The sequence below is a fragment of the Buchnera aphidicola (Takecallis arundicolens) genome (assembly GCF_964058945.1).
In the GTDB taxonomy this organism is placed as follows: Bacteria; Pseudomonadota; Gammaproteobacteria; order Enterobacterales; family Enterobacteriaceae; genus Buchnera_L; species Buchnera_L aphidicola_AH.
In genome coordinates, this window is the sequence record NZ_OZ060369.1 from 1 (window position 1) to 57,671 (window position 57,671).

A 57,671-nucleotide genomic window follows, 5' to 3' on the forward strand; every position below is an offset into this window, starting at 1 on the left:
TGATATATGTTTATTACAGGCAAGTACTAATGTTGTATGATATATGTTTATTACAGGCAAGTACTAATGTTGTATGATATATGTTTATTACAGGCAAGTACTAATGTTGTATGATATATGTTTATTAAAAGGAAAATCATGAAATTTTATAATAAGTATTTCGATGTACTTATTGTCGGTGGAGGACATGCTGGGATAGAAGCAGCATTAGCTGCTACTCGTATTGGTTGTAAAACGCTTCTATTAACGCAAAAGATCAATACCCTAGGTGATTTATCATGTAATCCTGCTATAGGCGGAATAGGAAAAAGTCATTTAGTAAAAGAAATAGATGCTTTAGGTGGTATCATGGCTATTGCTGCCGATATTGCAGGTATACAATTTCGTATTTTAAATGAAACAAAAGGACCTGCTGTACAAGCAACAAGAGCACAAGTCGATAGAAAAATATATAAAAATTTTATTCAAAAGATATTATTTAAACAAAAAAATTTAAAAATTATAGAAACAGAAGTTAGTGATTTAATTATTAAAAACTATTGTATTATAGGTGTACAAACTATTAATCGAAATATATTTTATTCACAATCAGTAATATTAACTACAGGAACATTTTTAGGTGGTAAAATACATATAGGATTAAATAGTTATGATGGCGGTAGAATAAATGATGTTACATCTATAAAATTATCAGAAAGATTAAAAAAATTACCATTAAAAATAAAACGTTTAAAAACCGGAACACCTCCTCGGTTAGATATAAGAACAATTAATTTTAAAAACTTAATTAAACAAATAGGAGATAAACCTGAACCAATTTTTTCATTTATTGGAAATCGCACACAACATCCAAAACAAGTATTTTGTTATATTACAAGAACCAATAATAATACTCATAAAATTATAAAAGAAAACTTACACCAAAGTCCAATGTTTGCAGGAGATATATTAAGTACAGGACCTAGATATTGTCCATCTATTGAAGACAAAATTGTAAAATTTCAAGATAAAGATAGCCACCAAATTTTTATTGAACCAGAGGGTATTAGTTGTATTGAAGCATATCCAAATGGTATTTCGACAAGTTTACCACTTAATATACAAATAAAATTCCTTAAAACAATTCAAGGTTTTGAAAATGTTAAAATAATTCGACCAGGATATGCAGTAGAATATGATTTCATAGATCCTAAAGGATTAAAATCAACATTAGAAAGTAAATTTATTAATGGTTTATTTTTTGCAGGACAAATTAATGGTACAACTGGATATGAAGAAGCTGCAGCTCAGGGATTATTAGCAGGTATAAATTCTGCTTTATATGCATGTGGTAAACAATTATGGTATCCAAAAAGAAATGAATCATATTTAGGTGTTTTAGTTGACGATTTATGTACTAAAGGTACAAAAGAACCTTATCGTATGTTTACTTCACGTGCAGAATTTCGTTTACTTTTAAGAGAAAATAATGCAGATTTAAGATTAACAAAATATGCAAAGCAATTTGGTTTAATTAATAATTATAGATGGATACAATATCAAAAAAAAAAAAAACATATCAAAAGAGAGAAAGAAAGAATTAAAAGTATGATAATTAATATATATTCTCAAGAAGCAAAAGAATTAAAAGAAGTTTTTAATATTGATTTAAAAAATAATACTTTTGGATATGAATTATTAAAAAGACCTGAAATTACATTAAATAATATTAAAAAATCAAAAATATTTTTCCATAAAAATACTAATATTCTTGCTTTACATGAAATTATAATAGGAATTAAATATAAAGGTTATATAAAAAAACAGTATCAACAAATTGCACAATACAAAAAATATGAGGATACTGCATTACCAATTAATTTTGATTATTTAAATATTAAAGGATTATCAAATGAAGTTATAAATACGTTAAATTGTTATCAACCTAATTCAATTGGACAAGCTTCTAGAATTTCTGGTATCACTCCTGCTGCTATTTCTATTTTATTAATTTATTTAAAAAAAAATAATTTTTTAAATAAAAATATATAAAATACTATAATGAACTAGTTTAAATATAAATTTTATTTTTAAATACTTTATAGAAATAATATACTTAATAGATAATGTATTGATTAAGGTCATTTTTCTTATGATATTATCAAAAATATCCAATCCTGTAAAATATATTCACCATCATTTACAGCATTTACAAATTAATATTAAAAAATTAATTTTTCCAAACGATCATACAACGAAAACATTTTGGATAATAAATATTGATTCAATATTATTTTCTTTATTTTTAGGTATTATATTTTTATTATTTTTTTATTATATAATTATTAGATTATCCATTAAAAATCCATCTAAATTTCAAATTTTTGTTGAATTAATAATAGAATTTATAAATAAAAATGTAAAAGATATATATTCTGGAAATAATGTATTGGTTGCTCCATTAGCATTAACAATTTTTATTTGGATTTTGTTAATGAATACTATGGATTTAATTCCAATAGATTTTATACCATATTTGTTAAATGTAACATTTGATATTCCTTATTGTAGGATTGTACCATCTGCAGATATTAATGTTACTATTGCAATTGCATTAGTAGTATTTATATTAATTATTTTTTATAGCATTAAGACTAAAGGGATAAATGGTTTCTTAAAAGAATTAATAACACAACCTTTTAACTCTTATTTATTTTATTTAGTAAATTTTTTTTTAGAATCGATTACTTTATTATCAAAACCAATATCTTTAGCATTACGTTTATTTGGTAATATGTATGCAGGTGAAATGATCTTTATATTAATTTCTGGGTTTTTACCTTGGTGGTTACAATGGACGTTAAGTGTACCCTGGGCTATTTTTCATATTTTAATAATTTTCTTACAAGCATTTATTTTTATGATTTTAACCATTGTTTATTTATCTATGGCAACTAAAACACACGATTTATAAAATATTTTTTATTTTAAAAAAAAAGAGGATTTTTATATGCATAATTTACATATGTTGTATTTAGCAGCAGGTATTATGATTGGTTTAGCTTCTATTGGAGCAGCAATTGGAATTGGAATATTAGGTGGAAAATTTTTAGAAGGAGCAGCACGTCAACCTGATTTAATTCCAATTTTAAGAGCACAGTTTTTTGTTGTCATGGGTTTAGTTGATGCAATTCCTATGATTGCTGTAGGTTTAGGATTATATATGATTTTTGCATTTTCAAAATAATTATTCAGTTAATTTTATAAATTTATTTTTCTTACATATTATTTTTATATAGGGTTATATAATTTATGGATTTAAATTCAACAATATTAGGTCAAATTATTGCATTTATTTTATTTATTTGGTTTTGTATGGAATATATTTGGCCTAATTTAATCACAGTAATTACACAACGTCAATGCTTAATTAAAGAAAAATTATCTAATATTAAAAAAAAAAAACAACATGTAACAGATATGTATAATCAAGCAAAAAAAGTGATCCATGATTCTCAAAGAAAAGCACGTGATATTATTAATAATGCTAATAAGGATAAGGTATTAATTATAGAAGATGCTAAACAATGTGCAAAACAAGAAAAAGAAAAAATTCTTATACAAGCTGAAATAGCTATTCAAATGAAAGAAATTAAATTAAGAAAAAAATTAACAAAAGAAATTAGTATACTAGCAAGTATGATGGCAAAAAAAATTATTGTTAATAGTATTAATTGTAAAGATAAAAACTGTAATATAGAAAATATAATTAATAATCTATAATTTTGGAGTAATATTTGTGCAACATAATTTAACTGTAGCTCGTGCTTATGCTACAGCAATATTTAAGATTTCTGTTCAACATAAATCTTTTGAGAATTGGAAAATATTATTAATAAAATTATCAGAAATGTCTCAATCTCAACATATAAATAATTTTTTTCATGTTATATATTCTGTTGATATTATATTAAAAATTATTATAACAGCTTGTTGTAATATAAAAATTGATCAGTATGGTAAAAATTTAATTACATTACTTATTTTAAATAAAAGATTATACTTATTAGAACAAATTTGCAATCAGTTTATCATGTTATATAATGATTACTACAACATTATAAATATTGAAATTACTACCACACATGATTTAAATACAGAACAAAAAAAAAAAATTAGTATATTTTTAAAAAATAGATTTAATAAAAAAATTAATTTAATTTGTCGTATAGACTCGTCGATTTTACATGGGGTAATTTTAAGATATCACGATATGGTAATTGATAACTGTGTTTTGAGTCGATTTTCTGAATTATCAAATTTTTTAATATCATAATGAGAATAAATAAAAATATGCAATTACATTCAAGTGAAATTAGTGATTTAATTAAACAGCGTATTGAAAAATTTAATATATTAAAAAAAATTCATAACGAAGGTATAATTATTTCTGTTAGTGATGGAATTATTAAAATTCATGGTATTACTGAAGTTATGTTCGGTGAAATGATTCTTTTACCTAATAATTTATATGCGTTAGCTTTAAATTTAGAACAAGATATTACAAGTGCTGTAGTATTAGGATGTTATTTAAATATTACAGAAGGTATGCGTGTTTATTCAACAGGAAAAATGCTTGAAATTCCTGTTGGTGCTAACTTATTAGGTCGTGTTGTGAATGCTTTAGGATGTCCTATTGATGGTCAAGGTGATATTATTAGTACATTATATTACCCAATTGAACAAGAAGCTCCTGGGGTTATTGAACGCATTTCGGTATCTGAACCGGTTTATACAGGATATAAATCTATTGATTCTATGGTTCCTATTGGTAAAGGGCAGAGAGAATTAATTATTGGTGATCGACAAACTGGTAAAACTACATTAGCTATAGATACTATTATTAATCAAAAAAAATCAGGTATTTTTTGTATTTATGTTGCTATTGGTCAGAAACAATCAACTGTATTACATGTTGTGAAAACATTAGAAAAATATGATTCTTTATCACATACAGTTATTGTTAATGCTACAGCATCTGAAGCTCCAGTTATGCAATATTTAGCACCATATTCTGGATGTTCTATTGGTGAATATTTTAGAGATCATGGGAAAAATGCATTAATTGTATATGATGATTTATCTAAGCATGCTATTGCATACCGTCAGATATCGCTGTTGTTACGACGTCCTCCAGGACGAGAGGCATTTCCAGGGGATATTTTTTATTTACATTCACGTTTATTAGAAAGGTCAGCACGTATCAATATACAAAGTGTAAAACGACGTAGTAATAACAAAATTTCTAATAAAACAGGATCATTAACAGCTTTACCAATTATAGAAACACAATCTGGAGATGTTTCATCATTTATACCTACAAATGTTATTTCAATAACAGATGGACAAATTTTTCTAGAATCTAATTTGTTTAATATTGGTATTCGTCCTGCTATTAATCCTGGGATATCAGTTTCACGTGTTGGTAGTGCTGCACAGATCAAGATTATTAAAACATTATCATCTAAACTTAGAGTTGCATTAGCGCAATATCGTGAATTAGCGGCATTTTCTCAATTTTCTACTGATTTAGATGAAATAACAAAAAAACAATTAAATTATGGAAAAAAAATTACTGAGCTATTAAAACAGAATCAACATGCTCCACTATCTGTATCAGAACAAACAATTATATTTTTTGCAGCAGAAAATGGTTTTATTGATGATATTAATGTACATGAAATTGCTAGTTTTGAAAAAACTATTTTACAATATTTTAATACATATCATGCTGATTTAATGATCCAAATTAATTCTACAGATTTATATACAAAGGATATACAAGATAAAATTATAAATATCATGAAGATTTTTAAAAAAAATACTAGTTAGTTGTCTAATATATTTGATACTTTCATGTATTATAAATATAATAGGATGCTTTATGGCAAATACAAAAACAATACGTAATAAAATTTTAAGTATAAAAAATACGCAAAAAATTACTAAAACCATGGAAATGGTTTCAATTTCAAAAATGAAAAAAGTAACAAAAAAATTATTGATAAGTGCACCATATTTAGAACACTTAAAAAAAATAATTTCTCATTTTTTACAAGGTAAATTAAGTTATAAACATTATTTTTTACAAAAAAAAATGATAGCTAAAAAAATAGCTATTATTATTATATCATCTAGTCGTGGTTTATGCGGTAATCTAAATTATAATGTTTTTAAGAAAGTGAATTATTTTATTAAAAAAAATCAAGATAAGAATATAATTTGTGATTTGTATATTGTAGGAATGAAAGGTATATTGTTTTTTAAGAACAATCGTTATGTTAATATTAAAAAAACTATTAATTTTACTGATAATATTACATATAAGATGGTATCTCCGCTAATTACAGAATTAGTACAAGAATATCAAAAAGATAATTTTGATAAATTATTTATTGCAGGTAATAAATACAATACAAAAAATGAAAAAACATCATATTTATCACAATTATTACCTTTAAAATCAATTTTTTTCAGAGACTCTGGGTATACAAAATATACTACTTGGGATTATTTATATGAACCAAATTCAATATTAGTTTTAGATTATACGTTTCAGAAATATATTTTATTTCAAGTACTGCAATTAATACTAGAAAACATGGTATGTGAACAATCATTAAGAAGATTAATTATGAAAACTGCCACTGATAACAGTGAAAACATAATTCAAGAATTACAGTTGTTATATAATAAGATACGTCAATATAGTATTACACAAGAAATTATGGAAATTATTTCAGGTGCATCAAGTATGAATTAATTATTTATAGTAATTATATAGGGGGAGTAATATGCACACCGGAAAGATTATACAAATCATTGGAGCTATAGTAGATGTAGTGTTTCCAAAAGAACAGATTCCTAAAATATATCATGCATTAGAAGTATGTCATAACAATATAGTATTGACATTAGAGGTACAACAGCAACTTGGTTCAGGAATTGTACGTACTATTGCTATGGGTTCTTCTAATGGTTTAAAAAGAGGTTTATTAGTAAAAAATCTGGGTCATTATATTCGTGTTCCTGTTGGATCTGCTACACTAGGAAGAATGATTAATGTATTAGGACAACCAATTGATATGAAGGGTCCAATTAAAAATTTAGATGGTACTGATCCTGAATATTGGGACATTCATCGAGCAGCACCAACATATCAAGAACAGTCAAATATGGAGGAAATATTAGAAACTGGAATAAAGGTTATTGATTTAATTTGTCCATTTTGCAAGGGAGGTAAAATTGGTTTATTTGGTGGAGCTGGAGTTGGAAAAACAGTGAATATGATGGAATTAATTCGTAATATTGCAGTACAACATGCTGGATATTCTGTTTTTACTGGAGTCGGTGAACGTACAAGAGAAGGAAATGATTTTTATCATGAGATGCAAACATCTAATGTATTAGATAAAGTATCATTAGTGTATGGTCAAATGAATGAACCTCCAGGTAGTAGATTACGAGTAGCTTTTACAGGATTAACAATAGCAGAAAAATTTCGAGATAATGGTAAAAATGTATTATTATTTATTGATAATATTTATAGATATATTTTGGCTGGTACTGAAGTTTCAGCATTACTTGGTAGAATGCCTTCTGCAGTTGGTTATCAACCAACATTGTCTGAAGAAATGGGTATTTTACAAGAACGTATTACTTCAACTAATAAAGGTTCTATTACATCAATACAAGCCGTATATGTACCAGCTGATGATTTAACAGATCCTGCTCCAGCAATAACATTCTCACATTTAGATGCTACTATTACTTTAAGTCGTCAAATTGCATCTTTAGGAATTTACCCTGCTGTCGATCCTCTTAGTTCGACAAGTAGACAATTAGCTGTAGAATTAGTTGGTTTAGAACACTATAATATAGCTCGAAATGTACAATCAATTTTACAAAAATATGAAGAACTGAAAGATATTATTGCAATATTAGGTATGGATGAATTATCTGAACAAGATAGGATTTTAGTATCACGAGCGCGTAAAATTCAGAGATTTTTATCACAACCATTTTTTGTTGCTGAAATTTTTACTGGATTTCCTGGAAAATACGTTTCTCTAAAAGATAATCTTAGAGGGTTTCAGGGTATTATAGAAGGTGAATTTGATCACTTACCTGAACAATCATTTTATATGGTTGGTAATATTGAAGAAGCAATACAGAAATCAAAGACATTATAATTATTGATATGGAGTATTTCAATATGGATTGTTATTTAAATGTTGTTAGCATAAAAAAACATCTATTTTCTGGACATATTAAAAAAATTTATATTACTGGATATAAAGGTGTATTAAATATTTATCCTGGACATACGCCGTTATTAACTACGATTAAACCTGGTTTATTATCTATTTTTACTATTTCTAAAAAAAAATTATTATATATTTCATATGGTATTTTAGAAGTACAGCCAAGTGTAATTAATATTTTGCCTGATGAAGGATGTTTTTTAAGTGACTTAAATTATGATAAATTAATTTATAAAAAGAAATATATGGAAAAAAAAATATTACAATTGAATGAAACAGAAAAAAAAAATTTACAGATTAAATTATTAGATATCCAAATACAAATTAAGTTATTACAGGAAAAATATAATATTGATTAAGATAAAAATATTTTATATTCGCATATTTTAAATATCAATATTTTCAACCATGAGAGCATTTTTTTCAATAAAAATTTTACGTGGTTCTACTACATCACCCATAAGTGTATTAAATAATTTACTTGCAGAAACAGCATCATTAATTGTTACTTGTAACATATTTCTTGTTTTAGGATTCATTGTTGTCTCCCATAGTTGTGTAGGATTCATTTCTCCTAAACCTTTATATCGTTGTATATGTATTTCTTTTTGTATTGTTTTGATTAACCATTTAATAATAGATCTTAAATTAATAATGTTATTTTTTTGATTTCCTCTTTGAATAAAATCACCTGTCTGAATTAAATCAGCCCAGTTATTGTGTACTTTTTTCATTTTATCATACTCAATACTTGATAAAAATTTATTTGTAATATGATACGTATGATGTTTAGCATTTAATCTATTATATTCGTAAATACTTGGTTCAAAACTATTTTCTTTAATTTTACTGGAATATGTAATATATTTTGTTTGATTATTTAAATATATTACTATATTTGTTATCCATTGTGAAACTTTTTCTCTATTATTAAAGTTATCTATTTTTGGTTGATGTATTAGTGCTTCTATTATAACATTAGAAAAATGATATTGATTTTTTTTTAAAAAATATTTAATATTTTGATATTCTAAAATTATATTTTTAAATTTCTCGGAATTAGTATTATGGTTATTAGAATTGCGTTTGAAATATATTAAATTTTTTAATGCAATTTTCATTTGTTTTTTGTGCATTTCTTCTTCATTTTTAATATATATTTCTTTTTTCCCTTGTTTAATTTTATACAGTGGAGGTTGTGCAATATATATATGTCCTTGTTGAATAATTTCTGGCATATATCGATAAAAAAAAGTTAATAGTAATGTCCGAATATGTGAACCATCAATATCTGCATCAGTCATAATAATAATATTATGATATCTTAATTTTTCTGGGTTATATTCTACTTTTCCAACGCCACATCCTAATGCAGTAATGATTGCGCTAATTTCTTGAGATGCCAACATTTTTTCAAATGTTGCTTTTTCTACATTTAGTATTTTTCCTTTTAGTGGTAAAATCGCTTGATTTTTTCGGTTTCTACCTTGTTTTGCTGAACCTCCAGCAGAATCACCTTCTACTAAATAAATTTCAGATAGTATTGGATTTTTCTCTTGACAATCTGATAATTTTCCAGGTAATCCACTTAAATCTAATAATCCTTTTTTTTTACTAATTTCTCTTACTTTTTTTGCTGCTTCTCGCATTTTTGCAGCGTGAATAATTTTATTAATAATATTTTTAGCATCTTTTGGATTTTCTAATAAAAAATCTGATAAATGTGTCATTATTACTGATTCGATTATCGATTTTACTTCTGATGAAACTAATTTTTCTTTTGTTTGAGATGAAAATCGTGGGTTAGGCATTTTAAGAGAAATAATTGCAGTTAATCCTTCTCGTGTATCATCACCTGTTGTTTGAATTTTTCCTTTTTTATTATATCCTTCTTTATTAATATAATTATTTATAGTTCTTGTAATTGCTGTACGAAAGCTTGATAAATGTGTTCCTCCGTCTTTTTGAGGGATATTATTTGTGAAACAATATATTTTTTCTTTAAATGAATTATTCCATTGCATAGATACGTCTAATTCAATTTCATTTTTTATAGCATGAAAATATATTGTTTGCGAATGTATTGGTGTTTTATTTTCGTTTAGAAATTTAATAAATGCTTTAATACCACCCGTATAATGAAATATATTTGTTAAGTTTTTTTTAAGATCAATTATTTGTATTTCAATATTAGAATTTAAAAAAGATAATTCTCGTAATCTGGATGATAGTACTTCATATTGAAAATTAATAATATGGTTAAATATTTTTTCACTTGGCCAAAAATGAATTTTTGTACCTGTAATATTTGTTTTTCCAGTAATTTTTAATTTATTTATAGGAGTACCATTTTTATACGTTTGTTGATATATGTTACCTTGTCTATATATTGTTAATTGTAATTTTTTAGATAATGCATTAACAACAGAAATACCAACACCATGTAAACCGCCAGATATTTTATATGTGTTATTATCAAATTTTCCACCAGAATGTAGCATAGTTAAAATAACTTCTGCTGCTGGTATACCTTCTTCTGGATGAATATCGGTTGGTATACCTCGTCCATCATCTTGTACAGAAATTGATCCATCTGTATGCATGATAACATGAATTTTTTTACAATATCCGGATAAAGCTTCGTCAATGGCATTATCTACTACTTCAAACACCATATGATGTAATCCACTTCCATCATCTGTATTACCAATATACATACCAGGTCTTTTTCGAACAGCATCTAATCCTTTTAGAATTTTAATATTAGATGAATTATACATATGTAGTATTATTCCTTTTTTATTTTTTTATACATGAATATTCGTTAAGTATTAAAAATATGTGTACTTATAATATGTTTTATATAGTATAGAAATATTTTTTTATAAAATTAATGGCATAATTAGATGATATGAATTATAATCTGCAATATATTTTATATATATCGTTGAACTTGTATTGTTTAAAAAAATTTCAATTTCTTTTTGATTAATAATATTAATTACATCTAAAATATAATTAATATTCATTGTTAATTCAATCGATGATGTATCATTATAATCAATTTTAAATTCTTCTTGAATTGTTTCATCATGTTCATTACTTGCACATACAGTACATAATCCTTTTTGGATTATAATCCTTACACCTTGTAGTTTTTGGTGTATTAGAATAGATGCTCGTATTAATGCATTTTTTAATGTTTCTCGATTAAGAATAATGTGTTTATCAAATTTTGTTTTTAAAAGATTTTTGTATATCGGGAATTGATTATCAATTAATTTACTGGATAAGGTATATTTCTCTAAATAAAATTGAATAATTTTATTGCCCATATATACTTGAATTTTATTATCTTTATATTCTAATATTTTTATTAGTTCTAAAATTGTTTTATACGGAATAATTATTGAAATTCGTTTATTAGTATTTATACATGATGTATATGTGATTGCCATACGGTATCCATCTGTAGCAACTGCAAATATTTTACCGGAATAAATTTCAATATTCATGCCATTTAAATAATGACGTATATCATGTTTTGCCATAGCATAATGGCTGTTATAAATAATATTTTTAAATTCATTTTGGTTAAGATAAATTTTCTGTATTATTTGTTTTGTTTTAAATTTAGGAAAATTTTTTGTACTGCATGCATTTAATTTAAAAATAATATTTTTGTATTGTAATTGCATAATATTATTTTCAGATATAACTTGAATGTTTGATTTATTTGGAAAACTACGTACAATATTTAATATTTTTTTACTAGAAACGAGTATTTCTCCAACATTAAAAATTTCATTACAATGTATTTTTGCAATCAATTCTAATTCTAAATTTGTGCTTGTTAAATATGCATTATTATTTTGAATATACAATAAAATATTATTAGTAATTGGATTCCCATGGTGTATACAAATAATACTGTTTAATTTTTGTATTGGTTTTAAGAAGTTTTCTTTTGTTATATTAAATTTCATATTTTTTATAATTGAAAAATTTAGTTAATAAATTACACTAAATATTAAAAAGTTTATATATTTCATTAATTATGATTATACTAATACAGTATTTTTATTGTTTATATTGTATTGTAATTATTAAATACAAGATATATTTTAATTTTATCATTAGATATTAATTGTGTTAAATAAATAATTTTTTATTTATGTTGACAGTATGTATATTTATTAATAACATATTTAGCTATTTATATATATAAATTATTCTGTAATATTATTAATATTAAAAATTACATTAAGAGGATTATATGAAACGAACTTTTCAACCATCGTTATTAAAGAGAAATCGTGTACATGGTTTTAGAGCACGTATGGCAACACGTTCGGGGCGTAGCATTTTGTCTCGTAGAAGAAGCAAATTACGTGTTCGTTTAACTGTATCAAAAAAATAAAAATGAATGTATCTGATCGGTTTTTTTTTAAAAAAAAATTCAGACTTTTAAAAAAAAAAGATTTTAAAAGAGTATTTAATACATCACAAAAAAATGTAACGTCTTTATTAATTTCATTTAATGTAAATAATAAATTGAGTTACCCGAGATTAGGTATTATTATTTCAAAAAAAATTTCTAAGTCTGCTGTTAAACGTAATTTAATAAAACGAATAATTCGAGAAAGTTTTCGTATAGCACAATACTATTTATTAAATTTAGATTTTATTATTCTTGTTAAATCGAATATTATAAAAATCCATCGATTAGCATTAAAAAAATTCCTGAATAATTTTTGGATGAGGTATATTAATAATGTATCAAATATTTAATTTTTTAAAGATACAGATATGTTATATATTATCTAGTATTTTAAGACATTAATTATATATAATATTTATAAAATAAATGATATTTATACAAACTTATAATAAAAGAGAATATTTAACATGCGTTTAAAGCATTTTTTTTTAATTTTTATATTATTATTATGTTCATTATTTTTGTGGAAATTATGGACTATAAAATTATACAGTGTTAGTTTTAAAAAAACACAAATTCAATATGATATATCGGAACAAAAAAATCAATTTAATAAAATAAAAATCGTTGATGTAAAAACTGATGTTATGGATGTAAAAATTAATTTATTTAATGGAGAGATATATCAAGGTAGATTATTAAATTATCAGGAACAATTAACACGTTTTAAAAAATTAGAATTAATTAATCAAAAACACGATGAACAAAAAATAATTAGTGGTTTAATATGTAATAATGATCATATATTCAATTTAAAAAAAGATGTACTGTATAAAACAAATGTTATGCATTTTAAAATGCTTAATGGAAAAAAAATCTTGTTTGTACCAATTGTTTTAGATATAAATAATAATTTACACATTGTTAAAACATTTATATTTAAGAAAGGATCTTACGATATTGGTATTGAGTATAAAATATACAATCATAATATACATCCGTTATCGTATTATATTTACAGCGGGTTAAAACAAAAATTATCTAGTAGTAATGTTAATTCAGATATGACAAGTAATCAGTTTGAAAATATTGCATATTCTCAAGATAATGAAAAATATAAAAAATGTTTGTTGAGTGAGATGAAAAATCAGCAATACATACATTATGTTACACAAGGTGGATGGATTGCACTATTAAAAAAATATTTTTCCATTGCTTGGTTTTTAAATAATTCTGAAAAAAATACTGTGCACATTACTAATAAAAATAATCAAGATGTAATCTTTTGGTACAAAACATCACATTGTGTTATTTTTCCTGAAAAAAAATCTATTAAAAGAACTATATTTTGGTTTGGTCCAAAAATTCAAAGTCAAATGTCTCATATTGCTCCATATTTTGATTGTACCATAGAATATGGTTGGTTTTGGTTTTTATCAAAACCATTATTTTATTTATTAAATATATTACATGATTTTGTAAATAATTGGGGTTATGCAATTATTTTAATTACATGTATTATTCGGGTTATTACATATCCATTAATAAAATCACAATATCTTGCAACGATTAAAATGAAATTATTACAGCCTGAAATTCATTATATTAAACAAAAATTTAAAAACGATCGTAAAAAATTAAATGAGAAGATATTAAAATTATATCAAAAAAGTAATATTAATCCATTTAGTGGATTACTTCCTATTTTATTACAAATGCCAGTTTTTTTAGCATTGTATTATATGTTAGTTAATACCGTGGAATTAAGACATGCACCTTTTATATTCTGGATCAATGATTTGTCTGCACAAGATCCATTATATATTTTACCAGTTATTATGGGTATAACAATTTTTATTATGCAAAAAACTGCTCCTTCTAATTATTTTCCTCTTTCTTTACAAGAAAAAATAATAAATTTTTCACCTATCGTATTTGTATGTTTCTTTTTTTGGTTTCCATCTGGATTAGTATTATATTATACTATTAGTAATCTTGTCACGATATTACAACAAATTGTTATTCACCATACTTTAAAAAACCATATTAAATTGTAAATTATATAATTTATGTTATAAAATAAAATATGACTATTGATACTATAGTGGCTCAATCTACTCCGTATGGACGTTCTGGAGTAGGTATTTTAAGAATTTCTGGTTTTAAAACTAGTGATGTTTCAGAAAAAATATTAGGTTTATTACCTCCAGCACGACAGGCATATTATGCAACATTTTTAGATAATTATGGAGTTGCTATTGATGAGGGTATTGCAATATGGTTTCCTAAACCAAATTCATTTACTGGAGAAGATGTTTTAGAATTACATGCACATGGTAATCCAATAATTTTAGATTTATTAATGAAATCTATTTTACTTGTGAAAAACGTTCGTATTGCCCGTCCTGGTGAGTTTTCTGAACGTGCTTTTTTAAATGGTAAAATTGATTTAATACAAGCTGAATCAATTATTAAATTAATTAATGCTACAACTGAATCTCAAGTAAAATTTGCATTGAAATCTTTACAAGGTAGATTTTCAGAACAAATAGATTATTTAATTAATAGTATTATTGATATACGGATGTTACTTGAGGCGGTATTAAATTTTCCAGAAGAGGATTGTGATATATACGATACACAAATAGAAAAAAAATTAAAAAAAATTTTAATTAATATAAAAAATGTTTATAAAAATGCTAAGTTAGGTCATATAGAACGCGATGCGATCAAGATTGTTATTTCTGGTCAAACAAATGCAGGTAAATCAACTATTTTCAATCTTTTATCATGTAAAAATTCTGCAATAATAACAAATATTGCAGGAACGACGCGTGATGTTTTATGTGAAAATATTCAAATCAAAGGTGTGCAAATTCAACTAATTGATACTGCTGGTTTTCGTAAAACAGATAATATTATAGAAAAAATTGGTATTAGTAAAGCTTGGGAACAGGTTGCATTATCTGATCATATTTTTTTTGTTCTTGATGATACAAATAATATTTTTTATCAAAAACAAAAGATAACATCATTTATTAAAAAAATAAAATATAAAAATCAGGTGACAATTATTATTAATAAATGCGATCTTTCTCATAGAAAAGTTGGAATTAGAAAATATTTTAGTGGACGTACATATATTATGATTTCTGCAAAATACCTATCGGGTATTAAAATATTAAAGCAGCATTTACAATCTTTAGTACAAAAATTTATGATTAATAATACAGAAACAGTGTTTTTAACACAGCGTAGACACTTAAATATTTTGAGATCTATTAAAAAACAAGTGATTAATTTAAAAGAGAATTGGTTTGTTTTTAAAAATTTTGAATTATTGGCTGAAGATTTTAAAATTATACAAAATTTGTTAAATGAAATTACTGGTTCCATAACTTCTAATGATATTTTAAATTCTATTTTTAAGAATTTTTGTATTGGAAAGTAAAAAATTTTATCATTTTTAAAAAATATTAATTTTGCCCGAAGGCGGAATTGAACCACCGACACGGGGATTTTCAGTCCCCTGCTCTACCAACTGAGCTATTCGGGCAAAAAAAAGTTACTATTTCATTAAAACATATAATCATAGTTTATGTCAATAGTTTTTGTAAATTAAAAAATAATATTTATGAAACATGATATTTTAAATATAAATATTTTTTTAAAAATGTATGAAAAATATTTTATTCTTGAAAATTTTTATATGTATCCTTATAATTAAATACGATATAATAATGGTTTTTTATAAAAAAATACTAGTTTTCAAAAAATAAAATATTTTTGAAAAGATCTTTAAAATGTGTTTAAGGAGCTTAATTTCATGAAAATTCGTCCATTGCATGATCGGGTGATTATTAAAAAGCAAGAGGTTGAATCAAAGTCAGCAGGAGGTATTGTACTAACTGGTTCTGCTGCAGGTAAATCAACTCGCGGTAAAGTGATTGCAGTAGGTAATGGTCGTATTTTAGAAAATGGAAAAATAAAAGCGCTAGATGTAAAAATAGGTGATATTGTTATTTTTAATGAAGGATATGGTGCAAAAACTGAAAAGATTGATCATGAAGAAGTATTAATTTTAACTGAAAGTGATATTTTAGCAATCGTTGAAGAGTAATATATTCTTTATAAAGTAATGATAAATATTTTATATATGAAGGAATATGATAATGGCAGCGAAAGATGTGAAATTTGGTAATGAAGCTCGAGTTAAGATGCTTCGTGGAGTAAATGTATTGGCGGATGCAGTTAAAGTTACTCTCGGACCAAAAGGTAGAAATGTTGTTTTAGATAAATCTTTTGGTGCTCCTAGTATTACTAAAGATGGTGTTTCTGTTGCTCGTGAGATTGAATTAGAAGATAAGTTTGAAAACATGGGTGCTCAAATGGTAAAAGAAGTAGCATCTAAAGCGAATGATGCTGCAGGAGATGGAACAACGACTGCAACATTATTAGCACAGTCTATAGTTAATGAAGGTTTAAAAGCAGTAGCTGCTGGTATGAATCCGATGGATCTAAAAAGAGGAATTGATAAAGCAGTGATTCAAGCAGTAGAAGAATTAAAAAATATGTCTGTTCCATGTTCTGATTCTAAAGCAATTACACAAGTTGGTACAATATCAGCAAATGCTGATGAGACTGTTGGTAAACTGATTGCTGAAGCTATGGAAAAAGTTGGTAATGATGGAGTCATTACAGTAGAAGAAGGAACTGGTTTACAAGATGAATTAGAAGTTGTAAAAGGTATGCAATTTGATCGTGGTTATTTATCTCCATACTTTATTAATAAACCAGAAACTGGGATTGTTGAGTTAGATAATCCTTATATTTTAATGGTAGATAAAAAGATATCAAATATTCGTGAATTGTTGCCAGTATTAGAAGCAGTAGCTAAATCCAGTAAACCGTTATTAATTATTTCTGAGGATTTAGAAGGTGAGGCATTAGCAACTTTAGTAGTTAATTCTATGAGAGGAATTGTTAAGGTATCTGCTGTTAAAGCTCCAGGATTTGGTGATCGAAGAAAAGAGATGTTACAAGATATTTCTATTTTAACATCCGGTACAGTAATTTCTGAAGAATTAGCAATGGAATTAGAAAAATCTACTTTAGATGATTTAGGACAAGCAAAACGTGTAGTTATTACAAAAGATACAACGACAATTATTGGTGGTTTTGGTAATAAGAATACAATTAAAAATCGAATTATCCAAATTAGAAAACAAGCACAAGACGCAACTTCAGAATACGATAAAGAAAAGTTGAACGAAAGATTAGCAAAATTATCTGGTGGAGTAGCAGTACTAAAAGTTGGTGCAGCAACAGAAGTAGAAATGAAAGAAAAAAAAGCTCGTGTTGAAGATGCATTACATGCAACTCGTGCAGCTGTAGAAGAAGGTGTAGTTGCTGGGGGAGGTGTAGCTCTAGTGAGGGTTGCGGGTCTTATTTCAAATTTATCTGGACAAAATGAAGATCAAAATGTTGGTATTCGTGTTGCATTGCGTGCAATGGAAGCACCATTACGTCAAATAGTTTCTAATTCTGGAGAAGAACCATCTGTTGTAACTAATAATGTAAAAGATGGTAAAGGAAATTACGGATATAATGCTGCAACTGATCAGTATGGTGATATGATTAATTTTGGTATATTAGATCCAACTAAAGTAACTAGATCTGCTTTACAATATGCTGCTTCTGTAGCGGGTTTAATGATTACTACTGAATGTATGGTTACAGATTTACCGAAAGAAGAAAAATCAGATCTTAGTGCTCCTACTCCAGGAGGTATGGGCGGTGGAATGGGCGGCATGATGTAATTTTTTTTGTATATATATTTTTAATACATTAATAATTACCCTAAATAACTTCTGTGTTTAGGGGTAATTATTAAAATTTTATATATTAATCAAATTGATTATTTATGATTTTATATTTTAGCAATAGTTTTAAATCGGGATTGAAAGTACTTCTTAATAATGAACCATATTTAATTGAAAGTGTTAATTTTGTTAAACCTGGAAAAGGCCAAGCGTTTTCTCGGGTAAAATTACGCAATTTATTGAATAATCAATTATTAGAAAAAACTTTTCGTTCTACTGACAGTTTAGTTCATGCTGATATATTAGATATCAAATATATATATATTTATTACGATAATTATTTTTGGAATTTTATGCATCGAAAAAATTTTGATCAGTTATCGTTAGATAAAACAATTATTCAAAATAAGTATAAATGGTTAATAGAACAACACGAGTATGTAATTACTTTTTGGAATAAAAATCCAATATTAATTGAGATCAGTAAATTTGTGAACTTGAAAGTTATTGCTGATATTTCGGGTAAACAATTAAATTCTGTAATGATTAATAAAAAGTGTAAGCTATATAAATTACAAACTGGATTAATCATACAATTACCATTCTTTATTCAAATAGGAGATATTGTTAAAATTAATACTAGAACTCAAGAATATCATTCTAGAATTAATGGATAAGGTTTTTTAACTAATATTACTAGTTTTATTACGATAACTTTTCCAATTAAAATATAACCACAAACTGTTACTAAGTTGCATTCTATCAATAATTCTTTCACCTAATATTTTTTTTATTGTGTAATAATTGCAGTTAGATAGCATACCTATTGGTTTTTTTGAAGATGCTCTGCGATCTATAATTTGATTAATAACAATTTTTTCATATTTTGATTCTGTTTGTATTCCGATTTCATCTAATATTAATAAATCTAAATTACTTAAGTAATATATAAATTTTTCTTCAGTCATTTTTGTATTATTATTTTTAAATGTTGCTTTAATAGTTGACATTAAATTTGCAATTGTAATAATGAGTATTTTTTTTCCTTTTAAAATTAAATAATTACTAATTGCTGTGGCTAAATGATTTTTTCCGGTTCCAGGTCGACCTAAAAATACAAAATTAGCGTTATTTTGATCAAAGTTTTTTGCATATTTTTTTGTTAAGTGTATTGCTTTTTTATGTCCTTCGTGTTCTATTTTATAGTTTTGAAATGAACAATTTATATATAATTCTCGAATTCCTGATTTTAAAAATGCATTTCTTATTTTATATTTTTCATTTTTTTTGATAATTTTTTTAGAAAATATTTTTCCTTCTTTTTGATTCCAATGTAGTAGGTCTTTTTGATTTGTAAATTTTGGTGTGATGTGACTTGGAATAATATTTTTTAATTTTTTTAAAAAATCTGTATTATTCATAAAAAATTACCTTAACTGATTTAATGCATTATAAATATAATAATAAAATTTTATTTTTCATTATTTTTATACAAAGTGTATAACTTGTAATTAATGTCATTAGTATATTTGTTTTTATGTAATATCCAACTTTTAGGATATTGAATTTTTTTATCTTTTCTAGTTTCTATATATATATATCCCGATTTTTTAATAAGTTTATTATTTTCAATTAAAAAAATTGCTTCTTGTAAAATATTATTATTATAAGGTGGATCTAAAAAAATAATATCGTATTTATATGATTGTTTTTTTAACCATAATAATGTATTTGTATGAATAATGTTAATATTTTTAATATTTAATTTGTTAATATTGTATTTTAAATTATCAAATATTTTTTTATCTTTTTCTAATGCTGTTACGTATTTAGCAGATCGTGATATTGATTCAATACTTAATGATCCGCTTCCAGAAAAACAATCTAAACATTCTGCATTATATATTTTTTTTCTTAACCAATTAAAAAGTGTTTCTCTAATTTTATTTAGTGTTGGTCTTAACAAATTTACTGAAATAGTACGTATCATTCGTCCTTTAAGTATTCCTGAAATAATTCGAATGTTTTTAAAATATTGGTTCATATATAGTGTATACAGAATTAATTTTATATTTATTATATATGATTTTAATATTGTATTGAATATATTATTTTCTTTTTATGGTTTAGGTATATTTTATGTTAAGTAAAAGACATGCATTTTCCTGGTTAAATTTTTTTAAAAAAAAATCGTTAAATAACGATATTAAAAAATTAAATAAAACAAATGATAATAATAATTTTACATTCAATAATGTGTTACAAAATATTAATGATGCAAAAAATAATTTTTCTTTTAAAATTAGGAAATTTTTTTTAAAAAATACTTTAAATGATGTTTTTTTTGAAAAATTAGAAGAAAAATTATTACAATATGATTTTGGAGTATCTGTTTCAAAACAAGTTGTAAGTAATATATTTAAAAAATATCAGAATAATGTATTAAAAAATGAATCAGATATATATTTAGAATTAAAAAATAGTCTTTATGCAATTTTAAATTTATGTCATACATATAATAGGATACCTGATAAAGATGTTAAAAATAATCCGTATATTATATTATTAATAGGTGTAAATGGTGTTGGAAAAACAACTACAGCAGCAAAATTAGCATATTTTTATAAAAATTTAGGAAAATCTGTTGCTTTATCTGCAAGTGATACCTTTCGAGCAGCTGCTATTGAACAGATTAAGTTTTGGGGTAATAAAATTTCTATTCCTGTATTTTTTAAACAGTATGGTACTGATCCTTCTTCTGTGATTTTTGATTCAATTGAATTAGCTTGTTTGAATAAGATTGATATTTTAATTATTGATACAGCAGGTAGATTACATAATAAAATTAATCTAATAAATGAATTACAAAAAAATATTCGGGTTATAAAAAAAAAAATATTTTCTGATCCACATGAAATTTTATTAGTTTTAGATGGATGTAACGGTCAGAATTCTCATACGCAAACAAAAACTTTTTTAAAAAAAATACAAACAATTACAGGAATTATATTAACAAAATTAGATGGTACTGCTAAAGGTGGAATTGTATTTTCAATAGCAGAAGAATTTTCACTTCCAATTAAATATTTTACAAATGGTGAGCAATTACCAGATTTTTATAAATTTAATCCTAAAAAATTTATTGATAGCATGTTTTTATAGTTTTTTATTCTGTATTTTAAATATTTTTCAAGAGGTATTCATATGTGAATATGAATAGTTTATTTTATATATTTTATTACTTATTATATTTGCACATCTTGCTGTACGATAGGTGAAAGTTTTTACTAATTGTTGTTGATACAATCCTTGATTGAAATAGGAATTAGTATAATGTATGACGCGAAATGTTTAAATAAACTTTCTTTAAAGGATTTACCTTCATATATCTATATAGTAAATTCATGGAAGGTATTATCTTTTGAAGAAGAACGTTTTTTAACAGAACGTATATATTATCATTCAGACATATCAGCTGCAAAAACTATTATTTTATCTAATCTACGATTTGTAGTACATATTTCAAGAAATTATTTAGGTTATGGACTTTCACAATCTGATCTTATTCAAGAAGGGAATATTGGTTTAATGAAAGCAGTTCGTCGATTTAATCCAAATATTAATGTTCGTGTTATATCTTTTGCTGTACATTGGATTAAATCTGAAATTCATGAATATATATTAAAAAATTGGCGAATTGTAAAAGTTGCTACAACAAAAGTACAAAGAAAAATATTTTTTAATCTAAGAAAAATTAAGACAAGGTTAGGATTATCTACTGGATGTGAAGTTAAAATTGTTGCAAAAGAATTAGGTGTTACATATCAAGAAATTCAAGATATGGAATATCGGATGTTAATTCAAGATATAACATTACATGCATCTGAAAAAAATAAGGAAAATATACAAAAAAGGAATATAGTACCATATTTACAGGATTATACATCTAATTTTTCTATGCAATTAGAACGGTATAATTGGGATATACATACAACGAATAGATTAAATTATGCAATATTAAAATTGAATGAACGTGGTCGGTACATTATATATTCTCGATGGCTTAATAAAAGGAATAGAACTACATTGTATGAAATATCCAGTAAATATGATATTTCTGCAGAGCGAGTGCGTCAGTTAGAATATCATGCGGTAGAAATGTTAAAAGTAACTTCAGAGTCATAACAATATTAATAGATATCATATATATACACAAATTTTGTATTATTAATATAATATGATATTTTTTATAAGTATTGTTATTTACAATTATTTTTTAAAAATGTAGCATATATTATGTTTATTAAATTGATTATGGTGCAATTAATATTAATATGATATAATAAATTATTAGGGAAATTTATAATAATATTTATTAAAAAATTCATAGGATAGTATTTATGACCATTATGAATCATATTTTAGGATTTCCCAGAATAGGATCTAAGCGGGAATTAAAACAAGCACAGGAAAATTATTGGTTGAATAAAATTTCACAACGTCAGCTTCTTGATGTAGGTTCTAAACTTCGATTAAGACATTGGAAACAGCAACAGGAATTAGGTATTGATTTACTTCCTGTTGGTGATTTTTCTTGGTATGACCATGTTTTAACAACAAGCATGTTATTAGGTAATATTCCAAAGAGGCATCAAAATAAAGATGGTATAGTTGATTTAGATACATTATTTTATATTGCTAGAGGTACAGCGCCAAATAAAAAACCAGTTTTAGCATCTGAAATGACGAAATGGTTTAATACAAATTATCATTACATTGTTCCGGAATTTACTCAGAATCAACAATTTAGTTTAATGTGGTGTCAATTATTTCACGAAATTGATGAAGCATTAAATAACGGATATAAAGTTAAACCGGTTATTTTAGGTCCAATAACATATTTATGGTTAGGAAAAATTAAAGGTAATATTTTTAATCGATTGGATTTATTACGTAATTTATTACAAGTATATCAGGAAATATTATTCAAGCTTAAACAAAAAGGTATTGAATGGGTACAAATTGATGAGCCTATTTTAACATTAGAATTACCTAATGAATGGTTACAAGCTTTTCAATTAGCTTATACATCTTTATCTGGTAATTGTAATTTATTATTAACTACATATTTTGGTAGTATAGAGCATAATTTAAACACAATTATTAAATTACCTGTTCAAGGTTTACATGTTGATTTAGTACATGGAAAATATCATGTTTTAGAATTTAATAATTTGATACCAGATCATTGGATATTATCATTGGGTATTATTAATGGTCGTAACGTTTGGAAAGCAGATTTAAAATATTGGTTTAATTCTATTAATCCGATTTTAAAAGTTCGGAAAGATGTTTGGATTAGTGCTTCTTGTTCTTTTTTACATTGCCCTGTTGATTTAAAATATGAACAAAATATCAGTATTGAGATAAAAAACTGGTTTGCTTTTTCTGTTCAGAAATGTTATGAAATAAATTTATTAACTCAATCACTTAAATTAAATGATTCGACTATATTAGAAGAATGGAGCAATTTATTATATACGCATAATTATTCTAATCACGTGAATAATATATCTGTACAAAAATCAATTAATCAAATTAAAGATACTGATACAATTCGTAATACTCCTTACGTGATTCGTTCAAAATTGCAAAAGCAAAAATTTAATTTTCCAGTTTTACCTACTACTACAATTGGATCTTTTCCTCAGACGAAAGATATTAGAAAATTACGTCTTGATTATAAAAATAAAAAGATTAATTTTCAGAATTATAGTACAGAAATTAAAAAACATATTAAGTATGCTATTACAGCACAAGAATCCTTAGAACTTGATGTTTTAGTACACGGTGAATCAGAAAGAAGTGATATGGTTGAATATTTTGGTGAACATTTACATGGTTTTATATTTACAGATTTTGGATGGGTACAAAGTTATGGTTCAAGATGTGTAAAACCGCCTATTATTATCGGAGATGTTTATCGTTCTAATAAAATAACAATTGAATGGTTACAGTATGCACAATCATTAACTGCTCACCCAGTTAAAGCAATGTTAACTGGTCCTGTGACAATTTTATCTTGGTCTTTTATAAGAGAAGATTTGCCTAAACAAATAATTGCTAATCAAATTGCATTGGCATTACGTGATGAGGTTGCTGATTTAGAAGGTGTTGGTATACATATTATTCAAATTGATGAACCAGCCTTAAGAGAAGGGTTACCGTTAAAACAATCTGAATGGAATCAATATTTATCTTGGGCAACTAAATCATTTAGATTAGCTTCTTCTAAAGTACAAGATATTACACAAATTCATACGCATATGTGTTATTGTGAATTTCAGGATATTATGAATGCTGTTGTTGAATTAGACGCTGATGTAATAACTATTGAAACTGCTAGATCTGATATGGAGTTATTAAGATTTTTTAAAAAATTTCAATATCCAAATGAAATTGGTCCTGGTGTGTATGATATTCATTCACCAAATATTCCAAGTGTTCACGATATTGAAAGTTTGCTGAATGAAGCAATAAAGTATATTCCAATAGAGCGTTTGTGGGTGAACCCTGATTGTGGTTTAAAAACAAGAAATTGGACAGAAACAAATCTAGCTTTAAAAAATATGGTTATTGCAACAAAAAATATTCGTCAAAAATATAAAAACTAATATTTTTATTGAAATGTTTTTATAAAAAAAGGGGCGAGATTTACCCCTTTTTGTAATAATATTATGAATCATATTAAAATCTATATTAATGTTTGAATATTCTTTGATCAGTAAAAATCATACAAATTTCATGCTCATTTGCAGCTTGTATGACTTCTGCATCTCGGATCGATCCACCTGGTTGAATAATACAAGATATATTTTTATTTTTATTTTTACATTCATCAATACTATCCCGGAATGGGAAAAATGCATCAGAAGCCATAATAATGTTTTTGTCGTTTTTATTTATTATTTTTTTATTTTGAAAATATTTTAAGTTAGCAATTTTAACCGCTTCTAAACGATTTGTTTGTCCTGCTCCAATACTAATCGTATTAAATTGATTTGTATATATAATTGCATTAGATTTAACAAATTTTGCTATTTTCCAACAGAATATAGCATATTTTTTTTCTATTTCTGTAGGTTTTTTAGTACTTACAATACGCCATTTGTTAAAGTTTTCTATTTGATCATTTTTTTCTTGTACTAATAAACTGTGATTAATAGTTTTAAATTCGATTTTAGACACGTTTTTTTTATTATAATTACCAAAAATTAATAATTTAATTTTTTTATATTTTGTAATAATTTGTATTGCTTCTGTAGTAATTTCAGGTCCGATAATTAATTCAACAAACTGTTTTTTTATAATGGTAGAGATTATATCTTTATCTATAAGTTTATTAAATCCAATAATTCCTCCGAATGCTGAAATAGAATCGCTATTATAGGCATTTATATATGCTGAAATTAGATTTTTTGCACTAGATGCACCACATGGACTTCCATGTTTAATAATAACACATGTTGGATTAGAAAATTGATTCACACATTCAAATGCTATATGCGCATCATAAATATTGTTATATGATAAAGTTTCACCATTTATTTGTTGCATGGAATGTATATAATCCATATCATTTTTTTGATCTTGAATATATAATGCAGATTTTTGATGTGGATTTTCACCATATTTTAAATTTTGTTTTTTAATATACTTAATATAAATTTCTTCAGGTAAATCATTTTCTTTATTTATTGAAATAGAAATTTTATTTTTTAAATATTTAACAATTGATAAATCATAGTTTGTAGTATATTCAAAAGCTTTTTTTGCTAGTTTTAATCGTGTTTTTATACTAATATAACCTGTATTACGTATTTCATTTAAAAAATATTTATAATCTTCTATGTCTACTATTACAATAGTATGTTTGTAATTTTTAGCGGCTGCTCGTACCATTGCTGGACCCCCAATATCAATATTGGGTTTTATATCGTTGTTTATATTATATAATGTATTGCATGGATAAAAGTTTATTATTACTAAATCAATAATAGGAATATTGTATTTTATAGTAGTTGCAATATTTTTTTTATGTTGACCTAAAATTCCTCCAAAAATTTTTGGATGTAGTGTTTTTATCTGCCCATCTAGAATTTCAGGATATTGAGTTATTGTAGATACATTTTTTGTTATAATTTTATTTTTTTTTAAAAATTGTTCAGTTGAATTAGTTGTAAATATTGTAGTGTTTTTTTTAAATAATTCTTGTGCTAACATTAGAATATTGGTTTTGTCATAAACACTAATTAGTGCATTTTTAATTTTTTGATTTTTGCAATGCATATTTTTTTCCAAGAATGTACATATTATACTTTTAAAATAAGGTATAAAAGTATATTTTTTAAAAAAATGGTTTTTGATATTTATGAACTGATTTTTAACGTCATGTAATATTTAATTTTTTAAAAACGTACATTATATATATATGATATTATTCTACAATATTCATTCAAAACATATTAAATATATAAGGAGTGGAGGCATGGAAGAGAAAATTGAGAGAATGATATATGCTTCTCGTTGGTTAATGTTTCCAGTTTATGTTGGATTATCGTTTGGTTTTATTTTGTTAACATTAAAGTTTTTTCAACAAGTAATCTCTGTTATACCAGAAATTTTAATTATGTCAGAATCAGGTTTGGTATTGATTGTATTATCATTAATTGATATTTCTTTAGTTGGTGGATTATTAGTCATGGTTATGTTTTCAGGATATGAAAATTTTATTTCTAAGATGGATATTCATGATAGTACAAAACGATTAAGTTGGATGGGTACTATGGATGTTAATTCTATTAAAAATAAAGTAGCATCTTCAATAGTAGCGATTTCTTCTGTTCATTTATTACGATTATTTATGGAAGCAGAAAAAATATTAGATGATAAAATTATGTGGTGTGTAATTATTCATTTAACATTTGTGCTTTCAGCATTTGGTATGTCATATATTGATAAAATGACTAAAAAAAAAATGTTTCTTAACAAGATGTAGTATACATCCAAAAATTAATATATGTATATATTTTTATTCAACACAATATTGTGATAGCCATGTATTTAAAATCGGTTATCACAAATTATAGTATTATTTTATATTTATTACTATGCATCATATAATTTTATTTTTTATTTTTTTATTTTTTTGTTTTTTTTTTTTTTTAATACGATTAATATGATAAATATATCCTGTACCTGCTGGAATTAATCTACCAACAATAACATTTTCTTTTAGCCCCCTTAAGTTATCTCTTCTACCTGATACTGCTGCTTCAGTTAATACACGTGTTGTTTCTTGAAATGAAGCTGCAGATATAAAGGATTCTGTTGCTAAAGAAGCTTTAGTAATACCTAATAAATTTCTTGAAAAGGTAGCAGGTTTTTGATACATACTTTGTAATTTACTATTTTGTATTTTAATACGTGAATATTCTACTTGTTCACCATTTAAAAATTTAGATTGCCCAACATCAGTAATTGTAACTTTTCTTAGCATTTGTTTAATAATAACTTCAATATGTTTGTCATTAATTCTTACACCTTGTAATCTGTATACTGCCTGTACTTCATTAACAATGTATTTTGTTAGATGTTTTACACCTTTTAAACGTAAAATATCATGTGGAGATTCAATTCCATCAGAGATAATATCTCCTTTTTTTATTTTTTCTCCTTCAAATACATTGACTGGTCTCCATTTTGGAATCATAACTTCATATATTTGTTCATTTTTATTATATGGAGTAATTATTAATCGAATTTTACCTTTTGTTTCTTTACCAAACGATATTAATCCGTCTATTTCTGATAGGATTGCTAAATCTTTACCATATCTTGCTTCAAATAAGTCAGCAACTCTTGGTAATCCACCTGTAATATCTTTAGTTCCTCCGGTTGCTTGTGGAATTCTTGCAATAATATCTCCTGGATGTACTGTGCTTTTATCACTTAACTGTATTAATGCTTTTCCCGGTAAAAAATATTGAGCTGGTACTCCCCCAGAGATTAAAATATCTGTTCCATCTGGTTTTGTAATTTTTACTGTAGGTCGTAATTCTTTTCCTATATTTGTACGTTCTGGCGTATCTAATATTACTATAGCAGATAATCCAGTTAGTTCATCTGTTTGTTTCACAATACTTTGTCCTTCAATCATATCTATAAATTTTATATATCCTGCAACTTCAGTAACGATTGGTATAGTATGTGGGTCCCACGTAGCTAATGTTTCTCCAATATCTACTGTTTCTCCATGTCCTTTTTCTAGAGTAGCTCCATATGGTATTTTATATCGTTCCTTAATTTTTCCCATAAAATCTAATATATGTAATTCAACTTTTTTATCAACAATAACAGTTTTTCCATAGAAATTTAGTACTGTTTTAGCATTATTTAAATTAATTGTACCTTTATTTTTTACTTCAATACGTGATTCTGTAACAGATCTAGAAGCCGCTCCTCCGATATGGAATGTTCGCATGGTTAATTGTGTACCTGGTTCACCAATAGATTGTGCTGCTATTACACCAATTGCTTCACCAGTTTTTACTAATTCACCTCTTGCTAAATCATATCCATAACAACATGCACAAACACCAAAGTTAGTTTCGCAATGTACAACTGATCGCACTGTTATTACATCGATGTCGTATTTATCTAATATATCACAGTGATAATCACTGAGTAGTGTATTTTTTGAGATTAATATCTCATTTGAATTGGGATGTAGAATACTTGTTGTTGTTACACGTCCTAATACTCTTTCTCGTAGTGGTTCTTTAACTTCACTTCCTTCAATTATAGGATATAATTTAATACCTTTACTAGTTCCACAATCATATTCTGTTATTACTAAATCTTGTGCAACATCTACTAATCTACGTGTTAAATAACCAGAGTTAGCAGTTTTTAATGCAGTATCTGCTAAACCTTTTCTTGCTCCATGTGTTGAAATGAAATATTGTAATACATTTAATCCTTCTCTAAAATTTGCTGTAATTGGTGTTTCAATAATTGATCCATCAGGTTTAGCCATCAAACCTCGCATACCTGCTAATTGTCGAATTTGTGCTGCAGAGCCTCTTGATCCAGAATCAGCCATCATAAAAATATTATTAAAAGATTTTCGTTGTATATTTTTATCTTTTACATCTGCGTCATGTGCTATAGATAAGTTTTTCATCATTGCTTGTGATATTTTTTCATTAGAAGTAGACCATATATCAATAATTTTATTATATTTTTCCCCTGCTGTTACTAAACCGGATTGGAATTGTTCTTGTATTTCTAATACTTCATGTGTTGCTGTTTCAATAATACCCTCTTTTTCTTGTGGTATAACCATATCATCAATACCAACTGAAATACCTGATAATGTAGAATATTTAAATCCAGTATACATAATTTGATCTGCAAATAGAACTGTTTTTTTTAATCCTAAAGTTTTTGAACATAATGTTAATAAATATGAAATAGATTGTTTATTTAAAGTTTTATTTAATAAACTAAATGGTAATCCTTTTGGAAAGATCTGCCATAAAATTGCTCTTCCAACACTGGTACGGATAATATTTGATTTTTTGATAAATGTATTTATTTTCGTTTTAGTATATTCGATAATTTTTACATTTATTATTGCATGTAAATCAATTGCTCCCATTTGGTATACTTTTTCTACTTCGCGTACATCTTTAAATAAACATCCTTCTCCTTTACTTTGTTTTTTTTGTCTAGTCATATAATACAATCCCAAAACAACGTCTTGAGATGGAATAATTACAGGTTCACCATTTGCTGGTGAAAGAATATTTTTTGTTGACATCATTAATGACTGTGCTTCAAGTTGTGATTCTTGAGTTAAAGGTATATGTACAGCCATTTGATCGCCATCGAAATCTGCATTATATGCAGCACATACTAATGGGTGTAATTGTATAGATTTTCCTTCTATTAAGATTGGATTAAATGCTTGTATTCCTAATCTATGTAATGTTGGTGCACGATTTAATAAAATTGGATGTTTATTAATAATTTCATCTAGTACATCCCATATTATTGGGTCAGACAATTCAACCATTCTTTTGGCGCTTTTTATAGTTGCTGCAAATCCTTTACTTTCTAATTTACCTAGAACAAATGGTTTAAATAATTCTAATGCCATTTTTTTTGGTAATCCACATTGATTTAATTTTAAGTATGGTCCAACAGTAATTACAGAACGACCAGAATAATCTACTCTTTTTCCTAATAAGTTTTGTCGGAATCTACCTTGCTTTCCTTTTATCATATCTGCTAATGATTTTAATGGTCGTTTATTTGATCCTAAAATTGCTTTACCTCTTCTTCCATTATCAAGTAGTGCATCAACTGCTTCTTGTAACATTCTTTTTTCATTACGAATTATAATATCTGGAGCAAAAAGTTCTAATAATCTTTTTAAACGGTTATTTCTGTTTATTACACGTCTATATAAGTCATTTAAATCAGACGTTGCAAATCTTCCTCCATCTAGTGGAACTAATGGTCTTAAATCAGGTGGTAAAATTGGTAATACATTTAAAATCATCCACTCTGGTTTATTATTGGATAAAATAAATGATTCTATGATTTTAATTCTTTTAGTTAATTTTTTTTTCTTATTTTCTGCATATATATTTTGTAATTCATTATGTAGTTTTTCATGTTCTTCTGATAGATCAATATCTTTTAATAGTATTTGAATTGCTTCTGCTCCCATTTGAGCATCAAATTCATCTCCAAATTCTTCTACAGCATCTAAATATTGTTCTTCTGTTAGAATTTGTTTTCTTTCAAGATCCGTCATACCTTCTTCTATGATGATATAAGATTCAAAATATAGTACTCTTTCTATATCACGTAACGGTATATCTAATAGCAAGCTTATTTTTGACGGTAATGATTTCAAAAACCAGATATGAGATACTGGTGTGGCTAATTCAATATGCCCCATACGTTCTCTACGTACACGTGTTTGAGTTACTTCTACACCGCATTTTTCACACATAATACCGCGGTGTTTAAGTCTTTTATATTTACCACATAAACACTCGTAATCTTTAATTGGTCCAAAGATTTTTGAACAAAATAATCCATCTCTTTCAGGTTTAAATGTACGATAATTAATAGTTTCTGGTTTTTTTACTTCTCCAAATGACCAGGCACGAATTGTATTTGGAGAAGCAAGTTGAATTTTAATAGAATTAAAGTCTTCAATAGTATTATTATTTTTTATAAATTGTATTACGTCTTTCACAAAACACTCCGTTATTTTAAAATTTTTATTAAGTGATTTTAAAGATGATTGTGTGTTTATTATTGATGTTTTTTATTCGTCGTCAAGTTCAATGTTGATACCTAAAGATCGAATTTCGCGTAATAATACATTGAATGATTCTGGCATACCCGGATTCATATGGTAACTACTTTTTACTATATTCTTATATATTTTTGTTCTACCTAAAACATCATCTGATTTTACAGTTAGCATTTCTTGTAAAGTGTATGCTGCTCCGTATGCTTCTAACGCCCATACTTCCATTTCTCCAAATCTTTGTCCACCAAATTGTGCTTTTCCACCTAGTGGTTGTTGGGTAATTAAACTATATGATCCTGTAGATCGTGCATGCATTTTATCATCTACTAGATGGTTTAATTTAAGCATATACATGTATCCTACTGTAATCGGTCTGTCAAATTTATTACCGGTACGCCCATCAAATAAATTAATTTGACCAGATTTTGGTATACCTCCTAATTGTAATAATTCTTTAATTTCTTGTTCCTTTGCTCCGTCGAATACCGGTGTTGCAATTGGTAGTCCATTTTTATAATTTTCTGCTAATGTTAATATTTCAGAATCAGAAAAATTATCAAAATTAATTTTTTGTCTAATTTTATGACCTGTATTAAATGCTTTTTGTATAAATTGTCGGATATGTATAATGGATTTTTCTTGTTTTAACATGTTATCAATTTTGTTACCTATTCCTTTTGCTGCCATACCTAAATGTGTTTCTAATATTTGACCAATATTCATTCGTGATGGTACACCTAATGGATTAAGTACAATATCAACTGGTATTCCATATTTATCATATGGCATATCTTCAATTGGATTAATTTTTGATATTACTCCTTTATTTCCATGCCTTCCTGCAATTTTATCACCAGTTTGTATTTGTCTTTTTATTGCTAAATATATTTTAATTGTTTTTAATACTCCAGGTGCTAGATCATCACCTTGTATAATTTTCTTTTTTTTAAAATCTATTTTTTTTTCAAATTCTTTTTTACAAGAGTTATATTCATCAAGTATGCTATTAATTTGATTAAATATTTTTTGATCAGTAATTTCAATTTTATTCCATATTTCTTGATTGATTTTATTTAATTTTTGTTCTGATATTCCATAGTTTATTAAAATATTTTTTATTCTTTCAAAGAAATAATATTTAAATATTTTAAATTCTCTCGTTAATTCTTTTTGGATATTTTTAATTTGCATATTTTCGATTTCTAATGTTCTTTTATCTTTCTCTACTCCATTTCTTGTAAATATTTGTACATCTATTACTGTACCTGAAATTCCACTGGGTACTCTTAGTGATGAGTCTTTAACATCGGATGCTTTTTCTCCAAATATTGCTCGTAATAGTTTTTCTTCTGGTGTTAATTGACTTTCATTTTTTGGTGTTACTTTTCCAACCAGAATATCACCTTCTGTTACTTCAGCTCCGATATATACAATACCTGATGCATCTAGTTTTGAAAGACAAGATTCACTAATACCTGGTATATCTGCACTAATTTCTTCAGGTCCTAATTTAGTATCACGAGCCATACAAGATAGTTCTTGAATGTGAATTGTGGTGAATTGATCTCGGTGTATAATTTTTTCTGAAATTAATATTGAATCTTCAAAGTTATATCCGTGCCATGACATAAATGCTACTCGCATGTTTTGTCCTAAAGCTAGTTCACCTAAATCTGTTGCCGGGCCATCTGCTAAGACGTTTTTTTTGCTAATTTTATCACCTATTTTAATGCATGGTACTTGATTAATACAAGTATTTTGATTGGATCGAGTATATTTAATTAGATTATAAATATCAATACCAGCTTCTTCTGGTGTGATATTATTTTCATCAACTTTTATAATAATTCTAGATGAATCAACGTATTTTACTATACCACTTCTTTTAGCGACAGCTGTAACGCCTGAGTCTACAGCAACGGATCGTTCTATTCCTGTTCCGACTAATGGTTTTTCTGCTCGCATAGTTGGAATCGCTTGTCTTTGCATATTAGCACCCATCAAAGCTCGATTAGCATCATCGTGTTCTAAAAAAGGTATTAATGATGCTCCAACAGAAACTATTTGTTGCGCAGAAACATCCATGTAATTAATTTTTTTTCTATGAAAAAAACTTGATTCTCCTTGAAAACGACATGTAATTAAAGAATCTAATAATTGTCCTTTTGGTCCAATATTGGTATTTACTTGGGCAATAACATAATTATTTTCTTCTAAAGCTGATAAATAATGTATATTATTTGTTACTACTCCATTATTGACTTTTCTATATGGAGTTTCTAAAAAACCATATGTATTAATTTTTGCATATAATGCTAAAGAATTAATTAATCCAATATTTGGTCCTTCCGGAGTTTCAATTGGGCAAATTCGACCATAATGTGTTGGATGTACATCTCTTACTTCAAATCCAGCTCTTTCTCTTGTTAATCCACCAATTCCAAGTGCTGAAATTCGTCTTTTATGTGTGATTTCAGAAAGAGGATTATTTTGATCCATGAATTGCGATAGTTGGCTTGATGTAAAAAATTCTTTGACAACAGCTGAGATTGGTTTAGAGTTAATTATATCTTGAGGCATTAATGTATCTAAATCTCCTAAAGATAATCTATCTTTAATGGTTCTTTCCACTCGAATTAAACCAATGCGAAATTGATTTTCAATCATTTCTCCAATAGACCTAATACGCCTATTACCTAAATGATCAATATCATCAATTTTACCTTTTCCATCACGGATGCTAATTAATTTACGAATTACATCAATAATATCTTGTTTACTTAGCACATTTCGTTTTGTTTTTTTGTTTTTACATACAGCGTTATCAAATTTCATCCTTCCAACGGAAGAAAGGTCGTATCGATCTTCTGAAAAAAATAAATTTGAAAATAAGTGTTCGGATGCTTCTTTAGTTGGCGGTTCTCCTGGTCGCATAATACGATATATTTCTATTAGTGCACTTGTAGTATCAGATGCTGGATCCATTCTTAATGTTTTTGAAATATATGGTCCTCGATCACTACGATTGATAAAAATAGTTTCTATAGTATTAATTCGATATTTTTTTATTTTTTTTATGTGTTCGGCAGTTAATTTTGTATTAGCAGTAAAAATTATCTTTTTATTTTTTAAATCAAAATGATCTTTGGAAAGAATTTGTCCTATTATATGTTCTATTGGTACAGGAGTTGATTTAATATTTTCTTTTTTTAACATTTTAATGTGTTGATTATTGATTTTTTCTCCTTTTTTTATATATACAATATTATTATGAATAATATTACATGATATTTTTTCATCTTTTAATTCGTCTGGGTTAAATTCTAAGTATATTTTGTTATTAATAAATCTATAAATCATCGTATCAAAAAATAAATTTAAAATTTCTGTAGTATTATACCCTAGAGCACGTAATATAATACTTACTGGAATTTTTTTACGTCTATCAATACGTGCAAATAAATTATCTTTATGGTCAAATTCAAAATCTAACCAAGAACCTCGGTACGGTATAATTCGTGCATGATATAAAGTTTTTCCTGATGCATGTGTTTTTCCTTTATCGCTATCAAAAAATACGCCTGGACTCCGATGTAATTGAGATACAACAACTCTTTCAGTTCCATTAATAATAAATGTTCCATTATCTGTCATAACTGGTACTTCACCCATATATACTTCTTGTTCTTTTATATTTTTTATATTTTCATTTTTTCCATCTGGTTCATAAACTATTAACCTTAATGTTACGCGTATTGAGATAGAATATGTTGTTCCTCTGATTTGACAATCTCTAGCATTAAATATTGGTTTTCCTAGGAAATAATCAACATATTGTAATTCTGCATTATGATTATAGCTTTTAATAGGGAAAATAGATTGAAAAACTGATTCTAAACCTTTTTGTTGTGTTTTATCTTTTTGAATAAATTTATTGTAAGAGTTTATTTGTACAGAAAGGAGATAGGGAATATCTAACACTGTTACATATTTTCCAAAATCTTTCCGAATGCGTTTTTTTTCGGTCTCAGAATACACTATTACACGCCCAATCTTTTAGATAATGGATTTATATATATTAAAAATAATTTAATATATATAAAGTGGATTATAAATATTGTTACCTTAAATAACAATACCGTGAAATTAATATTTATATATTCTTTTAATATACTATATTTTATAATATGTTTTTATTTTATAATAATATAATATATGAATACTATCTTGTAGCTGGTGATATGATTTTTCACCAGCATATTATTTATAAATATATCTATAATTATTAAATATAATTTTAGATTATTTAATTTCAATAGTAGCACCAGCTTTTTCTAAAGTATTTTTAAATGTTTCAGCATCTTTTTTATTTACTTTTTCTTTTAGTGTAGTTGGTGCTGATTCTACTAAATCTTTTGATTCTTTTAATCCTAAACTCATGGTGCTACGAACAGCTTTAATAACTGCGATTTTATTATTACCAAAGGATTTTAGTAATACATCAAATTCTGTTTTTTCTTCTGGTTGTTCTAGTTTTTGATTTTGATTTTGTGTAACAACTGGAATAGAAGATACACCAAATTTTTTTTCCATAGTAGAAACAAGATCAACAATTTCGATAACAGACATTGTTGATATTGCTTCTATGATTTGTTCTTTTGTAATAGCCATTATTAAAGATTCCTAACAACAATAAAAATTAATTTTATTTAATGTTTTAGTTTACTACAGTAGTATTTATTTTGATATTATTTTCTTTTTTTTAATTTCTAATAATGTAGAAAATAATTGTCCTATCGTTGCAGTTTTTATGGTTATTATAAAGTGTGTTATTGCTTCTGTAAAACTTGGTAAATTTGCTAAAGTATGAATTTCTGTTTGCGATAATATTTTATCATGCATAGCAGCGGTGACAATTTTAAAACTCTGATTTTCTTGAGAAAATTTTTTAAATATTTTTGCTACACTACCGGGATTCTCCAATGAAAATCCAATTAGAGTTGATCCATGAATTTTTGTATTTAAACATTTTAGTTTTGTTTTTTTTAAAGCGATTTTTAATAATGTGTGTTTCACAACATATAAAAATACATTTTCTGTACGACCAGTCTTTCTGAGTGTGGTAATTTTTTTTGCTGGAATATTTTTTATTGTTGCAATGACTGCAGATAATGCTTTTTTTGCTATTGTATTAATTTTCATAACAATACTTTTTTTTGTTTCTAAATTTAACGCCATGTATTTTCTGTTTCCTTAATGTATTTTATAAAAATATGTATTTTATCAATTTTGATCTTAAAATTTTTTATTTTTTATATTACACTATTTAAATCAATGATAATACCACATCCCATAGTGGATGATAGAATTAATTTTTTAATAAAATTTCCTTTAGAATTTTTTGGTTTTAATTTTTTTATTTCAGTTATTAATGTTTTTAGATTGTCATATATTTGGTCATCTGTAAAATTTATTTTTCCAATTGTAGTATGTATAATTCCATTTTTATCATTTTTATATCTTATATTTCCTTTTTTTGCATTTTTTACTGCTGTTTTGATATCTTCTGTAATCGTTCCTGTTTTTATGTTTGGCATTAGCCCTCTTGGTCCTAGAATTGGACCTAATGTACTTACAATATGCATGGTATCAGGAGAAGCAATAATAACATCAAAACTATTTTTTTTGTTTTTTAATATTGAGACAATATCTAATGATCCAGCTATATCTGCTCCATATTGTTTAGCTATTTCTATATTTTTACCTTGCGTAAAAACAGCAATTTTAATTTTTTTACCTAAACCATGTGGTAAAATTGTTGCACCTCTGATTGTTTGTTCAGTTTTTTTTGGATCGATTCCTAAATTCATGGATACATCAATACTTTCAACAAAATTATTTGTTTGATATTTTTTTAGTATTTTAATAGCTTTTTTTATATTATATTCTTGATTTAGATTAATTTTTTTTATTAAAATTTGTTTTCTTTTTGTAATTTTAATCATTTAGTCCTCAATTGTTAAACCCATAGATTTTGCTGTGCCTTGAATAGAATTTTTTATTTTATCAAGATTAGCACCTGTCATATCTGAAAGTTTAATTTCTGCTATTTCTTGCATTTGTTGTTGTGTAATTTTACCTACTTGTTCTATTTTAGGTTTTTTAGAACCTTTTTCGATTTTAGAATATTTTTTTAATAAAAAAGAAGCTGGAGGAGTTTTTATAATAAATGTAAATGATCGATCAGTGTATACTGTAATTATTACAGGGATTGGCATATTTTTTTCTAAATCTTTAGTTTTTTCATTAAATTTTTTACAAAATTCCATAATATTTACTCCTTTTTGTCCTAGAGCGGGTCCAATTGGAGGACTAGGATTTGCCATTCCAGCAGGAATCTGTAATTTTATATACGATTGGATTTTTTTTGCCATATTTTCTCTTTATATAAAGATATTTGTGTATTAATATAAGTATATTATTATATATTTTTATGTATTTTTTTCAACTTGACTAAAGTTTAATTCTACTGGTGTAGATCTTCCAAATATTGATACAGAAACTGTTAATCGGTTTTTTCCATAATCTACATTTTCTACAACACCTGGAAATCCTATAAATGGTCCGTTTTTTACTCGTATTTTTTCGCCTGGTGTGTATATAATCTTTGGTCTTGGTTGATCACCTAATTCTAATAATCGGCGATTAATTTTTTCAATTTCAATATCATCAATAGGTGCAGGTTGATTTGATGATCGTCCTATAAATCCAATAATTTTTGGTACGCTTTTTATAAGTGCCCAACTTTTTTCATTTAAGTGCATATTAATTAAAATATAACCTGGAAAAAATTTAATTTCACTTTTTTTTTTTTTTCCGGATTTCATTTCTACTACTTGTTCTCCCGGTACCATTATTTTACCGAATAGGTTTTTTTCTTTACTAGATCCAATTTGTTCTTTTATTTTTTGAACGACATGGTTTTCTAGACCTGAAAAAGTTTGTAAAATATACCAACTTTTTTTTGTATTATTATACATTTTAAAACCGTAGTGTCATAATGGATGATATTATGAGAAATAAAGTTTTATCCATAATACATAAAATTAAAGATAATAGTATACTGGTAATCAATATAGTAAATGTTGTTTTTATAGTTGCATCCATTGTTGGCCAACATATATTATTTATTTCTTGTTTTAATATTTTTATGAAATGAATTATTTTCATATTTTAATTTTAATTTTTTAATGTGTTAATTATATTATTTTTATAATAAATATATTATAACATAATGCAACATGTCAATATTCATATAATATATATATTATAATTTTATTTTTATAATTATTTTTTATTTTTTATTATATTTTTTGTATTTTAAATTATCTTTTAAAATAATATTTAATTTTATTGGTATTTTTTGCTGATACCCAGATTCGAACTGGGGGTCTCACCCTTACCAAGGGTGTGCTCTAACCAACTGAGCCATATCAGCTTAATTTTCAAGCGGGTAGCGGGAGTCGAACCCGCATTTTTAGCTTGGAAGGCTAAAGTAATAACCATTATACCATATCCGCGTTGTATTATATTTTGTATGGTGGAGGAAGGATTCGAACCTTCGAAGTCGTTAGACGGCAGATTTACAGTCTGCTCCCTTTAGCCACTCGGGAACTCCACCTAAAATCAATAATTTATGCCGGCTACCGGAATCGAACTGGTGACCTACTGATTACAAGTCAGTTGCTCTACCTGCTGAGCTAAGCCGGCGAAATATTTTTTATCTCTTACCTTATATATTACTTTTAGATAACGAATTATGCAAGTTTAAATTTCATTTTTTTTAAATTTTATATAGTTTTTTATAAACTATTTAAGATAAATAGTAATACTATTATATACTATTAAAAAATATAATTTTAAAAATTTTTCGATTATTCGATGAACTATAATAAAGGATATAATTATGAATAAACCTTATCATCATTATGAAACATTATATCAAACTATATTTGATATTCGATCAAAAGTAGATGTTTCTTTTGAGTTTTTTCCACCAAAAATATTTAATCAAAAAAATAATACTTTTTTATCTACAATGGAAAAATTAAGTATATTTAATCCAAAATTTATTTCAGTAACATGTTCTCCGAATATAGAACATGTTATTGATTATACTTACCAAGCTATTCAACATATTCCTGTTAATTTAAATTTAAATATTGCTCCTCATATTACTTATATTAATAACATTGATAAAATTACAGAATTAGCTAAAAAATATTGGGAGAATGGGATTCGAAGAGTGGTTGCTTTGCGTGGTGATGTTGTATCACAAGAATATTGTGCTGAAGTTTATGCATGTGATTTAGTAAAATTATTAAAAAAAATTGCTGATTTTGATATTTCAGTTGCTGCATATCCTGAGATACATCCTGAAGCACATAGTGCTAAATTAGATTTATTTTATTTAAAAAAAAAAATTGATTGTGGTGCTAATAGAGCAATTACTCAATTTTTTTTTGATGCTGAAAAATATTTAAGGTTTCGAGATCGTTGTGTTTCGGTAGGTATTACTGTTGATATTATTCCCGGAATTTTACCAATTTTAAGTGTCCAACAACTTAAGAAATTTATTCGTTTAACAAATGTTTATGTTCCTTCTTGGATACATAATTTGTTTAATAATCTTGATAGTAATGATGTTTATTTAAATAAAATGATTGGTTTGATGGTATGTACGAATATTATTCAAAAATTATGTGCTGAAGGAGTAAAGGATTTTCATTTTTATACACTTAATCAATTTGATATCACATATGCTTTATGTTCAATACTCAAAAGTAAGATAAAAGTAAATTAATTTTTGTGATATAAGTTTTAATTTATATGATATTAATATAAATTATTTCAAAATGAGTATACTTGTATGAAACATGTATTAGTTATAAAATTAGGAGGTATGTTATTAAGTAGTGTTTTTGCTATGAATAATTTTTTTAAAACACTATATGAATATAAAAAAATAAATCAGAATATTTTGCTTGTACATGGAGGTGAAATATGGGCAAAAAATTTATTAAGTAATACATTTAGTTTGAATCAAGAGAATAAAGTATTTCATTTAGATTATAACAATAATGTAAATAATGATTTTAAATTTGGTATATTTTCAGGAACAATTAATTCAAATATTTTAAAATATGCCGGTCTTCATGGAATTAATGCCATTGGTTTACATTGTACTGATGGTGATACTATTATATTTAAATCATCAGATATACGAGATTGTATATTTTATAAAAATAATTCATTAACATTTATTAATTCTCTTTTGAAATCTAATATTATGCCAATTATTAGTCCAACCGCTATTACTAAAGATAATCTATTAATTAATGTAGATTCTGATTTAATAGCTGTATTATTAGCACAAGCATTTCAAGCACGTTTAATTATGTTAACAGATGTGAGTGGAGTATTAGATGGTAAAGGACATGTTATTAGAAAAATTAATTATTTAATGTATGAACAATTAATATGCGACGGTATAATTAGTTCAGGTATGTTAATTAAAGTGAATTTAGCTATGCAAGCTGCACAATATTTAAAGAGTCCAGTTAATATTGCAGGTTGTACTGATCGTATCAAATTAAAAAAAATATTTTCTGGTAATGCTATTGGTACTATTATTTTAAATTCAGATAAGGAAAGATCTCATGCATAATAGTAAACATATTGGAAAAGTAGTTTTAGCATATTCTGGTGGTTTAGATACTTCAGCGATTATTCCATGGATTAAAGAAAATTATTCATTAGATGTTATAGCATTTGTTGCTGATATTGGGCAATCAAAACAAGATTTGGATGGGATATCTGAAAAAGCTATAAAGTCAGGAGCAATAGAGTGTTATATCGTTGATCTAAAAGAAAAATTTATTAAGGATTATATTTTTCCAGTATTAAGTACTGGAGCATTATATGAAGGAAATTATTTATTAGGAACAGCAATGGCAAGACCAATTATTGCAAAAGAGCAAATAAAATTAGCAATTAAAACACAGGCTATTGCTGTTTGTCATGGAGCAACTGGTAAAGGAAATGACCAAATTAGATTTGAAATGGCTTATGCTGCTTTGGCGCCTCATTTACAAGTTTTATCTCCTTGGAGAGAATGGAAATTATCTTCTCGAGAAGAATTAATTGAGTATTTGCAGGTGAGAAATATTCCAACAACTGCGACAAAAGAAAAAATTTATAGTAGAGATGAAAACATTTGGCATATTTCAACAGAAGGTGGAATATTAGAAAATACTTGGAACGCTTCAGATAAAAATTGTTGGGTTTGGACTAATGATCCTGTTTGTGCACCAAATGAAGCTGAATATGTTACTATAGAATTTAGTAAAGGATATCCTATTTCTGTTAATGATCATTCTTTAAGTTTATTATGTATATTACAATATCTAAATAAAATTGGTTCAAAACATGGTATAGGACGTATTGATATTGTTGAAAATCGTGTTATCGGTATTAAATCACGAGGATGTTATGAAACTCCAGGTGGAACTATTATAGTTGCAGCAATGCGAGCGATTGAACAGTTGGTTTTAGATCGTAACAGTTTTCAATGGAGAGAACAACTTGGTTTAAAAATGGCCTCTATAGTATATGATGGGCTTTGGTTTACACCTGTAAGAGAAGCAATACAACATTCAGCTATGGTATTTTTTAATATGTTATCTGGTAAGGTTGTATTAAAATTATATAAAGGTAATGTTTTTGTAATGAAGAAATATGCTCGTAATACATTATATTTAGAGGAATTTGCTACTTTTGGAAAAGATACGGTATATGATCATCATGATGCTCAAGGATTTATTAAATTATTTTCTTTATCTTCTAAAATTCGAGCTTTACAAAATAAATAACATAATATTTTATTTGTAAATTGATGTTATATTTTTTATACACATTATAAAGGTTTAATATTTATGAATCAAAATAAAAAATTATGGGGGGGTCGATTTTATAAACAAGCTCATCCATTATTTGAGAAATTTAATAGTTCTTTATATGATGATTATTTTTTAGCAAAATATGATATATTAGGTTCAATTGCATGGTCAAAATCTTTATTAGAGTGTAATGTATTAACTATATCCGAGCAATATCAAATTGAAGTTGCATTAAATAAAATCTTAAAAGAAGTAGAAAAACATCCTAAAATTATGTTAGATACATTATCAGAAGATATTCATAGCTGGATAGAATACAAACTAATTTCATTTGTTGGAGATTTAGGAAAAAAATTACATACAGGTCGTAGTCGAAATGATCAAGTTACGACGAGTTTAAAACTATGGTGTAAATATATTACAAATAAATTAATTATTTATTTACAAAAAGTACAATATGCATTAATTTTGCAGGCTGAAATATCATTTAAATACATTATGCCAGGATATACACATTTACAGAGAGCACAACCTATTACATTTGCGTATTGGTGTTTAGCATACGTCGAAATGTTTAAACGAGATGAAAATCGATTGCAAGATTCATTGCTAAGGTTAAATATTAGTCCACTAGGATCTGGAGCATTATCTGGAACATATTGTAATATTAATCGAGATATATTAGCATTTAAATTGGGTTTCCAAAATATTACAAAAAATAGTTTAGATGCTGTTTCTGATCGTGATTATGTTGTAGAATTATTATCTATATCATCTATTAGTATGATGCATTTATCAAGATTTTCTGAAGATTTAATTTTTTTTAATGCAGGAGAAGTAAATTTTATTGAATTATCAGATTTTGTTACTTCAGGTTCATCTTTAATGCCTCAAAAAAAAAATCCAGATGCATTAGAATTAATTAGAGGTAAAACAGGTACAGTATATGGATGTTTAATGAATATGTTAGTTTTATTGAAAGGATTACCTTTATCTTATAATAAAGACATGCAGGAAGATAAAAAAATTTTATTTTCTGGGATTCATACTTGGATTATGTGTTTAAAGATGGCCGAACTTGTTATACAAACAGTTAAGGTTAATACAGAAGTTTGTTTAAAATCTGCTAAAAAAGGATATGCTAATTCTACAGAATTAACAGAATATTTGGTAAATAAAGGTGTAACATTTAGAGAAGCACATTTTATTGTTGGAAAAATTGTTTTGGCTGCAATTAATAAACAATGTTCTTTAGAAGACTTAAGTTTAGATTTTTTTCAAAGATATCATTCTGCTTTTAAAGATGATTTATATAATAAATTAAATTTATTTACTTGTATTAATAGTAAGAACGCAATAGGAGGTGTTTCTTTTAACCAAGTTTTGAATCACATTTTAGAGGTTAAAAAAACTTTGTATTATGATTAATTATTATTTTTTTTTGTATTATATTTTTTTTTAAAAATGATATTTTTATATAATTAGCTTCCACTTGGCTTCAGGAAGCTATATTTTTTATTATCTTGATTATTAATCATCTAAAAAATTTTTCAAGATATCTGCCCGACTTGGATGTCGTAATTTACGTAATGCTTTTGCTTCAATTTGTCTGATTCGTTCTCTAGTTACTGCAAATTGTTTTCCTACTTCTTCTAGCGTGTGATCAGTATGCATATCAATTCCAAAACGCATTCTTAATACTTTAGCTTCTCTTGGTGTAAGCGCAGATAAAATATTATATGTTGCTAATCTTAAACTTTCTGTTGTTGCTAAGTTAATAGGTAATTCTAAATTTGTATCTTCAATAAAATCACTTAATTGTGAATCTTCATCATCACCTACTGGTGTTTCCATAGATATTGGTTCTTTAGCTATTTTTAATACTTTACGAATTTTTTCTTCTGGGATTAACATTCTTGTTGATAATTCTTCTGGTGTTGGTTCTCTTCCAATTTCTTGTAAGATTTGTCTAGAAATACGATTTAACTTATTAATTGTTTCAATCATATGTACTGGTATTCGAATGGTTCTAGCTTGATCAGCAATAGATCGTGTAATTGCTTGTCTAATCCACCAAGTTGCATATGTTGAAAATTTATATCCTCTTTTATATTCAAATTTTTCTACAGCTTTCATTAAACCAATATTACCTTCTTGTATAAGATCTAAAAATTGTAATCCTCTATTAGTATATTTTTTAGCAATTGAAATTACTAATCTTAAATTTGCTTCTATCATTTCTTTTTTAGCTTTTTTAGTTTGTATTTCTCCCAGAATCATACGTTTATTAATTTTTTTTATGTCTTGTATCATTAATCCGGTTTCTTTTTCAATTTGTTTTAACTTTTGCATGATAATATAAAATGTATTTTTTAATTTATTTAGTTGTTCTGCCCAAGATGTTTTAATTTTTCCTATATTTTGTAACCATTTTTTATTAGTTTCATTTCCAATAAAAAATTTTATAAATATTTTTTTAGGTATTTTACATTTTTCAATGCATAATTTCATAATTAATCGTTCTTCAATTCTAATTCTTTTTATCATATTACGCATATTATGCATTAAATAATCAAATTGTTTGGGTACTAATTTGACTGTTTTAAACATTCGGGATAGTTTATTAATTTCTTTTTTTACATATTTATTATTCCTATTTTTTGTATTAGTAATATTAGAAACTGTTATATATTGGTATTTTAAATTAATAAAGAATTGTTCTGCTAATTCTGGATCGATATTATATTCTTCTGGTGTGATGTTAGTTTCTGTTTCTGACGTGTTTTGTTTATTACTATGGTAATTATTATTAATATTTGGTTGTATAAAAAAATTTTTTTTTATATGAGATTGTGTAAATCCAGAAATTACATCAGATAATCTAATTTGTCCTAACTGTACACGTTCATATTGATTTAATAGGTATATGATTGCTTCAGGATATGTAGAAACAGAGGATTGTATTTGGTGCATACCCGATTCAATTTTTTTTGCTATATTAATTTCTCCTTCTCGAGTTAGTAATGCAACAGTACCCATTTCACGCATGTACATACGGACTGGATCTGTTGTGCGTCCAAGTTCTGTATCTGTATCATTATTTTCTTGTACTGTGGATGTATTTGCATTTTTATTATTTTTTGTATTGATGTTTAAGTTTTTTTTTTGTTTTTTTGGTATATTATCAACGACTTGAATACCCATATCATTAATCATTTGAATAATATCTTCAATTTGATTTGAATGAATAACTTTTTTTGGAAGATAAGTATGAATATCTAGATAAGTTAAATATCCCTGTGCTTTTCCATGTATAATTAATAATTTAATTTGTAATTGTGATTTTTTTTCCATAATAAATATCCTATGATATTATGTTAATATAAAAGAGTCATGTGTTATAATAATTTTTTGTATTTTATTTTTAAAAATAGTATTATTAATTTTGTGATAAAGTTTTATTAATTTTCCATAATATATGTTTTTCTTCATAATTTAGATTAGTTAATCGATCTTTAATAATTAATTTTTTGTATTTTTTTTCTAGTGCTATATAGTATATTCTTTTAATTAAATTGATAAATACAGAATTTATTTTATTTGGGTTAATTAAATTATTCCAATATGCTAATTTATTAATTATATAAAATGTATTTTTATTTCTATATAATTCAATAATTTGTCCAGTATTAATATTATTATATTTTCTACATATGTATAAAATTTCTAAAAACAATGGTAATCCATTAATATGAATTTTATTGAGTTCATGAATTGTGTATGGTAAAATATTATTTAATTTCGGATTTTGTATAATAAGACTTATTAAAATACGAATATTATTTGGTTTAATAGTATTTTTTTGAATATAATTTTTTTTTTTTTTAAAAATTTTATTTAATTGTATATCATCAAAAATACCTATTTTTCGTCCAAGTATTTTTTTTAAGTGTATTTTAATATATGTACTTGGTATTCGGTGAAGTAAAGGAATAGCAATATTTAGCATATTCGTTATTTCATAAATCGAATTAAAGTTAACATTTTTAATGAGTTTTAGAAATAAAAAATTTATTATATTGATAGCATTTTTAATTCTTTTTTGAAATTTTTTTTTTCCTTCTTTATAGATAATACTATTTGGATCTTCTCCTGTTGGTAATAATATAAATTTAATATTATTTGTATTATCTACATATGATAGCATCATTTTCATAGTTCTATAAGATGCTTGTTTTCCTGCTTTATCTCCATCATAACAAAAAATAACATGTTTACTTAACTTAAATAATAGATTAATTTGATATTTTGTAATAGCGGTTCCTAGGATTGCTACTGTATTTTGGATATTAAATTGAGTTAATGATATAACATCAAAATATCCTTCTACTACTAGTATATATTGTTTCGTTGATTCAATATAAACTTTTTCAATACCATATAGTTGATAACTTTTATTAAATATTGTGCTTTGTGGAGAGTTAATATATTTTGGATTATTATTATTTAAATTACGTCCTCCGAAACCAGTAATATTACCATATTGGTTTTTAATTGGGAAAATGATTTTTTTATAAAATCTATCATATGGATGGTTAGTTTTGTTATTAACAATAATTCCCGAATGAATTAAATAATCAAAATAATTTTTGTTTTTAATATTTTTTGATAAAAAATATGGATTATGTGAAAAACCGATATTAAAAATTTTTATTGTTGATAAATTAATTTTTCTATTTTTTAAGTATATTTTTGCTTCATGCGAATATTTTGATTGAAGATTATGGAAATACAATTTTTCTACTATTTTATTTGTTTGATATAGGTTTTTTTTATAATATGTTTTTTGGTTTTGATTAGTATTTTTTTTTGTAATATTTACACCGGTAATACTAGCAAGTTCATGTATGCTTTCTATAAAACTCATGTGGTCATATTTCATTAAAAAATCAATAATATTACCGTGTATATTACAACCGAAACAATAAAAATATTGTTTTTCATAGTTTATCGTAAATGATGGTGTATTTTCTGTATGAAATGGACATATAGCATAGTAATTTTTTCCAATTTTTTTTATTTTAATTCGTTCATTAACGATATTAACGATATCTGTTTGATCTAGTATTTCTTTAATAATATTTGGAGGTATAAAGTCATGCATATTATCTTATAATCATTTTTTAATAAAATATGTATTGTTTAAAAAATATAATATTTTAGTACATACGTATGCGACGTGCATTTTCTCTTGATAATTTTTTTATGAGTCTTTTTACTGCTGCAGCTTTAGCACGTTTTCTTTGTGTTGTAGGTTTTTCATAAAATTCTCTTCTACGAATTTCAGATAGTATTCCTGATTTTTCACATGCTCGTTTAAAACGTCTTAATGCTACATCAAATGGTTCGTTTTCTCTTATTTTAATAATAGGCATAGTTTGTTACCTTAAAAATTATTATTTAACATTTTTTTATTGTTTAATATATATTATATAATATTTTATTTTAAATATTTAATAAGTATTTTTTAAATGTATGGGATAATATATGCGAATATTAGGTGTTGAAACTTCTTTTGATGACACAGGTGTTGCAATTTATGATAGTAAATGCGGGTTATTAGTAAATGAATTACGTCATCAGAATAAAATACATAGTCAGTATGGAGGGGTAGTACCAGAATTAGCATATCGAGAATATATATATCAGGTGGCTCCATTGATTAAATATGTTATGAAAAAATATAATTTTAATTTTGATAGTATTGATGGTATTGCATATACTGCGGGACCAGGTTTATCTGGTTCTTTATTGGTTGGAGCATCAGTAAGTTGTGCTTTAGCATATTCTTGTCATATTCCTGCTATTCCAATTAATCATATGGAAGGACATTTATTATCACCAATGATGGAAAATAATTCTGTTAAGTTTCCTTTTATTGGTTTATTAGTTTCTGGTAAACATACACAATTAATTAATGCACATAAGTTGGGTCATTATGAAATTATAGGTAATACGTTAGATGATGCTGTAGGTGAAGTTTTCGATAAAATTGCTCAAGAATTATGTTTAGGATATCCAGGTGGAGCATTATTATCTAAATTTGCAAAAAAAGGTGAATTGGGTAAGTTTATTTTTCCTTATCCTATGAAAAATAATTTAGAGTTAAATTTTAGCTTTTCTGGGTTAAAAACATTTACTTTAAATTTAATACGAAAACATAAAAATAATATTCAGGATTTGCATAATATTGTTTGTCAATTTGAACATACAGTATTTGATATTTTAAGATATAAAGCTTATCAGGCTTTAAAAAATACAGGTTATAAACAGTTAGTTATTGCTGGTGGTGTAAGTTCAAATGTATATTTTATTAATTTATTAAAATCAACGTTAAATACTAATAATATACAATTGTATTATCCGAGTATTAATTTTTGTACTGATAATGCTGCAATGATTGCATATGTAGGTTTAATATATTTTCAACTAGGATTATTTAATAAAAATACAAATATCGTAATTCATCCACGCTGGTCTATTGTTAGTTGAAAAAAATTTATATATTATTGAATTTATTTATTATCATTTAAATATAATATTAAATCATTTATTGCTAATACTGGCATATTATGTAAATAAGAAAATTTCATAATATCTTTTATTTGTGCCATACTACCGTCTTTATTAGTAAGTTCACAAATTACACTCATTGGTTTGAATCCTGATATAGACATTAATGTAATTGATGCTTCAGTATGTCCTGGACGTGATAATAAACCACCAAAATGAGCGCATATAGGAAATATATGACCTGGTTTATGAAAATCATCTGATTTAGCATCATCTGGAATAGCTGTTTTGATTGTTTTTAATCGATCTCTTGCAGATACTCCTGTTGATACACCATGTGCTGATTCAATACTAATTGTAAATCCTGTATGATAAGTACTAGTGTTATTTTTTACCATCATAGGTAAATTTAATTTTTTTCTTTTATCTTCAGTAATACACAAACAAACTATACCGCTACCATAACGAATTGTTAATGCCATTTGTTGTACTGTCATATGTTCACAAGAAAATACTAAATCTCCTTCATTTTCTCGGTTTTTATTATCTATTAATATAACTCCTTGATGTAATCTTAATGCTAGAATTGCCTTTTTTATTCTGGTTTTATAATCACCAAATTTTGATAATGAATTTTCTATCATGAGTGTATTGATTCCATTAAATAATTATAGATTTTTAAATGTACTAAAAGTAAAATTATATGTTTTATAATAGTATATTTATGATTTATTTTTATATATTTAATTTTGAAAACGGCACTAAATTTCATTGTACCGTTTCAAAAATATTTATTTTGTTAGTAACATAATTGGTGTTTTTCCTGCAGTTACTACACCTGAGTATTTTGTTATTGTTTTTATTTGATCTATATTTGAGATTACAATCGGTGTTAAAACGGATTTTGCATGATTATGCAAGAATTTTAAATCGTATTCAATAATTGTTTCACCTATATTGACATGTTGATTTTCTTGTGCAATTTGCTTGAATCCTTTTCCGTTCAATAGAATTGTATCAATACCAAAATGTACAAAAATTTCTATCTGTTCGTTAGATATAATTGAAAAAGCATGCATAGTTTTAAAAATTTTACCAATAGTGCCTTCTATGGGTGCAACAATTTTTTTTCCTGATGGATTAATAGCTATACCATCTCCAATAATTTTTTTTGAAAATACTTCATCTGGAACGGATTTTAAACTTACAATTGTTCCTGAAATTGGAGCAAAAATTTTGATTTTTTTTGATAATAAATTTGACGTTTTATTAAATAATTTAGAAAATAAGTTCATAATTTATTCTTAATTAGTATATTGGTAATAAAATTTTAAACATTTTTATTTATAATATAAAATTACTTATTAATGTCATGATATTTTTTGTAGTAGTTTGTTTTAATACCATATTTGATAATTCTTGTGCTTTTTTAAATGTTGTTTTTCTAATTATTTTTTTTATTTTTGGTATAAAAGATGCATTCATACTAAATTCGTTTAATCCCATACCTAATAGTAGTATCGTTGCTTTTTCATTACCTGCAAATTCACCACACATGCCTGTCCATTTACCTGCTTGGTGTGATGCATTTATAACTTTATATATTAATTTTAAAATAGATGGACTCATTGGATTATATAAGTGTGAAATTAGATCATTACGTCGATCTACAGCTAGAGTATATTGTGTTAAATCATTTGTCCCAATACTAAAAAAATCTACTTCTTGAATTAAATGATTTGCGATAATAGCGGAAGCAGGTGTTTCAATCATAATACCGATTTTAATATTTTGATCAAATGGTATTTTTTTTTTATTCAATATATATTTAGCTTGTGAAATTTCTTCTTTTAATTCTTGAATTTCCTCTATTGAAATGACCATAGGAAATAATATTCGTAATTTTCCGAAGTGTGATGCTTGTAAAATCGCTCTTAATTGTGTACCTAAAATATCTTTTCTATCTAAACTAACTCTAATTGCTCTCCAACCGAGAAAAGGATTTTCTTCTTTTTGAAAATTCATATATGGGATTTCTTTATCTCCTCCAATATCCATGGTTCGAATAATGACAGGTCGATTTTTCATCATGACTGCAGCTTTTTTATATTCGTGAAATTGTTCTTTTTCAGAAGGTAATTCTGTACGTTCCATAAATAAAAATTCTGTTCTATATAAACCGATAGATTCTGCACCATATTTTTTTGCATTTAATATATCTTGCATATTACTAACATTAGCACTGATTTCTATTTTACGTTTGTCAATTGTAATGGCAGGTAAAGATATAAATTTTTTTAGTTTTTTCTTTTTATTTAAGTATTTTTGTTTTTGTATTTTGAAACTATTAATTGTTTTTTTATCAGGGTTAATCAAAATTTTATTATTTATACTATCAAGTATTATAAAATCTCCATTTATTACTTTTTCAGTAATATTTCCTGTACCAACAATAGCAGGTATTTCTAAAGAACGTGCCATAATTGATGTATGTGCTGTTTCACCACCTAAATTCGTAATAAATCCTTGGATATATTTAAAATTCATTTGTGCTGTCTGAGACGGTGTTAAATCATGTGCTATTAGAATAACCTGTTCTGTAATATTTTTTAAATTAATTGTTTTTAAATTTAATAAATTTCTTAACCAACGGTTACCAATATCGCGAACATCTATAGCCCGGTTTTGCATGTATATGTTTTTTATTTTTTTAATTTTTTCTACTTGTTTTGAAATACTATATTCAATTGCAAATTCTGCAGTTCGATATTTTTTTTTAATTAATGTAATAATTTCTTTCTCTAATTCTATATCTTCAAGGATCATAATATGTCCTTCAAAGATATCTGATTCTTTTTTAGAAAATATTTTTTTTGATTGTTTTTGAATATTTTTTAATTGTTGTATAGATTTAATTTTAGCTTGTGATAATTTTTCGATTTCACATTCAATATTTATGGGAGTAATTTTTTTTTTTTTTATAAGTATAGTTTCTGTTTGTAATAATAATGCTCTCCCGAAAGCAAGACCCGGTGATGCTAAAATTCCTGAAATCATAATATTACCTTTATTTTTGAATATGAAATTATCATTTATTTGAATGTAAGATATGTTTTAGTATAAATAAATATATATTATGAGCAAATTATCTTTATGTATGATTACATATACATTTTTATATTAAGTAATAAGTGATATTTTATATATCATCGAGATAGTTATTTTAGTTCTGCAAGTATTTGAGTTAAAGATTCAACTGCTTCTTTTTCATCTGTTCCGTTTGCAGAAATAGTTAGGATGGTATTTTCTGTTAAATCTAGTGTTTGTAATTGGAATAAACTTTTTGCATTAGCAGAATTTCCATTGGACATTACAGTAATATCTGAAGTAAATTTTTGTGCTTTTTTTACAAATTTTGCAGCCGGTCGTATGTGTAAACCGTATTTAGAGGTGATTTTAATCTTATTTTGGATCATATTATTTTTTATATTCCTATATTTTGGTTATTAGTAAATTTTTTTCGATAATACTATACAATATAATGTATATACTATAAATAACGATCTTTGATGTAAGATTAATACAATTCATAATATTTTTTATTGGAGTATTATCATTTTTTATATTGAAGGGATTATCCTAAACATGAATTATGCATTATATAAATAAAATTTAAAATATTTTATATTTATTTTTTTATATATGATATATTGTTTTATATTTATTTTTTTAATTGAAAATTTTATATTAATAATATTATTTAGATTATTTTTATTATAATATTTAATGTTATTATGTTTTTTATATTTTTTTATATTGTGTGCATGTAAATGGCATATTATATAGAAGTATATTTTTATAAAAATGTATAAGTTTTTTTTCTTTGATGTTACAATTATGTATATTTGATATTATTATAATATATGAATTCTATAAAAAATAGGTTTTTAGATTTATATAAATTATTACGTTATCATGATTATTTATATCATGTATTAAATATTCCGATTATTTCTGATTCAGAATATGATTTTTTATTTAAAAAATTTTATTCTTTAAAAAAAAAATATGTGTATTTAGAAAATATCGTTAAAAACTATGATAGTAAATTTCCTAAAGTAAATTATTGTAAATTTAATAATCACTTTACACCTATGTTATCTTTAGAAAATACATTTGACATAAATGGTTATATTAAATTTCATAATAATATAGAAAATAATTTTAATCATGGAAATATAAAATTTTTTTGTGAATTAAAGTTTGATGGTGTAGCATTAAGTTTATTATATCGAAAAGGAATATTAATTCGTGCGTTAACTCGGGGAGATGGGTATTCTGGAGAAGATGTTACGAAAAATGCTTATGTTATTAATAATATTCCTATTAATTTAATAGGCGATAAAATACCTGAATTAATGGAAGTGAGAGGTGAAGTGTGTATGTTGAAGAAGGATTTTCAAAATTTAAACACTTTATCTAAAAGAAATAGTCAAAAAATATTTTTGAATACAAGAAATGCAGCAGCTGGATCATTAAGACAGAAAAATATTTTAATTACTAAAAAAAGAAATTTGTTTTTTTATTGTTATGGATGCAATATTATTTCAAATATTAAAATATACTCTACTCACTCTGATCAACTTAATATGTTACGTAATTTTGGATTTTCAATTAGTCAATATATTTTATTAACTTCGAATATTAATAAGATTTTAAATTTTTATTATTTAATTCAGAAAGTACGTAATTTTTTATCCTTACATATAGATGGTATTGTTGTAAAAGTCGATTCTCTTGCTGTACAAAATAAAATTGGTTATACTAATAAATTTCCAAAATGGGCAATAGCAATAAAATTTGTTTCACATTCAGCAAAAACAAAATTATTAAGTGTAGATTTTCAAATTGGACGAACTGGTATAATTACTCCAGTAGCAAACTTAACACCGATATTATTATCAGGAGCAATAATTCAGAAAGCATCCTTATATAATAAAAATACAATCGAAAAATTAAATTTATGTATTAACGATACAGTTGTTGTACATCGTATAGGGGATGTTATTCCTAAAATTAAATCTATTGTTATATATGATAGATTACATAATGCTAAAAATATTAATTTTCCTAAATATTGTCCATCTTGTCGTTCTTTATTGTATAATAATGAGAATAATACTATTATTCAATGCCTTGCGGGTGTAAATTGTATTGATCAGCGAAAAAAACAAATTGAACATTTTTTTTCTAAACATGGATTATATGCTAAAGGTTTTAGTATAGGTATCATTACACATTTAATGTTTCATCGATACATTAGGACGCCTTTAGATTGTTTGAAATTACAATTTGAAGAATTATTAAAATTAAAATATTTTGGTAAAAAATCTGCTTATAACGTTATTGATACATTAAAACAGTGTAAAAAAACAACATTAAGTAGATTTATTTATGCTTTAGGTATTTCAGAAATTGGTGTAGAAAATGCTAATTTAATTTCTAAATATTTTGGTTCTTTAGATAAAGTTATAAATTGTACACTTCATGAACTTCAACAAATTAAAAATATTGGTAATATTTGTTCTAATAATTTTTTTAATTTTATGCGTGATAAAAATAATATCAAATACATCATGCAGTTAATTAAACAAGGTAGAATAATTTTTATTAATAAAAATAAAGTTTTTATACCACATCAAGAGACGATTTTTTTAGATAAAACAATAGTTTTAACAGGTAAATTTACAATATGTTCACGAAAAAGTATTATTAATATAATATTAAATTTAGGTGGAAATATAATTAATCATATTACTAAAAAAACGAGTATTTTAATTGTAGGAAATAATCCAGGAAATAAAGTCGTTTATGCTTCAACTTTAAATATCAGGATGATTTTAGAAGATGAGCTTATTAATATTTTTAGTCGTTATAATATTAAAATCAAATAATTTGGGTCGTGCAGGATTCGAACCTGCGACCAATTGATTAAAAGTCAACTGCTCTACCAACTGAGCTAACGACCCAGGATGTATTTTATGGGTAATGACGGATTCGAACCGCCGACTTCCTCCGTGTAAAGGAGGCGCTCTACCAACTGAGCTAATCACCCAAATATCATAACTTATGAAATAATTATAACGTTCATATAGAAATAGTCAATAAATTATGATATAATTTTTATTTTCAATTTTTAATAATATCAACATAATTTTTACATAATAAAATTATTTTATTTTTTTGAAAAGACAATATAATATGAAAATTAAAACTAGATTTGCACCAAGTTCAACGGGTTGTTTACATATTGGTAGTGTACGTACAGCATTATATTCTTGGTTATTTGCACAGCGTTATCATGGGTCTTTTATATTACGTATTGAAGATACTGATATTAAACGGTCAAATAACGAATATATAAAAAATATTATAAATACATTAAAGTGGTTGGGGATTATGTGGGATGAGGGTCCTTATTTGCAGAGTGACAGGTTAACACTATATAAAGATAAAATTACTGAAATGTTAGACTTAGGTCATGCATATAAATGTTATTGTTCAATTGATAGATTAAAAAAATTACGATTACAACAAATATCATGCGGATTAAAACCAAGTTATGATCGTAAATGTCGGTATAATAAAATATCTAGTAACGATCAAGATTACGTTATACGGTTTAAGAATCCATTATCAGGGCAGGTAATTTTTGATGATAAAATTAGAGGAGAAATTATTTTTAATAATTCCGAGTTAGATGATTTGGTTATTCAACGTCGTAATGGAATTCCTACGTATAATTTTTGTGTTGTAATCGATGATTTAGATATGGAGATTACACATGTTATTAGAGGTGAAGATCATATTAATAATACTCCTAGACAGATTAATATTTTAAAATCTTTGAATGCTTATATTCCACATTATGCACATGTTTCTATGGTAATAAATCATGATAAAAGTAATTTTTCTAAAAGAAAAAACGCATGCAATGTCTTAGAGTATAAAAATCAAGGTTTTTTAAAAGAATCTATTTTAAATTCTGTATTACGATTAGGATGGTCGTATCATAATCAAGAAATTTTTACTATAGATGAGATGAAAAAAAAATTTTCTCTTCGTCATGTTAGTAAATCACCAAGTGAATTTAATTTTCAAAAATTATTATGGTTGAATCATTATTATTTAAATCATATACCAATTGACAATTTTTTAATTAATCAGTTAAAAAAAAATTTACAAAAAATAGATATTAAATATAGTAATGACATGAATTTTACTAAAATAATTGATTTAATGCGAAGTCGATGTAATACTATACAGGATTTGGCTATACAATCTAGATTTTTTTTTGAAGAAATTACTATTCTTAATATTGATGTAATTAAAAAATACCTTTTTAATAAACATAATATGATATTGCAATTTACATATGATAAATTATCTATTATCAAAGACTGGAATTCCAGTAATATTGTTGATATATTAAAAAGTATGTCAAAAAAGTTTTCTATTGTTTTAAAAAATATATTTATGTTATTACGTATATCAATTACCGGTTCTGAAACATCACCTAATATAAGTGTAATTATGGAAATTCTTGGTAAAATTAAAACGTTATGTAGAATTAAAAAAATATTAAAAATTTCTTAAAATATTATTTATTAATATGATAATATAAAATATAATTATTCATATATATATTTAAATTTTTTAAAAAGTATTTTTATATGTATTATATTTTTTATAATTATTGTTATAAAATATTAAAATTTATATCTTATATATAATATCACCTCTATGTATAGTATATAATTATTTTAGTCAATTGAAATATATTATTAAATTAGGTAATGATGATGAATGTTAATTATATCAATCATTCAAATCACGAAAAAACAGGATCTAATCCAAATTTTAGAAACAAAAATCGAAATAATTTTAATATGTTATTATTAATTTTATTTTTGTTTTTTTCTATTTTTTTTATATTTTCTTTTTTTTCAAATCGTACCCAGTATCAGTTAGTTTGTAATCATCTTACAAATGAAGATAGTGTATTAATTATTTCAAATCTTGTAAAAATGAAAATACCATATCGTTATATTCTTTCTGCAGGTGAAATATTGGTTCCAAAGAATCAGATGTATCCAGTACAGTTAATGTTATTATCAG

General features: G+C 25.2%; 48 protein-coding genes and 7 tRNA genes (1 of these 55 running past the window's edge). 28 read left to right on the forward strand and 27 right to left on the reverse strand.

The genetic code is table 11. The annotated features are described in order from the left end of the window. Positions 1 to 138 precede the first annotated feature (138 nt). From mnmG to atpC, 9 genes are all read left to right on the forward strand, one after another. Positions 139 to 2,031 (forward strand): tRNA uridine-5-carboxymethylaminomethyl(34) synthesis enzyme MnmG, encoded by a 1,893-nt coding sequence (gene mnmG / locus AB4W50_RS00005; protein WP_367677129.1) that lies wholly within the window; start codon positions 139 to 141, stop codon positions 2,029 to 2,031. Between the two features lie 100 nt (positions 2,032 to 2,131). After that, positions 2,132 to 2,953, forward strand: coding sequence for a F0F1 ATP synthase subunit A (gene atpB / locus AB4W50_RS00010; RefSeq protein ID WP_367677130.1), 822 nt, complete (start codon positions 2,132 to 2,134; stop codon positions 2,951 to 2,953). A 36-nt stretch (positions 2,954 to 2,989) separates the two neighbouring features. Continuing rightward, a complete protein-coding gene (gene atpE, locus AB4W50_RS00015) occupies positions 2,990 to 3,226 on the forward strand; it encodes a F0F1 ATP synthase subunit C (protein WP_367677131.1) in 237 nt (78 codons plus the stop codon). Positions 3,227 to 3,291: 65 nt separating this feature from the next. Next, the gene (gene atpF, locus AB4W50_RS00020; protein ID WP_367677132.1) at positions 3,292 to 3,762 is read left to right on the forward strand and encodes a F0F1 ATP synthase subunit B; all 471 of its coding nucleotides are present in this window, start codon (positions 3,292 to 3,294) and stop codon (positions 3,760 to 3,762) included. Positions 3,763 to 3,778: 16 nt separating this feature from the next. After that, positions 3,779 to 4,315, forward strand: coding sequence for a F0F1 ATP synthase subunit delta (locus AB4W50_RS00025; RefSeq protein WP_367677133.1), 537 nt, complete (start codon positions 3,779 to 3,781; stop codon positions 4,313 to 4,315). Between the two features lie 17 nt (positions 4,316 to 4,332). Next, the gene (atpA, locus tag AB4W50_RS00030; RefSeq protein WP_367677134.1) at positions 4,333 to 5,871 is read left to right on the forward strand and encodes a F0F1 ATP synthase subunit alpha; all 1,539 of its coding nucleotides are present in this window, start codon (positions 4,333 to 4,335) and stop codon (positions 5,869 to 5,871) included. A gap of 52 nt (positions 5,872 to 5,923) precedes the next feature. Beyond that, complete coding sequence (gene atpG, locus AB4W50_RS00035) at positions 5,924 to 6,802, forward strand: ATP synthase F1 subunit gamma (protein WP_367677135.1); 879 nt, start codon at positions 5,924 to 5,926, stop codon at positions 6,800 to 6,802. A gap of 31 nt (positions 6,803 to 6,833) precedes the next feature. Next, the gene (atpD, locus tag AB4W50_RS00040) at positions 6,834 to 8,231 is read left to right on the forward strand and encodes a F0F1 ATP synthase subunit beta (RefSeq protein ID WP_367677136.1); all 1,398 of its coding nucleotides are present in this window, start codon (positions 6,834 to 6,836) and stop codon (positions 8,229 to 8,231) included. A 23-nt stretch (positions 8,232 to 8,254) separates the two neighbouring features. Continuing rightward, positions 8,255 to 8,662, forward strand: a complete 408-nt coding sequence (gene atpC, locus AB4W50_RS00045; protein ID WP_367677137.1) for an ATP synthase F1 subunit epsilon — start codon at positions 8,255 to 8,257, stop codon at positions 8,660 to 8,662. Between the two features lie 27 nt (positions 8,663 to 8,689). Here the strand turns inward: atpC and gyrB are convergent, their stop codons facing one another. Then, a complete protein-coding gene (gene gyrB, locus AB4W50_RS00050; protein WP_367677316.1) occupies positions 8,690 to 11,092 on the reverse strand; it encodes a DNA topoisomerase (ATP-hydrolyzing) subunit B in 2,403 nt (800 codons plus the stop codon). A 93-nt stretch (positions 11,093 to 11,185) separates the two neighbouring features. Beyond that, positions 11,186 to 12,289, reverse strand: coding sequence for a DNA polymerase III subunit beta (dnaN, locus tag AB4W50_RS00055; protein ID WP_367677138.1), 1,104 nt, complete (start codon positions 12,287 to 12,289; stop codon positions 11,186 to 11,188). A 290-nt stretch (positions 12,290 to 12,579) separates the two neighbouring features. Here dnaN and rpmH point away from each other — a divergent pair, with 290 nt between their 5' ends. The 4 genes from rpmH to mnmE all read left to right on the forward strand — a co-directional run bounded on the left by rpmH (position 12,580) and on the right by mnmE (position 16,195). Further along, a complete protein-coding gene (rpmH, locus tag AB4W50_RS00060; protein WP_367677139.1) occupies positions 12,580 to 12,723 on the forward strand; it encodes a 50S ribosomal protein L34 in 144 nt (47 codons plus the stop codon). 2 nt (positions 12,724 to 12,725) lie between these two features. Beyond that, a complete protein-coding gene (rnpA, locus tag AB4W50_RS00065) occupies positions 12,726 to 13,094 on the forward strand; it encodes a ribonuclease P protein component (protein ID WP_367677140.1) in 369 nt (122 codons plus the stop codon). Between the two features lie 117 nt (positions 13,095 to 13,211). After that, a complete protein-coding gene (gene yidC / locus AB4W50_RS00070) occupies positions 13,212 to 14,801 on the forward strand; it encodes a membrane protein insertase YidC (protein ID WP_367677141.1) in 1,590 nt (529 codons plus the stop codon). Between the two features lie 29 nt (positions 14,802 to 14,830). Beyond that, positions 14,831 to 16,195, forward strand: a complete 1,365-nt coding sequence (gene mnmE, locus AB4W50_RS00075; RefSeq protein WP_367677142.1) for a tRNA uridine-5-carboxymethylaminomethyl(34) synthesis GTPase MnmE — start codon at positions 14,831 to 14,833, stop codon at positions 16,193 to 16,195. A gap of 32 nt (positions 16,196 to 16,227) precedes the next feature. Here the strand turns inward: mnmE and AB4W50_RS00080 are convergent. Next, positions 16,228 to 16,300 (reverse strand) — tRNA-Phe (locus AB4W50_RS00080). 270 nt (positions 16,301 to 16,570) lie between these two features. On the opposite strand from AB4W50_RS00080, the gene AB4W50_RS00085 reads away from it, so the two are divergent. The 3 genes from AB4W50_RS00085 to AB4W50_RS00095 all read left to right on the forward strand — a co-directional run bounded on the left by AB4W50_RS00085 (position 16,571) and on the right by AB4W50_RS00095 (position 19,243). After that, positions 16,571 to 16,864, forward strand: a complete 294-nt coding sequence (locus AB4W50_RS00085) for a co-chaperone GroES (RefSeq protein WP_367677143.1) — start codon at positions 16,571 to 16,573, stop codon at positions 16,862 to 16,864. 52 nt (positions 16,865 to 16,916) lie between these two features. Continuing rightward, positions 16,917 to 18,563 (forward strand): chaperonin GroEL, encoded by a 1,647-nt coding sequence (gene groL, locus AB4W50_RS00090; protein WP_367677144.1) that lies wholly within the window; start codon positions 16,917 to 16,919, stop codon positions 18,561 to 18,563. Between the two features lie 104 nt (positions 18,564 to 18,667). Further along, positions 18,668 to 19,243: an elongation factor P gene (locus tag AB4W50_RS00095; protein ID WP_367677145.1), complete on the forward strand. Its 576-nt coding sequence runs from the start codon at positions 18,668 to 18,670 to the stop codon at positions 19,241 to 19,243. A gap of 6 nt (positions 19,244 to 19,249) precedes the next feature. Here the strand turns inward: AB4W50_RS00095 and AB4W50_RS00100 are convergent, their stop codons facing one another. After that, positions 19,250 to 19,987, reverse strand: a complete 738-nt coding sequence (locus tag AB4W50_RS00100) for an ATP-binding protein (RefSeq protein ID WP_367677146.1) — start codon at positions 19,985 to 19,987, stop codon at positions 19,250 to 19,252. A 50-nt stretch (positions 19,988 to 20,037) separates the two neighbouring features. Continuing rightward, entirely contained in the window at positions 20,038 to 20,610 is a 573-nt protein-coding gene (gene rsmD, locus AB4W50_RS00105) for a 16S rRNA (guanine(966)-N(2))-methyltransferase RsmD (RefSeq protein ID WP_367677147.1), read from the reverse strand. A gap of 95 nt (positions 20,611 to 20,705) precedes the next feature. On the opposite strand from rsmD, the gene ftsY reads away from it, so the two are divergent. The 3 genes from ftsY to metE all read left to right on the forward strand — a co-directional run bounded on the left by ftsY (position 20,706) and on the right by metE (position 25,240). After that, complete coding sequence (gene ftsY, locus AB4W50_RS00110) at positions 20,706 to 21,728, forward strand: signal recognition particle-docking protein FtsY (RefSeq protein WP_367677148.1); 1,023 nt, start codon at positions 20,706 to 20,708, stop codon at positions 21,726 to 21,728. A 171-nt stretch (positions 21,729 to 21,899) separates the two neighbouring features. Beyond that, positions 21,900 to 22,751: an RNA polymerase sigma factor RpoH gene (gene rpoH, locus AB4W50_RS00115; protein ID WP_367677149.1), complete on the forward strand. Its 852-nt coding sequence runs from the start codon at positions 21,900 to 21,902 to the stop codon at positions 22,749 to 22,751. A 215-nt stretch (positions 22,752 to 22,966) separates the two neighbouring features. Next, positions 22,967 to 25,240 (forward strand): 5-methyltetrahydropteroyltriglutamate--homocysteine S-methyltransferase, encoded by a 2,274-nt coding sequence (gene metE, locus AB4W50_RS00120; protein WP_367677150.1) that lies wholly within the window; start codon positions 22,967 to 22,969, stop codon positions 25,238 to 25,240. A gap of 85 nt (positions 25,241 to 25,325) precedes the next feature. On the opposite strand, the gene purH is transcribed toward metE, so the two are convergent. Continuing rightward, entirely contained in the window at positions 25,326 to 26,915 is a 1,590-nt protein-coding gene (purH, locus tag AB4W50_RS00125) for a bifunctional phosphoribosylaminoimidazolecarboxamide formyltransferase/IMP cyclohydrolase (RefSeq protein WP_367677151.1), read from the reverse strand. A 199-nt stretch (positions 26,916 to 27,114) separates the two neighbouring features. Here purH and AB4W50_RS00130 point away from each other — a divergent pair, with 199 nt between their 5' ends. Next, positions 27,115 to 27,624: a TIGR00645 family protein gene (locus AB4W50_RS00130; RefSeq protein ID WP_367677152.1), complete on the forward strand. Its 510-nt coding sequence runs from the start codon at positions 27,115 to 27,117 to the stop codon at positions 27,622 to 27,624. A 117-nt stretch (positions 27,625 to 27,741) separates the two neighbouring features. On the opposite strand, the gene rpoC is transcribed toward AB4W50_RS00130, so the two are convergent. The 12 genes from rpoC to AB4W50_RS00190 all read right to left on the reverse strand — a co-directional run bounded on the left by rpoC (position 27,742) and on the right by AB4W50_RS00190 (position 39,732). Further along, entirely contained in the window at positions 27,742 to 31,902 is a 4,161-nt protein-coding gene (gene rpoC / locus AB4W50_RS00135; protein WP_367677153.1) for a DNA-directed RNA polymerase subunit beta', read from the reverse strand. 72 nt (positions 31,903 to 31,974) lie between these two features. Next, complete coding sequence (rpoB, locus tag AB4W50_RS00140) at positions 31,975 to 36,003, reverse strand: DNA-directed RNA polymerase subunit beta (RefSeq protein ID WP_367677317.1); 4,029 nt, start codon at positions 36,001 to 36,003, stop codon at positions 31,975 to 31,977. Between the two features lie 261 nt (positions 36,004 to 36,264). Then, positions 36,265 to 36,633: a 50S ribosomal protein L7/L12 gene (rplL, locus tag AB4W50_RS00145; RefSeq protein WP_367677154.1), complete on the reverse strand. Its 369-nt coding sequence runs from the start codon at positions 36,631 to 36,633 to the stop codon at positions 36,265 to 36,267. A gap of 66 nt (positions 36,634 to 36,699) precedes the next feature. Continuing rightward, positions 36,700 to 37,200 carry a 50S ribosomal protein L10 gene (rplJ, locus tag AB4W50_RS00150; protein WP_367677155.1) on the reverse strand — a complete coding sequence of 167 codons (501 nt, stop codon included), beginning with the start codon at positions 37,198 to 37,200 and terminating at the stop codon, positions 36,700 to 36,702. A 74-nt stretch (positions 37,201 to 37,274) separates the two neighbouring features. Next, positions 37,275 to 37,967 (reverse strand): 50S ribosomal protein L1, encoded by a 693-nt coding sequence (rplA, locus tag AB4W50_RS00155; RefSeq protein WP_367677156.1) that lies wholly within the window; start codon positions 37,965 to 37,967, stop codon positions 37,275 to 37,277. Then, a complete protein-coding gene (gene rplK / locus AB4W50_RS00160) occupies positions 37,968 to 38,396 on the reverse strand; it encodes a 50S ribosomal protein L11 (protein ID WP_367677157.1) in 429 nt (142 codons plus the stop codon). It abuts the gene before it with no gap. A gap of 57 nt (positions 38,397 to 38,453) precedes the next feature. After that, positions 38,454 to 39,002: a transcription termination/antitermination protein NusG gene (gene nusG / locus AB4W50_RS00165; protein ID WP_367677158.1), complete on the reverse strand. Its 549-nt coding sequence runs from the start codon at positions 39,000 to 39,002 to the stop codon at positions 38,454 to 38,456. Position 39,003: 1 nt separating this feature from the next. Then, positions 39,004 to 39,192, reverse strand: coding sequence for a preprotein translocase subunit SecE (secE, locus tag AB4W50_RS00170; protein WP_367677159.1), 189 nt, complete (start codon positions 39,190 to 39,192; stop codon positions 39,004 to 39,006). A 194-nt stretch (positions 39,193 to 39,386) separates the two neighbouring features. Continuing rightward, positions 39,387 to 39,460: transfer RNA gene (locus AB4W50_RS00175), tRNA-Thr, on the reverse strand. A 10-nt stretch (positions 39,461 to 39,470) separates the two neighbouring features. After that, positions 39,471 to 39,542: transfer RNA gene (locus tag AB4W50_RS00180), tRNA-Gly, on the reverse strand. Positions 39,543 to 39,560: 18 nt separating this feature from the next. Continuing rightward, positions 39,561 to 39,643, reverse strand: a tRNA-Tyr gene (locus AB4W50_RS00185). A 16-nt stretch (positions 39,644 to 39,659) separates the two neighbouring features. Then, a tRNA-Thr gene (locus AB4W50_RS00190) sits at positions 39,660 to 39,732 on the reverse strand. Positions 39,733 to 39,928: 196 nt separating this feature from the next. Between AB4W50_RS00190 and AB4W50_RS00195 the strand changes: the two genes are divergently transcribed. The 4 genes from AB4W50_RS00195 to argH all read left to right on the forward strand — a co-directional run bounded on the left by AB4W50_RS00195 (position 39,929) and on the right by argH (position 44,348). Beyond that, positions 39,929 to 40,825, forward strand: coding sequence for a methylenetetrahydrofolate reductase (locus tag AB4W50_RS00195; protein WP_367677160.1), 897 nt, complete (start codon positions 39,929 to 39,931; stop codon positions 40,823 to 40,825). Positions 40,826 to 40,891: 66 nt separating this feature from the next. Further along, the gene (locus AB4W50_RS00200; protein WP_367677161.1) at positions 40,892 to 41,689 is read left to right on the forward strand and encodes an acetylglutamate kinase; all 798 of its coding nucleotides are present in this window, start codon (positions 40,892 to 40,894) and stop codon (positions 41,687 to 41,689) included. After that, a complete protein-coding gene (locus AB4W50_RS00205; RefSeq protein ID WP_367677162.1) occupies positions 41,682 to 42,893 on the forward strand; it encodes an argininosuccinate synthase in 1,212 nt (403 codons plus the stop codon). The genes AB4W50_RS00200 and AB4W50_RS00205 overlap by 8 nt, the downstream gene beginning before the upstream one ends. A 63-nt stretch (positions 42,894 to 42,956) precedes the next feature. Next, positions 42,957 to 44,348 (forward strand): argininosuccinate lyase, encoded by a 1,392-nt coding sequence (gene argH, locus AB4W50_RS00210; protein ID WP_367677163.1) that lies wholly within the window; start codon positions 42,957 to 42,959, stop codon positions 44,346 to 44,348. Between the two features lie 102 nt (positions 44,349 to 44,450). On the opposite strand, the gene rpoD is transcribed toward argH, so the two are convergent. From rpoD to rpsU, 3 genes are all read right to left on the reverse strand, one after another. Then, positions 44,451 to 46,274, reverse strand: a complete 1,824-nt coding sequence (rpoD, locus tag AB4W50_RS00215) for an RNA polymerase sigma factor RpoD (protein WP_367677164.1) — start codon at positions 46,272 to 46,274, stop codon at positions 44,451 to 44,453. An 85-nt stretch (positions 46,275 to 46,359) separates the two neighbouring features. Beyond that, positions 46,360 to 48,084 (reverse strand): DNA primase, encoded by a 1,725-nt coding sequence (gene dnaG / locus AB4W50_RS00220; protein WP_367677165.1) that lies wholly within the window; start codon positions 48,082 to 48,084, stop codon positions 46,360 to 46,362. 55 nt (positions 48,085 to 48,139) lie between these two features. Further along, on the reverse strand, positions 48,140 to 48,355 hold the full coding sequence (rpsU, locus tag AB4W50_RS00225) for a 30S ribosomal protein S21 (RefSeq protein ID WP_367677166.1): 216 nt from the start codon (positions 48,353 to 48,355) through the stop codon (positions 48,140 to 48,142). A 112-nt stretch (positions 48,356 to 48,467) separates the two neighbouring features. Here rpsU and tsaD point away from each other — a divergent pair, with 112 nt between their 5' ends. Continuing rightward, positions 48,468 to 49,472 carry a tRNA (adenosine(37)-N6)-threonylcarbamoyltransferase complex transferase subunit TsaD gene (gene tsaD / locus AB4W50_RS00230; protein WP_367677167.1) on the forward strand — a complete coding sequence of 335 codons (1,005 nt, stop codon included), beginning with the start codon at positions 48,468 to 48,470 and terminating at the stop codon, positions 49,470 to 49,472. A gap of 23 nt (positions 49,473 to 49,495) precedes the next feature. On the opposite strand, the gene ribB is transcribed toward tsaD, so the two are convergent. The 4 genes from ribB to AB4W50_RS00250 form a co-directional block, all read right to left on the reverse strand. After that, on the reverse strand, positions 49,496 to 50,137 hold the full coding sequence (gene ribB, locus AB4W50_RS00235; protein WP_367677168.1) for a 3,4-dihydroxy-2-butanone-4-phosphate synthase: 642 nt from the start codon (positions 50,135 to 50,137) through the stop codon (positions 49,496 to 49,498). 147 nt (positions 50,138 to 50,284) lie between these two features. Beyond that, positions 50,285 to 50,788, reverse strand: coding sequence for a PTS glucose transporter subunit IIA (gene crr, locus AB4W50_RS00240; RefSeq protein ID WP_367677169.1), 504 nt, complete (start codon positions 50,786 to 50,788; stop codon positions 50,285 to 50,287). Between the two features lie 49 nt (positions 50,789 to 50,837). Continuing rightward, positions 50,838 to 52,550 (reverse strand): phosphoenolpyruvate-protein phosphotransferase PtsI, encoded by a 1,713-nt coding sequence (ptsI, locus tag AB4W50_RS00245; protein ID WP_367677170.1) that lies wholly within the window; start codon positions 52,548 to 52,550, stop codon positions 50,838 to 50,840. A 161-nt stretch (positions 52,551 to 52,711) separates the two neighbouring features. Next, the gene (locus tag AB4W50_RS00250; RefSeq protein ID WP_367677171.1) at positions 52,712 to 52,969 is read right to left on the reverse strand and encodes an HPr family phosphocarrier protein; all 258 of its coding nucleotides are present in this window, start codon (positions 52,967 to 52,969) and stop codon (positions 52,712 to 52,714) included. A gap of 447 nt (positions 52,970 to 53,416) precedes the next feature. On the opposite strand from AB4W50_RS00250, the gene ligA reads away from it, so the two are divergent. After that, positions 53,417 to 55,447: an NAD-dependent DNA ligase LigA gene (gene ligA / locus AB4W50_RS00255; RefSeq protein ID WP_367677172.1), complete on the forward strand. Its 2,031-nt coding sequence runs from the start codon at positions 53,417 to 53,419 to the stop codon at positions 55,445 to 55,447. 2 nt (positions 55,448 to 55,449) lie between these two features. Here ligA and AB4W50_RS00260 read toward each other — a convergent pair. Both AB4W50_RS00260 and AB4W50_RS00265 read right to left on the reverse strand, forming a co-directional pair. Next, a tRNA-Lys gene (locus AB4W50_RS00260) sits at positions 55,450 to 55,522 on the reverse strand. Positions 55,523 to 55,535: 13 nt separating this feature from the next. Beyond that, a tRNA-Val gene (locus tag AB4W50_RS00265) sits at positions 55,536 to 55,608 on the reverse strand. 146 nt (positions 55,609 to 55,754) lie between these two features. On the opposite strand from AB4W50_RS00265, the gene gltX reads away from it, so the two are divergent. Both gltX and fliF read left to right on the forward strand, forming a co-directional pair. Next, entirely contained in the window at positions 55,755 to 57,149 is a 1,395-nt protein-coding gene (gltX, locus tag AB4W50_RS00270; RefSeq protein ID WP_367677173.1) for a glutamate--tRNA ligase, read from the forward strand. 206 nt (positions 57,150 to 57,355) lie between these two features. Then, a protein-coding gene (gene fliF / locus AB4W50_RS00275) for a flagellar basal-body MS-ring/collar protein FliF (protein ID WP_367677174.1) crosses the window boundary here: on the forward strand, positions 57,356 to 57,671 show its 5' end (the start). It continues 1,166 nt past the right edge of the window; the window shows 316 of its 1,482 coding nt (coding positions 1-316); it begins with the start codon at positions 57,356 to 57,358; the stop codon falls past the right edge of the window.

Excerpts from the sequence above, each read along its gene's own strand:
- mnmG (WP_367677129.1), top strand. The coding sequence starts at position 139 with ATGAAATTTTATAATAAGTATTTCGATGTACTTATTGTCGGTGGAGGA.
- atpB (WP_367677130.1), top strand. The coding sequence starts at position 2,132 with ATGATATTATCAAAAATATCCAATCCTGTAAAATATATTCACCATCAT.
- atpE (WP_367677131.1), top strand. The coding sequence starts at position 2,990 with ATGCATAATTTACATATGTTGTATTTAGCAGCAGGTATTATGATTGGT.
- atpF (WP_367677132.1), top strand. The coding sequence starts at position 3,292 with ATGGATTTAAATTCAACAATATTAGGTCAAATTATTGCATTTATTTTA.
- atpA (WP_367677134.1), top strand. The coding sequence starts at position 4,333 with ATGCAATTACATTCAAGTGAAATTAGTGATTTAATTAAACAGCGTATT.
- atpG (WP_367677135.1), top strand. The coding sequence starts at position 5,924 with ATGGCAAATACAAAAACAATACGTAATAAAATTTTAAGTATAAAAAAT.
- atpD (WP_367677136.1), top strand. The coding sequence starts at position 6,834 with ATGCACACCGGAAAGATTATACAAATCATTGGAGCTATAGTAGATGTA.
- atpC (WP_367677137.1), top strand. The coding sequence starts at position 8,255 with ATGGATTGTTATTTAAATGTTGTTAGCATAAAAAAACATCTATTTTCT.
- dnaN (WP_367677138.1), bottom strand. The coding sequence starts at position 12,289 with ATGAAATTTAATATAACAAAAGAAAACTTCTTAAAACCAATACAAAAA.
- rpmH (WP_367677139.1), top strand. The coding sequence starts at position 12,580 with ATGAAACGAACTTTTCAACCATCGTTATTAAAGAGAAATCGTGTACAT.
- rnpA (WP_367677140.1), top strand. The coding sequence starts at position 12,726 with ATGAATGTATCTGATCGGTTTTTTTTTAAAAAAAAATTCAGACTTTTA.
- yidC (WP_367677141.1), top strand. The coding sequence starts at position 13,212 with ATGCGTTTAAAGCATTTTTTTTTAATTTTTATATTATTATTATGTTCA.
- mnmE (WP_367677142.1), top strand. The coding sequence starts at position 14,831 with ATGACTATTGATACTATAGTGGCTCAATCTACTCCGTATGGACGTTCT.
- AB4W50_RS00085 (WP_367677143.1), top strand. The coding sequence starts at position 16,571 with ATGAAAATTCGTCCATTGCATGATCGGGTGATTATTAAAAAGCAAGAG.
- groL (WP_367677144.1), top strand. The coding sequence starts at position 16,917 with ATGGCAGCGAAAGATGTGAAATTTGGTAATGAAGCTCGAGTTAAGATG.
- AB4W50_RS00095 (WP_367677145.1), top strand. The coding sequence starts at position 18,668 with ATGATTTTATATTTTAGCAATAGTTTTAAATCGGGATTGAAAGTACTT.
- AB4W50_RS00100 (WP_367677146.1), bottom strand. The coding sequence starts at position 19,987 with ATGAATAATACAGATTTTTTAAAAAAATTAAAAAATATTATTCCAAGT.
- rsmD (WP_367677147.1), bottom strand. The coding sequence starts at position 20,610 with ATGAACCAATATTTTAAAAACATTCGAATTATTTCAGGAATACTTAAA.
- ftsY (WP_367677148.1), top strand. The coding sequence starts at position 20,706 with ATGTTAAGTAAAAGACATGCATTTTCCTGGTTAAATTTTTTTAAAAAA.
- rpoH (WP_367677149.1), top strand. The coding sequence starts at position 21,900 with ATGTATGACGCGAAATGTTTAAATAAACTTTCTTTAAAGGATTTACCT.
- metE (WP_367677150.1), top strand. The coding sequence starts at position 22,967 with ATGACCATTATGAATCATATTTTAGGATTTCCCAGAATAGGATCTAAG.
- purH (WP_367677151.1), bottom strand. The coding sequence starts at position 26,915 with ATGCATTGCAAAAATCAAAAAATTAAAAATGCACTAATTAGTGTTTAT.
- AB4W50_RS00130 (WP_367677152.1), top strand. The coding sequence starts at position 27,115 with ATGGAAGAGAAAATTGAGAGAATGATATATGCTTCTCGTTGGTTAATG.
- rplL (WP_367677154.1), bottom strand. The coding sequence starts at position 36,633 with ATGGCTATTACAAAAGAACAAATCATAGAAGCAATATCAACAATGTCT.
- rplJ (WP_367677155.1), bottom strand. The coding sequence starts at position 37,200 with ATGGCGTTAAATTTAGAAACAAAAAAAAGTATTGTTATGAAAATTAAT.
- rplA (WP_367677156.1), bottom strand. The coding sequence starts at position 37,967 with ATGATTAAAATTACAAAAAGAAAACAAATTTTAATAAAAAAAATTAAT.
- rplK (WP_367677157.1), bottom strand. The coding sequence starts at position 38,396 with ATGGCAAAAAAAATCCAATCGTATATAAAATTACAGATTCCTGCTGGA.
- nusG (WP_367677158.1), bottom strand. The coding sequence starts at position 39,002 with ATGTATAATAATACAAAAAAAAGTTGGTATATTTTACAAACTTTTTCA.
- secE (WP_367677159.1), bottom strand. The coding sequence starts at position 39,192 with ATGAAAATAATTCATTTCATAAAAATATTAAAACAAGAAATAAATAAT.
- AB4W50_RS00195 (WP_367677160.1), top strand. The coding sequence starts at position 39,929 with ATGAATAAACCTTATCATCATTATGAAACATTATATCAAACTATATTT.
- AB4W50_RS00200 (WP_367677161.1), top strand. The coding sequence starts at position 40,892 with ATGAAACATGTATTAGTTATAAAATTAGGAGGTATGTTATTAAGTAGT.
- AB4W50_RS00205 (WP_367677162.1), top strand. The coding sequence starts at position 41,682 with ATGCATAATAGTAAACATATTGGAAAAGTAGTTTTAGCATATTCTGGT.
- argH (WP_367677163.1), top strand. The coding sequence starts at position 42,957 with ATGAATCAAAATAAAAAATTATGGGGGGGTCGATTTTATAAACAAGCT.
- rpoD (WP_367677164.1), bottom strand. The coding sequence starts at position 46,274 with ATGGAAAAAAAATCACAATTACAAATTAAATTATTAATTATACATGGA.
- dnaG (WP_367677165.1), bottom strand. The coding sequence starts at position 48,084 with ATGCATGACTTTATACCTCCAAATATTATTAAAGAAATACTAGATCAA.
- rpsU (WP_367677166.1), bottom strand. The coding sequence starts at position 48,355 with ATGCCTATTATTAAAATAAGAGAAAACGAACCATTTGATGTAGCATTA.
- tsaD (WP_367677167.1), top strand. The coding sequence starts at position 48,468 with ATGCGAATATTAGGTGTTGAAACTTCTTTTGATGACACAGGTGTTGCA.
- ribB (WP_367677168.1), bottom strand. The coding sequence starts at position 50,137 with ATGATAGAAAATTCATTATCAAAATTTGGTGATTATAAAACCAGAATA.
- crr (WP_367677169.1), bottom strand. The coding sequence starts at position 50,788 with ATGAACTTATTTTCTAAATTATTTAATAAAACGTCAAATTTATTATCA.
- ptsI (WP_367677170.1), bottom strand. The coding sequence starts at position 52,550 with ATGATTTCAGGAATTTTAGCATCACCGGGTCTTGCTTTCGGGAGAGCA.
- AB4W50_RS00250 (WP_367677171.1), bottom strand. The coding sequence starts at position 52,969 with ATGATCCAAAATAAGATTAAAATCACCTCTAAATACGGTTTACACATA.
- ligA (WP_367677172.1), top strand. The coding sequence starts at position 53,417 with ATGAATTCTATAAAAAATAGGTTTTTAGATTTATATAAATTATTACGT.
- gltX (WP_367677173.1), top strand. The coding sequence starts at position 55,755 with ATGAAAATTAAAACTAGATTTGCACCAAGTTCAACGGGTTGTTTACAT.